The organism is Caulobacter sp. AVps16, assembly GCF_058681455.1.
Genome location: NZ_CM178739.1, coordinates 561002 through 616771, shown reverse-complemented (window position 1 = coordinate 616771; position 55770 = coordinate 561002). Strand labels below are relative to the sequence as shown.

The 55770-nt window shown below is 66.4% G+C and carries 55 protein-coding genes (2 of these 55 only partly in view); 29 read left to right on the top strand and 26 right to left on the bottom strand.

Going from position 1 to position 55770, the window contains the following annotated elements:
* Positions 1-1101, top strand: the 3' portion of a protein-coding gene (locus ACW17U_RS02980; protein WP_492054791.1) for a response regulator. It extends 666 nt beyond the left edge of the window; the window shows 1101 of its 1767 coding nt (coding positions 667-1767); the start codon falls outside the window, past its left edge; its stop codon occupies positions 1099-1101.
* Positions 1102-1137: 36 nt separating this feature from the next.
* Here the strand turns inward: ACW17U_RS02980 and ACW17U_RS02975 are convergent, their stop codons facing one another.
* The gene (locus ACW17U_RS02975) at positions 1138-2637 is read right to left on the bottom strand and encodes a bifunctional aminoglycoside phosphotransferase/ATP-binding protein (RefSeq protein ID WP_492054789.1); all 1500 of its coding nucleotides are present in this window, start codon (positions 2635-2637) and stop codon (positions 1138-1140) included.
* Between the two features lie 194 nt (positions 2638-2831).
* On the opposite strand from ACW17U_RS02975, the gene ACW17U_RS02970 reads away from it, so the two are divergent.
* Positions 2832-3410 (top strand): TetR/AcrR family transcriptional regulator, encoded by a 579-nt coding sequence (locus ACW17U_RS02970; protein ID WP_236849474.1) that lies wholly within the window; start codon positions 2832-2834, stop codon positions 3408-3410.
* On the opposite strand, the gene pdxH is transcribed toward ACW17U_RS02970, so the two are convergent.
* Positions 3411-4076: a pyridoxamine 5'-phosphate oxidase gene (gene pdxH, locus ACW17U_RS02965; protein WP_492054788.1), complete on the bottom strand. Its 666-nt coding sequence runs from the start codon at positions 4074-4076 to the stop codon at positions 3411-3413.
* A 92-nt stretch (positions 4077-4168) separates the two neighbouring features.
* Between pdxH and ACW17U_RS02960 the strand changes: the two genes are divergently transcribed.
* The 4 genes from ACW17U_RS02960 to ACW17U_RS02945 all read left to right on the top strand — a co-directional run bounded on the left by ACW17U_RS02960 (position 4169) and on the right by ACW17U_RS02945 (position 6436).
* Complete coding sequence (locus ACW17U_RS02960; RefSeq protein ID WP_492054787.1) at positions 4169-4879, top strand: J domain-containing protein; 711 nt, start codon at positions 4169-4171, stop codon at positions 4877-4879.
* A gap of 75 nt (positions 4880-4954) precedes the next feature.
* On the top strand, positions 4955-5425 hold the full coding sequence (locus ACW17U_RS02955) for an ester cyclase (protein ID WP_492054786.1): 471 nt from the start codon (positions 4955-4957) through the stop codon (positions 5423-5425).
* A 133-nt stretch (positions 5426-5558) separates the two neighbouring features.
* Positions 5559-5975, top strand: coding sequence for an organic hydroperoxide resistance protein (locus ACW17U_RS02950; protein WP_062148394.1), 417 nt, complete (start codon positions 5559-5561; stop codon positions 5973-5975).
* Entirely contained in the window at positions 5972-6436 is a 465-nt protein-coding gene (locus ACW17U_RS02945; RefSeq protein ID WP_492054785.1) for a MarR family winged helix-turn-helix transcriptional regulator, read from the top strand. The genes ACW17U_RS02950 and ACW17U_RS02945 overlap by 4 nt, the downstream gene beginning before the upstream one ends.
* A 128-nt stretch (positions 6437-6564) precedes the next feature.
* Here ACW17U_RS02945 and ACW17U_RS02940 read toward each other — a convergent pair whose 3' ends face one another.
* The 3 genes from ACW17U_RS02940 to ACW17U_RS02930 form a co-directional block, all read right to left on the bottom strand.
* Positions 6565-7386 (bottom strand): flagellin, encoded by an 822-nt coding sequence (locus ACW17U_RS02940; RefSeq protein ID WP_062148400.1) that lies wholly within the window; start codon positions 7384-7386, stop codon positions 6565-6567.
* A gap of 340 nt (positions 7387-7726) precedes the next feature.
* Positions 7727-8548 (bottom strand): flagellin, encoded by an 822-nt coding sequence (locus ACW17U_RS02935; protein WP_062148403.1) that lies wholly within the window; start codon positions 8546-8548, stop codon positions 7727-7729.
* Positions 8549-8797: 249 nt separating this feature from the next.
* Positions 8798-10321 carry a tryptophan halogenase family protein gene (locus ACW17U_RS02930; protein WP_492054784.1) on the bottom strand — a complete coding sequence of 508 codons (1524 nt, stop codon included), beginning with the start codon at positions 10319-10321 and terminating at the stop codon, positions 8798-8800.
* 269 nt (positions 10322-10590) lie between these two features.
* Here ACW17U_RS02930 and ACW17U_RS02925 point away from each other — a divergent pair, with 269 nt between their 5' ends.
* The 6 genes from ACW17U_RS02925 to ACW17U_RS02900 all read left to right on the top strand — a co-directional run bounded on the left by ACW17U_RS02925 (position 10591) and on the right by ACW17U_RS02900 (position 18987).
* Complete coding sequence (locus ACW17U_RS02925; RefSeq protein WP_492054783.1) at positions 10591-11523, top strand: 2-dehydro-3-deoxygalactonokinase; 933 nt, start codon at positions 10591-10593, stop codon at positions 11521-11523.
* The gene (locus ACW17U_RS02920; RefSeq protein ID WP_492054782.1) at positions 11510-12139 is read left to right on the top strand and encodes a 2-dehydro-3-deoxy-6-phosphogalactonate aldolase; all 630 of its coding nucleotides are present in this window, start codon (positions 11510-11512) and stop codon (positions 12137-12139) included. The genes ACW17U_RS02925 and ACW17U_RS02920 overlap by 14 nt, the downstream gene beginning before the upstream one ends.
* A gap of 35 nt (positions 12140-12174) precedes the next feature.
* Complete coding sequence (locus ACW17U_RS02915; protein WP_062148415.1) at positions 12175-13746, top strand: sodium/sugar symporter; 1572 nt, start codon at positions 12175-12177, stop codon at positions 13744-13746.
* 260 nt (positions 13747-14006) lie between these two features.
* Positions 14007-14639 (top strand): glutathione S-transferase family protein, encoded by a 633-nt coding sequence (locus ACW17U_RS02910; protein WP_492054781.1) that lies wholly within the window; start codon positions 14007-14009, stop codon positions 14637-14639.
* A gap of 124 nt (positions 14640-14763) precedes the next feature.
* A complete protein-coding gene (locus tag ACW17U_RS02905; protein ID WP_492054780.1) occupies positions 14764-15882 on the top strand; it encodes an efflux RND transporter periplasmic adaptor subunit in 1119 nt (372 codons plus the stop codon).
* 12 nt (positions 15883-15894) lie between these two features.
* Positions 15895-18987, top strand: a complete 3093-nt coding sequence (locus ACW17U_RS02900; RefSeq protein ID WP_492054779.1) for an efflux RND transporter permease subunit — start codon at positions 15895-15897, stop codon at positions 18985-18987.
* Positions 18988-19005: 18 nt separating this feature from the next.
* Here the strand turns inward: ACW17U_RS02900 and ACW17U_RS02895 are convergent, their stop codons facing one another.
* The gene (locus ACW17U_RS02895) at positions 19006-19656 is read right to left on the bottom strand and encodes an arylesterase (RefSeq protein WP_492054778.1); all 651 of its coding nucleotides are present in this window, start codon (positions 19654-19656) and stop codon (positions 19006-19008) included.
* Between the two features lie 56 nt (positions 19657-19712).
* Between ACW17U_RS02895 and ACW17U_RS02890 the strand changes: the two genes are divergently transcribed.
* From ACW17U_RS02890 to ACW17U_RS02875, 4 genes are all read left to right on the top strand, one after another.
* Entirely contained in the window at positions 19713-20411 is a 699-nt protein-coding gene (locus ACW17U_RS02890; protein ID WP_492054777.1) for an ABC transporter ATP-binding protein, read from the top strand.
* On the top strand, positions 20408-22924 hold the full coding sequence (locus ACW17U_RS02885) for an ABC transporter permease (RefSeq protein WP_492054776.1): 2517 nt from the start codon (positions 20408-20410) through the stop codon (positions 22922-22924). The genes ACW17U_RS02890 and ACW17U_RS02885 overlap by 4 nt, the downstream gene beginning before the upstream one ends.
* A gap of 112 nt (positions 22925-23036) precedes the next feature.
* Entirely contained in the window at positions 23037-24356 is a 1320-nt protein-coding gene (locus ACW17U_RS02880; protein ID WP_492054775.1) for a PQQ-dependent sugar dehydrogenase, read from the top strand.
* Positions 24357-24421: 65 nt separating this feature from the next.
* Positions 24422-25873, top strand: coding sequence for a carotenoid oxygenase family protein (locus ACW17U_RS02875; protein WP_492054774.1), 1452 nt, complete (start codon positions 24422-24424; stop codon positions 25871-25873).
* Between the two features lie 116 nt (positions 25874-25989).
* Here the strand turns inward: ACW17U_RS02875 and ACW17U_RS02870 are convergent, their stop codons facing one another.
* Together ACW17U_RS02870 and ACW17U_RS02865 are read right to left on the bottom strand one after the other, a co-directional pair.
* Complete coding sequence (locus ACW17U_RS02870; protein WP_492054773.1) at positions 25990-26781, bottom strand: DUF1295 domain-containing protein; 792 nt, start codon at positions 26779-26781, stop codon at positions 25990-25992.
* 79 nt (positions 26782-26860) lie between these two features.
* Positions 26861-28084: an acetyl-CoA acetyltransferase gene (locus ACW17U_RS02865; RefSeq protein WP_492054772.1), complete on the bottom strand. Its 1224-nt coding sequence runs from the start codon at positions 28082-28084 to the stop codon at positions 26861-26863.
* 104 nt (positions 28085-28188) lie between these two features.
* Between ACW17U_RS02865 and ACW17U_RS02860 the strand changes: the two genes are divergently transcribed.
* Complete coding sequence (locus ACW17U_RS02860) at positions 28189-29157, top strand: winged helix-turn-helix transcriptional regulator (protein WP_492055782.1); 969 nt, start codon at positions 28189-28191, stop codon at positions 29155-29157.
* Positions 29158-29175: 18 nt separating this feature from the next.
* On the opposite strand, the gene ACW17U_RS02855 is transcribed toward ACW17U_RS02860, so the two are convergent.
* Positions 29176-30810, bottom strand: a complete 1635-nt coding sequence (locus ACW17U_RS02855) for a glycosyltransferase family 4 protein (protein WP_492054771.1) — start codon at positions 30808-30810, stop codon at positions 29176-29178.
* A 119-nt stretch (positions 30811-30929) separates the two neighbouring features.
* The gene (locus tag ACW17U_RS02850) at positions 30930-31931 is read right to left on the bottom strand and encodes an aldo/keto reductase (RefSeq protein WP_492054770.1); all 1002 of its coding nucleotides are present in this window, start codon (positions 31929-31931) and stop codon (positions 30930-30932) included.
* Positions 31932-32042: 111 nt separating this feature from the next.
* On the opposite strand from ACW17U_RS02850, the gene ACW17U_RS02845 reads away from it, so the two are divergent.
* Together ACW17U_RS02845 and ACW17U_RS02840 are read left to right on the top strand one after the other, a co-directional pair.
* Positions 32043-32360: a PadR family transcriptional regulator gene (locus ACW17U_RS02845; protein WP_062148457.1), complete on the top strand. Its 318-nt coding sequence runs from the start codon at positions 32043-32045 to the stop codon at positions 32358-32360.
* The gene (locus ACW17U_RS02840; protein ID WP_492054769.1) at positions 32357-33013 is read left to right on the top strand and encodes a hypothetical protein; all 657 of its coding nucleotides are present in this window, start codon (positions 32357-32359) and stop codon (positions 33011-33013) included. The genes ACW17U_RS02845 and ACW17U_RS02840 overlap by 4 nt, the downstream gene beginning before the upstream one ends.
* Before the next feature lie 4 nt (positions 33014-33017).
* Here ACW17U_RS02840 and ACW17U_RS02835 read toward each other — a convergent pair whose 3' ends face one another.
* The 4 genes from ACW17U_RS02835 to ACW17U_RS02820 form a co-directional block, all read right to left on the bottom strand.
* The gene (locus tag ACW17U_RS02835) at positions 33018-33743 is read right to left on the bottom strand and encodes a hypothetical protein (protein WP_492054768.1); all 726 of its coding nucleotides are present in this window, start codon (positions 33741-33743) and stop codon (positions 33018-33020) included.
* A 68-nt stretch (positions 33744-33811) separates the two neighbouring features.
* The gene (locus ACW17U_RS02830) at positions 33812-34033 is read right to left on the bottom strand and encodes an alkylphosphonate utilization protein (RefSeq protein WP_492054767.1); all 222 of its coding nucleotides are present in this window, start codon (positions 34031-34033) and stop codon (positions 33812-33814) included.
* A gap of 95 nt (positions 34034-34128) precedes the next feature.
* Complete coding sequence (locus ACW17U_RS02825; protein WP_492054766.1) at positions 34129-35040, bottom strand: site-specific tyrosine recombinase XerD; 912 nt, start codon at positions 35038-35040, stop codon at positions 34129-34131.
* On the bottom strand, positions 35037-36491 hold the full coding sequence (locus tag ACW17U_RS02820; protein WP_492054765.1) for a hypothetical protein: 1455 nt from the start codon (positions 36489-36491) through the stop codon (positions 35037-35039). The genes ACW17U_RS02825 and ACW17U_RS02820 overlap by 4 nt, the downstream gene beginning before the upstream one ends.
* Positions 36492-36596: 105 nt before the next feature.
* Between ACW17U_RS02820 and ACW17U_RS02815 the strand changes: the two genes are divergently transcribed.
* Together ACW17U_RS02815 and aroB are read left to right on the top strand one after the other, a co-directional pair.
* Positions 36597-37166 carry a shikimate kinase gene (locus tag ACW17U_RS02815; protein WP_084746024.1) on the top strand — a complete coding sequence of 190 codons (570 nt, stop codon included), beginning with the start codon at positions 36597-36599 and terminating at the stop codon, positions 37164-37166.
* Positions 37163-38275 (top strand): 3-dehydroquinate synthase, encoded by a 1113-nt coding sequence (gene aroB / locus ACW17U_RS02810; protein ID WP_492054764.1) that lies wholly within the window; start codon positions 37163-37165, stop codon positions 38273-38275. Before ACW17U_RS02815 ends, aroB begins: the two co-directional genes overlap by 4 nt.
* Before the next feature lie 4 nt (positions 38276-38279).
* Here aroB and ACW17U_RS02805 read toward each other — a convergent pair whose 3' ends face one another.
* The gene (locus ACW17U_RS02805) at positions 38280-39206 is read right to left on the bottom strand and encodes an SRPBCC family protein (RefSeq protein ID WP_492054763.1); all 927 of its coding nucleotides are present in this window, start codon (positions 39204-39206) and stop codon (positions 38280-38282) included.
* Positions 39203-39544 carry an ArsR/SmtB family transcription factor gene (locus ACW17U_RS02800; protein WP_492054762.1) on the bottom strand — a complete coding sequence of 114 codons (342 nt, stop codon included), beginning with the start codon at positions 39542-39544 and terminating at the stop codon, positions 39203-39205. Before ACW17U_RS02800 ends, ACW17U_RS02805 begins: the two co-directional genes overlap by 4 nt.
* A 95-nt stretch (positions 39545-39639) precedes the next feature.
* Here ACW17U_RS02800 and ACW17U_RS02795 point away from each other — a divergent pair, with 95 nt between their 5' ends.
* Complete coding sequence (locus ACW17U_RS02795) at positions 39640-40926, top strand: HlyC/CorC family transporter (protein ID WP_492054761.1); 1287 nt, start codon at positions 39640-39642, stop codon at positions 40924-40926.
* A 208-nt stretch (positions 40927-41134) separates the two neighbouring features.
* Positions 41135-41503: a response regulator gene (locus ACW17U_RS02790; protein ID WP_062148478.1), complete on the top strand. Its 369-nt coding sequence runs from the start codon at positions 41135-41137 to the stop codon at positions 41501-41503.
* A 273-nt stretch (positions 41504-41776) separates the two neighbouring features.
* On the opposite strand, the gene ACW17U_RS02785 is transcribed toward ACW17U_RS02790, so the two are convergent.
* The 3 genes from ACW17U_RS02785 to ACW17U_RS02775 all read right to left on the bottom strand — a co-directional run bounded on the left by ACW17U_RS02785 (position 41777) and on the right by ACW17U_RS02775 (position 46613).
* Positions 41777-45475 (bottom strand): TonB-dependent receptor domain-containing protein, encoded by a 3699-nt coding sequence (locus ACW17U_RS02785; RefSeq protein WP_492054760.1) that lies wholly within the window; start codon positions 45473-45475, stop codon positions 41777-41779.
* Between the two features lie 275 nt (positions 45476-45750).
* Positions 45751-46173 carry a cytidine deaminase gene (gene cdd, locus ACW17U_RS02780; RefSeq protein ID WP_492055781.1) on the bottom strand — a complete coding sequence of 141 codons (423 nt, stop codon included), beginning with the start codon at positions 46171-46173 and terminating at the stop codon, positions 45751-45753.
* A 167-nt stretch (positions 46174-46340) separates the two neighbouring features.
* Complete coding sequence (locus tag ACW17U_RS02775) at positions 46341-46613, bottom strand: BolA family protein (RefSeq protein WP_492054759.1); 273 nt, start codon at positions 46611-46613, stop codon at positions 46341-46343.
* Between the two features lie 58 nt (positions 46614-46671).
* On the opposite strand from ACW17U_RS02775, the gene ACW17U_RS02770 reads away from it, so the two are divergent.
* Positions 46672-47322: a J domain-containing protein gene (locus ACW17U_RS02770; protein ID WP_062148487.1), complete on the top strand. Its 651-nt coding sequence runs from the start codon at positions 46672-46674 to the stop codon at positions 47320-47322.
* Between the two features lie 83 nt (positions 47323-47405).
* A complete protein-coding gene (locus tag ACW17U_RS02765; protein WP_492054758.1) occupies positions 47406-47846 on the top strand; it encodes a hypothetical protein in 441 nt (146 codons plus the stop codon).
* On the opposite strand, the gene ACW17U_RS02760 is transcribed toward ACW17U_RS02765, so the two are convergent.
* Entirely contained in the window at positions 47830-48561 is a 732-nt protein-coding gene (locus ACW17U_RS02760) for a phosphatase PAP2 family protein (RefSeq protein WP_492054757.1), read from the bottom strand. The two genes, ACW17U_RS02765 and ACW17U_RS02760, sit on opposite strands and share 17 nt — an antisense overlap.
* Positions 48562-48707: 146 nt before the next feature.
* On the opposite strand from ACW17U_RS02760, the gene ACW17U_RS02755 reads away from it, so the two are divergent.
* Both ACW17U_RS02755 and cobS read left to right on the top strand, forming a co-directional pair.
* Positions 48708-49166, top strand: coding sequence for an RcnB family protein (locus ACW17U_RS02755; RefSeq protein WP_492054756.1), 459 nt, complete (start codon positions 48708-48710; stop codon positions 49164-49166).
* Between the two features lie 129 nt (positions 49167-49295).
* Positions 49296-50306, top strand: a complete 1011-nt coding sequence (gene cobS / locus ACW17U_RS02750) for a cobaltochelatase subunit CobS (protein WP_062148498.1) — start codon at positions 49296-49298, stop codon at positions 50304-50306.
* A 663-nt stretch (positions 50307-50969) separates the two neighbouring features.
* Here cobS and ACW17U_RS02745 read toward each other — a convergent pair.
* From ACW17U_RS02745 to ACW17U_RS02730, 4 genes are all read right to left on the bottom strand, one after another.
* Positions 50970-51746 (bottom strand): M48 family metallopeptidase, encoded by a 777-nt coding sequence (locus ACW17U_RS02745; RefSeq protein WP_492054755.1) that lies wholly within the window; start codon positions 51744-51746, stop codon positions 50970-50972.
* A 511-nt stretch (positions 51747-52257) separates the two neighbouring features.
* Positions 52258-53070, bottom strand: a complete 813-nt coding sequence (locus tag ACW17U_RS02740; protein ID WP_492055780.1) for a class I SAM-dependent methyltransferase — start codon at positions 53068-53070, stop codon at positions 52258-52260.
* A gap of 112 nt (positions 53071-53182) precedes the next feature.
* Positions 53183-53347: a hypothetical protein gene (locus ACW17U_RS02735; protein WP_492054754.1), complete on the bottom strand. Its 165-nt coding sequence runs from the start codon at positions 53345-53347 to the stop codon at positions 53183-53185.
* 201 nt (positions 53348-53548) lie between these two features.
* Positions 53549-53899, bottom strand: coding sequence for a DUF3147 family protein (locus ACW17U_RS02730; protein WP_492054753.1), 351 nt, complete (start codon positions 53897-53899; stop codon positions 53549-53551).
* 102 nt (positions 53900-54001) lie between these two features.
* Here ACW17U_RS02730 and ACW17U_RS02725 point away from each other — a divergent pair, with 102 nt between their 5' ends.
* Complete coding sequence (locus ACW17U_RS02725; RefSeq protein ID WP_062148501.1) at positions 54002-54247, top strand: DUF2188 domain-containing protein; 246 nt, start codon at positions 54002-54004, stop codon at positions 54245-54247.
* Positions 54248-54320: 73 nt separating this feature from the next.
* On the top strand, positions 54321-54812 hold the full coding sequence (locus tag ACW17U_RS02720; protein ID WP_492054751.1) for a bactofilin family protein: 492 nt from the start codon (positions 54321-54323) through the stop codon (positions 54810-54812).
* 250 nt (positions 54813-55062) lie between these two features.
* Here the strand turns inward: ACW17U_RS02720 and ACW17U_RS02715 are convergent, their stop codons facing one another.
* A complete protein-coding gene (locus ACW17U_RS02715; protein ID WP_492054750.1) occupies positions 55063-55314 on the bottom strand; it encodes a hypothetical protein in 252 nt (83 codons plus the stop codon).
* A 219-nt stretch (positions 55315-55533) separates the two neighbouring features.
* Positions 55534-55770 carry the 3' portion of a hypothetical protein gene (locus ACW17U_RS02710; RefSeq protein ID WP_492054749.1) on the bottom strand. Its footprint extends 159 nt past the window's final position, so only the last 237 of its 396 coding nucleotides appear in the window; the start codon falls outside the window, past its right edge; the stop codon is at positions 55534-55536.

Genomic DNA, 55770 nt, shown 5'->3' with positions numbered 1-55770 from the left:
CCGATGAACGGCCTGCTGGGCATGGCTCACGCCCTGTCGCGATCCGATCTGAACGAGACCCAGCGCGAGCAGGTCGGCCTGATGATCCGGTCCGGCGACAGTCTGATGCAGCTGCTCAACGACGTTCTGGACCTGTCGCGCATCGAGGCGGGCAAGGTCGAGCTGGCCCCCGAGCCGTTCAATCTGGAAGAGGCCGTCCACGACATCCTCAATGCCTGGCGCGACGTCGCTGTCCTCAAGAATATCAAGCTGACGACCCGTTTTGATCCGGAGGTTCCCACCTGGATCCTGGGGGATGTCCTGCGGGTACGGCAGGTCCTGACCAACCTCATTTCCAATGCGCTGAAGTTCACCGTCACCGGGGGTGTCGATCTGCAGGTCTATTCACCGCGACCTGCTGTCGACGGACATCACGCCATCTTCTTCGCCGTGCGTGACACCGGTCCGGGTGTTCCCCCCGAGGCGGCGGGACGGGTCTTTGAAAGCTTTACCCAGGCCGACGACACGATTTCCCGCAGCCATGGCGGTGCCGGACTGGGCCTGACGATCTCGCGCGCCCTGGCCCGCCAGATGGGAGGCGACCTGACCCTGGCCCCTTCAGAGTCGGGGGCCTGTTTCGTGCTCAGCATCCGGGCCCCCGGCGCTGAGCCGCAAATGCCAGCGGACCTGGTGCGTGACAGCGAACCCTGCATGACCTCGGTGCGGATCCTGATGGCCGAGGACAACACCATCAACCAGTTGGTCGTGCGGGCGATGCTGGAAGCCACCGGCCTGTCCCTGACCGTGGTCGACAACGGTCAGCAAGCGCTCGAGGCCATGGCCCGAGGCGGCTTCGACTGTGTGCTGATGGACATCAACATGCCCGTCATGGACGGCATTACGGCCTTGCAGGCGATCCGGTCAGGGACGGCAGGAGACCCGAACCTGCCTGTTATTGCCCTGACAGCCTCGACCATGGCCGGCGACCGCGAGCGCTTTCTGAACCTCGGCTTCAGCGACCACCTGGGCAAGCCGGTCAAGCCGGCCGACCTGATCCAGGCAATTGAGCGGGCGATCAGCCCGGATGGGTCCGGGCGCAACGCCCTGCATGACGCGGCCTGAGGCCGGCCGACCTGCCAGGGCCGGCCAAGCGGCTGCCTAGCCCATGGTCTCGGCGAGGGCCCTCGCCTCGTCTTCAAAAGCGCTGACCGTGTCGACCTTGCGCCAGGTGATCTCGCCCGTGTCGCGGGCCAGCTGGGTTTCAAGAACGGCGACGTCCGCGTCCGAAGCATCATTGACCCGGGCGGCTACACGAGCCCGCAGCACCTCCGGAGGCGCTTCGAGCCACACCCCCTGAAAGGCGACATCCGTTGCGGCCGCAAGGGCCTGGGCCCGGGCCCGTTCCTCGGGCTTCATGAAGACGGCGTCCAGCACCACGGAACGGCCGGACTTCAGGGCCAGGGCGGCGTCATTGAACAACTGGTCATAGACCCGGACGCTGACCTCCGGCGTATAGGCCTCGCGCGGCAGGCGTTCGAGCGAGGGCACGCCCCACAGGCGCTTGCGGATTTCGTCCGTACGAAGAACGACCGCTCCAGGGGCAGAACCCAGACCCGGCGCGCAGACCCGGGCGAAGGTTGACTTGCCGGAACCGGACAGACCGCCGGCCGCCACCAAGCTGACCGGCTTCGGGGCCAGATGCTCGAGGGCGACGGCCAGATAGGCCCGCGCGGCTTCATCATCGCCGGTATAGGCCCAGACATGGGTCCGCACGGCCGCCCGCACCGAGAGCATCAGGGGAAGCGCGGCAAGACCGGTCCACAGGCCCTCGCCAAACGATCGGGCAGCCTCGTCGAGATAGGCATTGAGCACCCGCCCTGCCGCGTCGCGACGGCGGCGGAAGTCGAGGTCCATCAGCAGGAAGGCCAAGTCGTACTGGATATCGATCTCCGACAGGGTGTCATTGAACTCGATACAGTCGAACAGGATCGGCTTGCCCCCTTCGATCAGGATGTTTCCCAGATGCAGGTCGCCATGGCAGTGGCGGGCGAAGCCTTCTGCGGCGCGTGCATCGAGCAACGGACCGAGGCGCTCGAGGGCAAGGTCCGTCTCGGCCACAAGGCGCTCAACGGCCAGGCTGCCGAGCCGCGGGGCCAGACCCCGCAACAGGTTGGCATTGGACCGGATCGTATAGCCCAGGGCACTGACTCCGCCGCCCTGCGGCCGCAGGGCAGCGCCTGCGTGGAACCGGGCCACGGTGCGGCCCAGGGCATCTTCCAGGGCATCATCGATGGCCCAGGGCTGGGCCGCCAGCACGCCCTGCTCGTCGAACCGGCGCATTTCGAGGGCGTATTCGACGATCTCGCCGTCGCCGTCGATCTCGATCCCGCCGGAGCGGTCCCGGGTCAGTCGGCGAACAGTGCGATAGATGTCCGGCGCGGCGGCCCGGTTGAACACCAGTTCACGTTCAAGCGCCCAGCGCCGCAGCTCAAGGGTCGAATAGTCCAGAAAGCCAAAATCCACCGGCCGCTTGACCTTGAAGGCCGAGTCTCCCAGCAGGAACACCCGGGCGCAGGAGGTTTCGATGGTGTTCTCGGCGCGCTCGCCGAACCAGCCGGCAATTTCCTGTTCCCGAGCGCTCTCAGCGTCCTTGGTCACGCCTGCAATCCTGTCGTTTCGCGCCCGATATCCGGAGCCGGGGTGCCATAGCTGAATCTGCGGCGCTCGTCCTCGCCCATGACTTGCGCCACAATGCAATACTCGACTAACTTGCACCTCAGTAGCAGTTAGAGTTTTTTGCGATGCTTATGAGCGCCGGCCTCAAGAGAGCCGAACACAAAAGAAATGAAATCGTGGCGGCCGCACGGACCCAGTTCCTGCGGGAAGGCTATCGCGACGCCGGCATGGAAGTGGTCGCCCGTGCGGCCAGCGTGTCGACGGCGACTCTCTACGCCTATTTCCCCGGCAAGGCCGATCTGTTCAAGGTGGTTGTGCTCGAAACCGCGCGGGATATCGCGGCCCCGGTTCGCGACAGCGTCAACACCAGCGGGGATGCCCGCGCCCGTCTGCGCGCCTTTGCCAATGCCTATGGGGCTTTTCAGACTCTGCCCGTCACCCGGGCAATGTTTCGCCTCGTGACCGCCGAGCGACGCCGGTTTGACGATGTCGCCGAGTACTTTCTGCAATGCGCCCGCGAGGAATTGGGCGGCGCGGCGCTGTCGGTGATCAATGACCTGGTGCGAACTGGAGAAATCGCCGTCGACAAGCCCTCGTGGGCGGCCGGCCAGCTGATGGGCATGATCGACCATGTCACCCTGGTGCTGGGCCTCTCCGCCGGCGATGAGACCCTGCCGCTGCGACCGCTGGGCGAGATCTGCGACGATGCCGTGGAGACCTTCCTGGCCCGCTATGCCTGCCGGACGGCGGCCTGATCAGGGGAACAGGCGCCGCGTGGTCCAGGCGTCGCCGACCCGGTCATAGACAAGGCGTTCGTGCAGCCGGAAGGGACGGTCACGCCAGAACTCCATGACCTGTGGAACCACGCGATAGCCTGACCAATGTGGCGGCCTCGGCACCTTGCCGAGACCAAACCTCAGCCCCATCTCGGCCACCCGACGTTCGAGGGCCAGGCGGTCGGGCAGAGGCCGCGACTGGTCGCTGGCCCAGGCCCCCAACTGGCTGTGGCGCGCGCGGCTGGCGAAATAGGCGTCGGCCTCGGCCTCGCTGACCGGCTCGACCAGACCGCGGATCCGCACCTGTCGGCGCAGGGACTTCCAGTGGAACAGCAGGGCCGCCTTGGGGTGGGCGTTCAGCTCCACGCCCTTGGCGCTCTCGGTGTTGGTATAAAAGACAAAGCCCCGGGCATCGAAGTCCTTGAGCAGAACCATGCGCGAGTCCGGCATGCCCTCGGCGTCGACCGTCGAGACGGTCACCGCATTGGGATCGTTCGGCTCCTTCTTGCCGGCCTCGGCCAGCCACTCGGCAAACAGCGCGAACGGATCATGCTCCGGCAGCAACGGCAGGGGCTCGGCCTGGGTCACCTGACGGACATAGTCATCGTCGCTGGGCGAGGCGGGGATCAGGGCTTCGTCGGTCATAGGGTGGATATAGGCCTGTGTCGGTGCCGGGACCACCACCTGAAAGTCTTAACTTAACCCCCCGTTGACCAAGTCCCGGCAGGGTCGCGTCAATGTCCGCGCGTCCCGCCTCTTCCCTGACCCTTTCGGCCGCCCGCGCCCTGCTCGGCGTGGCCCCTGGTGCCGGTGACCGCGAGCTGCGTGCCGCCTATCGCGAGGCGGCCAAGCGCGCTCACCCTGATCGTCCCGGCGGCGACGCAGCCCTGTTCCGCGATGTGCTGGCCGCCTATCGCCTGCTGCAGGATCAACCGCCGCCGCGCGAGATCCACTTCCCGCCGGCCTGTACCACGGCCGCAGAAAAACCCGTCAAACAGGCGATCCTCGAAATCGACGTGGCCACCGCCGTCAGCGGCGGCACCATGGATCTCGCCATCGACGACCGCAAACTGCGCCTGAAGCTCCCGGCCGGTCTGCGGGTCGACGACAAGGTCAGGGTCGACGGCGTCACCTTCGTGGTCCGGCACACGGGGGCCCGCGAGGCCCTGATCCGCGGTGACGACCTGTGGCTGACCGGCCGGATCGACAAGCGCGTGCTGGCCGAAGGCGGGCGGGTCGAGGTCGAGACGGTTCTGGGCCCGCGCCTGGCCTGGATTTCGACCAAGGCTGCCTCACGCGGCCTGGTCCGCCTGCCCGGACAGGGCCTGCCCGCGCGCGGCAGCCATGCGGCCGGCGACCTGTTCCTGCGGCTGGAAGCCGTCAGTTCGGGTGTGGAAAGCGCTGCCCGATCTTTGCTCAAGCGCTTCGCGGCGGCCTGGGCAGCCTGAGACCTTTCCAAGCCCGGGGTTTACCGGCTCTACTTCCTTCCAATCCGCCAGAGCGCGGTCTTGAGGGAGGCGACCATGACCTTGGAAGACCTGCGCGCGCGCCGCGAGACTATTGTCCGAGAACACATGGCCGACGAGATCGACCATGCGTGGGACAAGGTGCTGGAGACCTTTCCTCACCCCCATTACGAGATCATCGCCACCGGCGCGGTGCATGACGGCCGCGAGGACGTGCAACGCTACTACACCAGCTCGCGCGAGACCTTTCCGGATCAGCGCAACACCCTGCTGTCCCTGCGCCACATCGATGACGGCATCGTCGTCGAGTTCATTCTCGAGGGCACTCAGAAAGGGCCTCTGGGGCCCCTGCCCGCCACCGGCCGGCCGTTCGCCTGCCAGATGACGGCCTTCTTCCTGTTCGAGGGCGATATACTGGTCTGCGAGCGGATCTATTCCGACAGCCTGAGCATCATTCGCCAGTTGCTGGGCGGAATGTCGCCCTCCGAGGCTCTGGCCGCGCTGGCGGCTGCGGCGAAGGTCGGCTGAACGGTCAGAGACCAACCCGACTTCGGCCAGTCGGCGAAAATCGCATCGCGCGCGATGTATTTCGTACGGCGGCCTTGAATTTATATCGTACACGATTAAATCGTTCACATCATTACTTGCAAGGAGCGACCCCATGAGCACTCTCTATGAAGCCCGCGCTACCGTCGTCGGCGGCCGCGAAGGCCATGTTCGCAGCGACGATGGTTTGCTGGATCTGCAGCTGTCCATGCCCAAGGCGCTCGGCGGCAAGGAGACCGGCTCCAATCCCGAGCAGCTGTTCGCGGCCGGCTATGCTGCCTGTTTCCAGAGCGCCATGGGTCACGTGGCCCGTCAGCAGAAGATCGCCCTGACCGGCTCGCAGGTCACCGGCGTGGTTGGCTTGCTGCCGCAAGAAGTCGGCTTCAAACTGGAAGTGACCCTGGACGTCGAAACCGAGGGTCTGTCACAAGCTGATGCCGAAGCCCTGGTGGCCACGGCACACAAGGTCTGCCCCTATTCGAATGCCACGCGCGGCAATATCGACGTCGCCCTTAACGTAAAGGCCAAATGAGCCAGTCCCCCAAGAGCGGCCCTGAAGACACGGCTGTTCAAGCGCCGGTCGAGGCCCTGCGCCTCGACCGTCAGCTCTGTTTTGCTCTCTATGGCGCAGCAAACCGGATCACGCGGCTCTATCGGCCGCTGCTCGAGGCCCTCGGCCTGACCTATCCGCAATATCTGGTGATGCTGGCGCTGTGGGAGCATAATCCGCTCACGGTCGGAGCCCTGGGCCAGGCCCTCGATCTGGACTCCAGCACCCTGACACCCCTGCTGAAACGGCTTGAGACCGCGCGTCTGATCGCGCGCAGTCGCGATCCTCAGGATGAGCGTCGGGTGATCATTACCCTGACCGCCGACGGCCAGGACGTCCGCGAGGCGGCCAGGGCCATTCCCACACAGATCCTGTGCCAGCTCGATCTTCCGCTGGAGACTCTGGCCACCTTGCGCGACCGGCTCAAAACCCTGGCGACCTGAACTCGGCCGGATCGACCATCACCGGGCCCGGGCCAGAGTACAGGCCAGAAAAAAGGGCGGACACCGGGTCCGCCCCTTTCCAGACCTTGCGCCTGTGACCCTTAGAGCCCAGGCCGCCGGAAGCGGATCTAGCGGAAGAGACTGAGGATCGACCCGCTGGAGCCGTTGGCGATCGACAGGGCCTGGATGCCCAGCTGCTGCTTGGTCTGCAGCGACTGCAGCTTGGCGCTTTCCTTGGCCAGGTCCGCGTCCACCAGATTGCCCACGCCGGCGTCGAGGCTGTCCTGCAGCTTGCCGACGAAGGTCAGGTGGGTGTCCATGCCCGTTGAGCTGGTACCCAGCGAGGCCAGCTTGTTGGTCGCCGTCTGGAGGGCCGTGGTCACCGTGGTGATCATGGTCTTGGCCGCCGCGGCCGTCGTAAATGTCGAGCTCGTGCTGAGGCCGATACCGGCCAGAGACAGGGTCTTGGCTGAAACCGTAAACCCTGAACCATCCTGGTTGGCCAGGAAGGTCAGCTTGGCGGTGGAGCCATCCGAAATGCTGACGCCGTTGAACTTGGCATTGGTGGCGGCCTTGGTCACCTGATCGCGCAGGGACTCAAAGTCCGCCTTCAGGGCGTCGAAGCTGGACGTGTTCAGAGACGTGTCAGAGGCGGCGAGCGCCTTCTCCTTCATCTTGCCCAGCAGGTCGGTGATGGTGTCGCCGGCGGCCAGGGCCACATCGATCGTCGACTGGCCGCGTTGCAGTGAATCCTTCACCGAGTTCAGAGACCGGGCAGTCGCCGACTGGTTCTTCGCCGTGGCCCAGATCGCGCCATTGTCCTTGGCGCTTTCAATCTTCTTGCCGGTGCTGATGCGCTGCTGAACGTTTGCGAGTTCCGAACTTGTCGTGTTCAGATTCTGCAGCGCGATCAACGCCCCTGAGTTGGTATTGATACTGTTCAAGGCCAAAGTGGAATACTCCTATTGAGTTATTCCAGCGTCCCCACGGTCGCCGGAGGGCATTTTGCCCATGGCGAATATATATCTATGTTATTTCGATAACGTTTATGGATAGTTGCAACAACCATAACGCTTCAATGTTGCGTTTACCGACTAAAAATCCAGCGTAATTCTCAATTAAGATTTCTACAAATTTAAGCTTCTCGAAATTATTGTTCAGAAATTACTAAGACCAAAAGGGCCAGGCGCATGCTGCTTGCGCGCCAATCCGTGTAGCATAACAGACGAAAAAAGGGCGAGCCCGCAGGCTCGCCCCAGAACCGACCCTCAGGTCGAATAGGTTTAGATCTTAGCGGAACAGGCTCAGGATCGACGAGCTCGAAGAGTTCGCGATCGATAGGGCCTGTATGCCCAGCTGTTGCTTGGTCTGCAGGGACTGCAGACGGGCGCTTTCCTTGGCCAGGTCAGCATCGACCAGGTTGCCCACGCCGGCGTCGAGGCTGTCTTGCAGCTTGCCGACGAAGGTCAGGTGGGTATCCAGGCCGGTCGAGCTGGTGCCCAGAGACGCCAGCTTGTTGGACGCCGTCTGCAGGGCCGTGGTCACCGTGCCGATCATGGTCTTGGCTGCGGCAGCTGTGGTGAAGGTCGAGCCGGTGGTCAGGCCGATCCCCGCCAGGGTCAGGGTCTTGGCTGACACAGTGAAGCCCGAGCCATCGGCATTGGCCAGGAAGGTCAGCTTGGCAGTCGTGCCATCAGCGATGCTGACGCCATTGAACTTGGCGTTCGTGGCGGCCTTGGTCACCTGATCGCGCAGGGACTCAAAGTCCGACTTCAGGGCATTGAAGCTGGCGGTGTTGAGCGAGGTGTCGGAAGCGGCCAGGGCCTTTTCCTTCATCTTGCCCAGCAGGTCGGTGATGGTGTCGCCGGCGGCCAGGGCCACATCGATGGTCGACTGGCCGCGTTGCAGCGAGTCCTTCACCGAGTTCAGCGAAGACGCGGTTGCCGACTGGTTCTTGGCCGTCGCCCAGATTGCACCATTGTCCTTGGCGCTGGCCACCTTCTTGCCGGTGGAAATGCGCTGCTGGACGTTCTGGGTCTCCATATTTGTCGCGTTTAGATTTTGCAGCGCGATGAGCGCTCCACTGTTCGTGTTGATGCTGTTCAGCGCCATTACGACAGACTCCTTTTCAAGGTCTCCGGCCTCATTTTAAGACCGGTGGGCGTTTTACCCATCAAGGAGTATCCAACGGTCGCCTTGAGAATTAGTTTAAAGCCAATTGTCACATGCTTAATACAGGAGCGAGACTAGTTAATATTAACAGAGTCGAGATTTCTATGCTGAAATTCGGTTAATCATCATCCGCCATGATGGCCGCAACGCTTTGACTCACAAGGATTTTTGAGCGCCGTTAGGATAGAATTAACGAGAATCACCCGTCAGGGCGGGTGCGCGGCAATGCTCGGCAATGAACGCCGCATGGGTCGGAAGCCGCTCCACCACCCGGGCAATATGGCCGCGCATGCCCGCCAGCCGCCGCGCCACGTCGGCCGGATCGCGGGCATCGGCCATCGGTTCATAGCCCTGGGGCACTATGCCCTGCCCCAGCAAAACCGCGACCCAGCTGGCCTCGGCGAACAGCTCGTCGTCATAGCGCACGACCTTGCCGCGCGTCCGGAACAGGTCGAGCTTTCGATGCAGGCTGTCGGGCACCGCCATGGCGCGACAGGCCTCCCACAGCGGACCGGAGCGACCATTGATAAAGTAATGGAGGATGATGAAGTCCCGAATATGCTCCATCTCCAGAATAGACAGGCGATTATATTCAGCGCGGGCGACCGGATCGTCATCGCCCAGCGGCAAGAGCGACAACAGCCGGATGATCGCGGTCTGGATCAGGTGAATACTGGTGGATTCCAGCGGCTCCAGGAAACCACTGGCCAGGCCCAGGGCCACGACATTGCGGTTCCAGAGCTTCTTTCGCCGGCCCGTCACAAAACGCAGGAACCGCGGGTCGGCCTGGGCCGCGCCGTCCAGATTGGCCATAAGGGTGGCGGCCGCATCGTCGTCACTGATGTGCCGGCTGGAATAGACATAGCCGTTGCCGATCCTGTGCTGCAGCGGAATGCGCCACTGCCAGCCCGCCTCGCGCGCCGTCGAGCGGGTATAGGGCGTAAAGGCCCCGCCGTTTTCGCAGGGAACCGCCACCGCCCGGTCGCAAGGCAACCAGTGGGTCCAGTCCTCATAGCCGGTCTTTAGCGCCCCTTCGATCAGCAGGCCGCGAAAGCCCGAGCAGTCGATGAAGAAGTCGCCCTCCACCGTCTCGCCATCCTCCAGCCTCACTCCCGTGACGTCGCCGCTCTGACCGTTCTGCTGGACCGAGGCGATCTTGCCCTCGATCCGTGTGACTCCCTGGGCTTCGGCCCGTTCCCGCAGGAAGCGCGCATAGAGGCCGGCGTCGAAATGGAAGGCGTAGGAGAAGGTCGAGAACACCGAGCGCGGATCATCATCGCCGCGGCTGAACCGCCCCATCCGGGCGGCAACCGCAGCCACGCAGTAATCGTCCAGCTCACTGGTATCACCCCGCGCCCGCTGACTGAGCCAGTGCTGGTGGAACGACACGCCGTCGATGCTGGCCCCATAGGTGCCGAAAGGATGCAGATAACGCCGACCTTCGCCCGACCAGCCGTCGAACTCGATGCCGAGCTTGAAACTGCCCTGGCAGGCCTGGAGGAACGCATTCTCGTCGATGCCCAGCAGATGGTTGAACAGCCGGATCGGCGGCACGGTCGCTTCGCCGACACCGACCGTGCCGATCTCCTCGGATTCAATCAGGGTGACGGGGCCGTAGGAGCCTTTCAGCAGTTTCGACAACGCAGCGGCGGCCATCCACCCTGCGGTTCCACCACCGACGATGACGACGCGACGCGGCGCACGCTGATTCATCTCTCAAGCTCCCGATCTTCCGCCGCATGAGGGCTGACCTCTGGCGCCGGAGCAAGAAGACCAATCGACTATTTTGCGGGGCCAGGAAGGCTGAGGTCGCTCGCCGGAGCCCGGGCCGGGTTTGCGGCCATCTGGTTCGTATTATAAATGGATCGGCGAGGCGCTCGAGAGCCAGATCCAGCCAGAGACAGGATGGCCATGAGCGAAGACAAGCCCGGCAAGGCCCGCCTGCGTGACAGCGCCGGACCTGTGACGCGCGAGTCCCCTTGATGGACCCCTCGATCACCATCTTTGGCGACTGGGGCTCCTCGCGCCTGCGCCTGTATCTGCGGCAGGGCAAGAGCGTGCTCGACCGTCGTGACGGTCCCGGCATCGGGGCCCTGACGAGCAGCCCGGAACGGACCTTTCTCGATCTGGTCGGCGACTGGCGGGAAGCGCGTCCAGCCGGTGCCATGCTCTGCGGTGTGGTCGGCTCCCGGATGGGCTGGATCGAGGCCCCCTATGCCCCCTGCCCTGGCAGAGCGAATGACCTGCGCGAACGGATACTGACGATCGAGGCCGAGGGCCTGCCGGTATCGATCATTCCCGGCCTGTCCTGCATCAATCCCCTGGGCAGCCCCGACGTGATGCGTGGGGAGGAAACCCAGATTCTCGGGGCCCTGGCCCTGGATCCGGCGCTTAGGCATGGCCGCCATCTGCTGGTCCTGCCCGGAACCCATTGCAAGTGGACCCTCATCGAAGACGGTGCGGTCGTGCGCTTCCTGACCGCCCCGGTCGGCGAGACCTTCGCCCTGCTGCGCCAGTATTCGAGCCTGGCCGCGGGCGTCGCCGCCGAGGTGCACGGCTCACAGGCGGGCTTTGCGATGGGCCTGGCCCGGATCATCGAGCACGGCCCGGCCCTGCTGCCACATCTGCTGTTTGAGACCCGCAGCCGGCAGTTGCTGGAGAGCCTGCCGCAGGACGATGCGATGGGCTTTCTGTCGGGCCTGCTGATCGGGGCCGATGCGGCGGCGGCCCGCACCTGGTTCGGCGACCTGGGGCAGGTGACCCTGGTCGGTGCGCCGGGCCTGAACCGGTTCTACGGCCAGGCCATCGCCAGCCTGGGCGGCCAGTCGACCGCGATCGACGGCGAGGCCGCCGTCCTGGCCGGATTGACAACGCTGTCTTTTCCAAAGAACAATGATTTCCATGTCCTCGCCTGAGCCCGTTCCGACACCGCTGCCGCCGATCGTGGCGATCCTTCGCGGGGTCAGGCCTGACGAGGTCTTGGACATCGCCGCCGCCCTGGTCGAGGCCGGAATCCGGGCCATTGAGGTACCTTTGAACTCGCCCGACCCGCTGGAGAGCATCGGGCGACTGTGCACGGCCTATGGCGACATCGCCCTGTGCGGTGCAGGCACCGTTCTGTCGGCCCACGCCGTCGATCAGGTGGCTGCGGTGGGTGGCCGGCTCATTGTCACACCCAATACCGACCCGGACGTCATAGGCCGCGCCATCGGCCTGGGCCTGACCGTCATGCCGGGCTTTGCCACACCGACCGAGGCCCTTGCGGCGGTAAAGGCCGGGGCGACGGCCCTGAAGCTCTTCCCGGCCGGAACCTTCGGGCCCGGCCACCTCAAGGCGGTCAGGGACGTCCTGCCTCAGGAAGTGCGGGTCTATGCCGTCGGTGGTGTGGGTGTGGCCAATCTCGAACCCTGGCGTGCCGCCGGCGTCGCCGGAATCGGCGTCGGGGGAGACCTTTATCGGCCCGGTGCCTCGGCCCAGGAGGTCGGCGCCAAGGCTGCCGCCCTGGTCGCGGCCTGGAACGCCCAAGCCTAGTCCATCAGAACAGTCGTCCTCGGGGGAGGAACCACGTGCAAACCATCGATTTCGTCATTCTGGCGGTCTATGCCGTCGCCATCTTCGGCCTGGCCCAGTGGGTCAGCCGCGACAAGGGTGGTCACCAGAAAGACTCGACCGACTATTTCCTGGCCGGCAAGGCCCTGCCCTGGTGGGCCATCGGCGCGTCACTGATCGCCGCCAACATCTCGGCCGAGCAGATCATCGGCATGAGCGGCTCGGGCTATGCCATCGGCCTGGCCATTGCCTCCTATGAATGGATGGCGGCCCTGACCCTGCTGATCGTCGGCAAGTTCTTCCTGCCGATCTTCCTGAAAAACAATGTCTACACCATGCCCCAGTTCCTGGAGCAGCGTTACGGACCCAGTGTCCGCAACGTCATGGCGGTGTTCTGGCTGGTTCTCTATGTCTTCGTGAACCTGACCTCGATCCTGTGGCTCGGCTCGATCGCCGTGCATACGGTGACCGGCGTCGACCAGATGATCGCCCTGGCCGCGATCGGGGTCTTCGCCCTGGCCTATCAGATCTGGGGCGGACTGAAGGCCGTGGCCCTGACCGACATCGTCCAGGTGGCCCTGCTGATCACCGGCGGCCTGATCATCGTGTTCATTTCCCTGAACCAGATCGGCGGCGCAGAGGGCGGCGTCCTGGCCGGCTTCCACACCCTGTCCGAACGCTTCCCCGAGAAGTTCGACATGATCCTGTCGCGCGACAATCCGCACTACAAGGACCTGCCCGGCCTGTCGGTGCTGCTGGGCGGCATGTGGATCATGAACATCAGCTACTGGGGCTTCAACCAGTACATCATCCAGCGGGCGCTCGGGGCCAAGGACCTGGCGGAGGCGCAGAAGGGCATCGCCCTGGCCGCCTATCTGAAGCTGCTGATGCCGGTGATCGTCGTGCTGCCGGGCATCGCCGCCCTGATGCTGGTGCCCGGCCTCGACAAGCCCGACCAGGCCTATCCGGAAATGATGAAGCTGCTGCCGCCGGGCGTCCTGGGGCTGGTCTTCGCCGCCCTGGTCGCCGCGATCGTCGCGTCGCTGGCGGCCAAGATCAACTCGATCGCCACCATCTTCACGCTCGACATCTATGCCAAGATCCGCAAGGACGCGACCGAGCGCCACCTGGTCGCCGTGGGGCGTGCGACCGCCGTCTTCGCCGTCGTGATCGGCATCCTGATGGCCCGCCCCCTGCTGGGCAAGGCCGAGCAGGCCTTCCAGTTCATCCAGGACTTCACCGGCTTCTTCACGCCGGGCATCGTGGTGATCTTCATGCTGGGCCTGTTCTGGAAGCGGGCCACCACGGCCTCGGCCCTGGTCGCGGCCATTGGCGGAGCGGCGCTCTCGGGCGGCTTCTTCGTGGCCGACAAGCTCGGCGTCTTCGTGATCCCCTTCATGAACCGTGTCGGCCTGGTCTTCCTGCTGACCCTGGCCGCAGCGGTGATCGTCTCTCTGGTCGCCCCGCAGAAAAAGGTCGTCAATGTCGTGAGCCTGGAAGGGGTCAGCTACAAGACCACCCCTGGCTTCAACATCGCCGGCGTCGGCGTGATCCTGATCCTGATCGCCCTCTACGCAACCTGGTGGTGACGTGACGCCCGGTCGGCGGCGCTCAGCGCGGCCGACCGGGCTGATCATCGCGGGGCCTGAACCGCGTGCCCTGGCCTTGCCGACCGTCAATCAGCGCGCTTCAATCTCGACAAAGGGGCCAGGTTTGATGACCAGGCCTCGGACGCCGAAACCGATCTCTGGAGGGTCTCGACAGGCTCGGGCCGCCTGACCCAGCGTCACGGAAGACATCCCGCCGGTTTTCTGGTCCGCTGCCATCAACTGCAGCGGGGCCGAAGGCCATGATCACCCTCTATCACTGCCGGGACGCCCGGTCCTTTCGCCCGCTCTGGACCCTGGAAGAGCTTGGTCTCGCCTATGAGCTGAAGCTGTTGCCCTTCCCGCCCCGTTTCCTGGCTCGGCCGTTCCTCGAGGAGAACCCGCTGGGCACGATCCCCCTGCTGGTCGATGGCGAGACCCGGATGACCGAGTCTGCGGCGATGATCGAGTACCTGTCCGTCCGACACGGTGGAGGGGCCCTGTCGGTCCGCCCCGATGAACCGGGCTATGGGGCCTATCTGAACGGCTTGCATTTCGGCGAGGCCACCCTGACCTTTCCCCAGACCCTGGTGCTGCGTTACTCGCGTCTCGAGCCGGAAGAGCGGCGCAATCCCCAGGTCGCGGCCGACTATGCCCGCTGGTTTCTGGCCCGCCTGAAGGGGCTGGACCTGATCCTGAAGGATCACGCCTTTGCCGCCGCCGACCGCTTCACCGGAGCCGACATCTCGATCGCCTATGCCCTGCTGCTGGCGACCTCACTCGGGCTTGCTGACGATTTCCCGCCCGACGTCAGGGCCTACTGGTCGCGGATGCAGTCCCGTGAGGGCTATGGCCGCGCCCAGGCAGCCCAGTCGACCGCCACGCCATCGATCTGAACCCGCAGCCTTTATCGTCTTACGATCATTTAACTGAGGCGGCCGGCCTTTGTCGGCTAGAAGACCCCGAAGACCTTCAGGGACATCGGGGACGATCGTGGATTACGGGATCAAGGGGCGCGTGATGCGTTCAAGCGCGCTGGTTGTGGTCCTTGTCCTGGGTGCCTTCACGGTCTCTGGCTGCGGCGCAGACAAGAAGCCCAAGCCGGCCAAGGCCCCGGCGGCTGTGGTCGCGACCCAGACTGTCAGCATCGCCAGCGTCGTCTCACAATCGGTACCGCGCGAGATCAATGCCAGCGGCACCATCTCGCCCTGGGAAGAGGTTGTCGTCGGGGCTGAGACCGGTGGCCTGACGGCGATGTCGGTCTCCGCTGAAGAGGGCCAGACCGTCCAGGCCGGCCAGGTTCTGGTCAAGCTCAATGACACCCTGCTGTCGGCCCAACTGCGTCAGCAGGACGCCAGCGTCGCCAGCGCCCGGGCCAGTCTCGCCGAGGCTGAGGCCGCCCTGAACCGCGCCCGCGAACTGCAGGCCAAGGGCTATCTGTCCCAGGCCTCGCTCGACTCCTCCCTGGCGCGTCAGCAAACCGCCAGCGCCCAGGTCGCGGCGGCGGAAGCCGGTCGCGGCGAAACCGCTGCCCGCCTCGCCCAGACCGCGATCCGCGCCCCGGTGTCGGGCCTGATCAGCCGCCGTACGGTCACCAAGGGACAGATCGTGGGTACCGGCGCAGAGGTCTTCCGCATCGTCCGTGACAGCCGTCTGGAGCTGGACGCCGAAGTGCCGGAGACGGACCTCCTCTTGGTCAAGCCGGGCATGCCGGCCCGGATCATCTCCGACAAGGTTGGCGAAACCAGCGGCCGCGTCCGCATCGTCACCTCGGAGGTCAACGGCCAGACCCGGCTGGGCATCGCCCGCGTGTCCCTGTCCGGCATGGGCGGCTTCCGCCCCGGCATGTTTGCCCGCGCCACCATCCAGGCCGGCGACCAGCCCGCCCTGACCGTCCCCAGTGCCTCGGTCCTCTATCGGGAGAACCGCCCGGGCGTGTTCGTGCTCGACGCCAAGAACCACGCGCATTTCCGGCGCATCGCCATCGTCGCCGCCACGGCCGACCGGATCGCCGCCACCGGCCTGACCGCCGGCGAGCGGGTGGTCGTCGAGGGGGCCGGCTTCCTCGGTGAAGGCGATGCGGTGCGCATCGGCAGCGCCGTTCCGTCGATCTCTTCTCCCGCCAAATCGGCCCGCTAGGAGCCTGGCGCCATGAACAACATGTCTGCCTGGGCGATCCGGAACCCGATCCCCGTCATCCTGCTGTTCCTGTTGCTGACGATCGCCGGCATTTCCGGCTTCGGCAGCATGCGGATCAACAATAACCCCGATGTCGACCTGCCCTTCGTGGTCGTGACGGCGGCGCGCCCCGGCGCGGCCCCTAGCGAACTCGAGACCCAGGTCACCCGGCTGATCGAGGACTCCGTCTCCGGTCTCGGCCGGGTGCGCCACATCAATTCGACCATCACCGACGGTGTCTCCTCGACCTTCATCGAGTTCGAACTCGGCGTCGACCACGAGCAGGTCACCAACGACGTCCGCAATGCCATGTCCGGACTGCGGGGCTCTCTGCCCCAGGACATGCAGGAGCCCAACGTCACCCGGATCGACATCTCGGGCGATCCGCTGATCACCTATGTGGTCAAGGCTCCGACCCTGACGCCCGAACAGCGCAGCTGGTTCGTCGACAATGATGTCAGCCGCACCCTGCTGGCGCTGAAAGGCGTCGGCGAGGTCAACCGCCGCGGCGGCGTCGATCGCGAGATCGAGGTGGCGCTGGATCCTGACCGCCTGGCCGCGCGTGGCGTCACCGCCGCCCAGGTCAGCCAGGCCCTGGTGTCGTCCAATGCCGACCTGCCGGGCGGCCGCGTGACGATCTCCGGCTCCGAACGGGCCATTCGGACCCTGGGCGCGGCCGGTTCGATCGACCAGCTGCGCGAGACCCGTATCCCGCTGTCGGCCGGGGGCAGTGTCCGCCTGGGCGATCTGGGCACGGTCGAGGACCGCTGGGCCGAGCCACGCTCGCGCGCCCGCTATGACGGCCAGGAGGTCGTGACCTTCAACATGGTCCGCTCGCGCGGGGCCAGTGAGGTCCAGACCGCAGACAAGGTGCGCAAGGCGGTCGCGAAGCTCGACCAGTCCCGTCCGGACATCGAAATCAACGAGATCACCTCCGAGGTGAAATATATCGAGGACAGCTATCTGGCCTCGATGGAGGCCCTGATCCTCGGGGCCGTCCTGGCGGTGCTGGTGGTCCTGCTGTTCCTGCGCGACTGGCGGGCGACCTTCCTGGCGGCCGTCGCCATCCCGATGTCGCTGTTCCCGACCTTCGCGGTCATGGCGCCCCTGAACCAGTCGCTGAACAGCATCACCCTGCTGGCCCTGTCCCTGACCGTGGGCATTCTCGTCGACGACGCCATCGTCGAGATCGAGAACATGGTCCGCCACATGCGGGGCGGGAAGACGCCCTATGCGGCGGCCATGGAAGCGGCCGACGAGATCGGCCTGGCCGTGGTCGCGACCACCTTCACCATCGTGGCGGTGTTCGCGCCGGTCGGCTTCATGCCGGGCATCATCGGCCAGTTCTTCAAGGCCTTCGCCCTGGCCGCCTGTGTCTCGGTGCTGTTCTCGCTGGTCGTGGCCCGCCTGCTGACGCCCCTGATGGGGGCCTATATGCTCAAGGCCAACAGCAAGCACGAGGACGCCGATCCCTTCTGGATGTCGCCCTATCTGAAGAGCCTGCACTGGGGTCTGGACAATCGCTGGAAGGTCCTGGCGATGGGCATCCCGATGATTGTGGCCTCGTTCTTCCTGGCCAAGGCCCTGCCCTTCGAATTCCAGCCGGCCGCCGACCGTGGTCGTGCGCCTTTCTCGGTCCAGTTGCCGCCGGGCGCGACCCTGGACGAGACCGACGCCATCGTGCAGCGCATGACCCGTGAACTCCGGGCCCGTCCCGAAGTTCGCGGTGTCTATGCCTCCATCGGCGGCAACAATGCGGTCAATACCGCCACCCTGAACGCCGATCTGGTGCCCAAGGGCGAGCGCATGGACCAGCAGGAGTTCAGCCGCCTGATGGTCGACCAGTTCGCGGCCATCCCGGGCGCGCGCATCGGTGCCGGCTCCAACAGCGGCGGCGGTCCGAGCGACGGCACCAGCTTTACCCTGCGCCTGCTGAGCGACAACGGTCCGGCGCTTGAGGCGGCCGCCCGCAAGGTCGAGTCCGAAATGCGCTCGGTTCCGGGCCTGGCCCATGTGGTCAATACGGCCGCCATTGCCCGTCCCGAGATCGTCGTCACACCGCGCCCGGACCAGGCCGCTCGCGCCGGGGTCTCGGCCGGGGCAATCTCTCAGGCCGTGCGCGTGGCGACGATCGGCGACATCGACCAGAACCTGCCCAAGTACAATCTCGGCGACCGGCAGGTCCCGATCCGGCTTCGCCTGACCCAGAACGCCCGCGAAGACCTCGCCGTCCTGCAGACCCTGAAGGTGCCCAGTGCAGCCGGCCCCGTGCCGCTGAACGCGGTGGCGGACGTGCGCTTCGGTGCCGGCCCGTCCCAGATCAGCCGCCAGGATCGCTCCCGCGTCGCCACCATCACCGCTGAGCTCGACGGCATCGTGGTCGGCGAGGCCAGCCAGCGGGTCCACGCCCTGTCCTCGGTCAAGAACCTGCCGGCCGGCGTCAAGGAAGTCGCCGCCGGCGATGCCGAGTTCATCCAGGAGATGGTCACCGGCTTCGCCGCCGCCCTGATCACCGGCATCCTCCTGATGTATATCGTGCTGGTGCTGCTGTTCCGCAGCTTTGCCCACCCGATCACCATCATGGTCGCCCTGCCCCTGGCCATCGGCGGTGCCTTCGCCCTGCTGGTCCTGGCCAGGTCGAGCTTCTCGGTCTCAACCCTGATCGGCATCCTTATGCTGATGGGCATTGCCGCCAAGAACTCGATCCTGCTGGTCGAGTACGCGATCATGGCGATGAAGGACGGCATGACCAAACGCGAGGCGATCATCGACGCCGCTCACAAGCGGGCGCGCCCGATCATCATGACCACGGTCGCCATGGGCGTCGGCATGCTGCCGGTGGCGGTCGGCTTCGGCGCCGATGTCGAGTTCCGCGCCCCGATGGCCATTGCCGTCATCGGCGGGCTGATCACCTCGACCCTGCTTTCGCTGCTCTATGTCCCGGTCGTCTTTGTGCTGATGGACGGCCTGAAGGTTCGGGCTGAACGCCTGACCCATCGCGTGTTCGGCAGCAGCGCCCATGTCGCCCAGCCTCCGGCCGGCCAGGCGACGCTGATCGACAACTAGGCCTGCGGCGCTGTGACCCTAAACTGTGGTTCGCAGCGCCGTGGCGACCCTGGGCGCCAGGCGTTCGGCGATCAGGCGGGCCCCGGCGGCGTTGGGATGGATGCCGTCGCGCTGCATCAGGTTCGGCACGCCGATCACGCCGGTGACGAAATCCGGGTGGAACGCCACGCCGGTCTCGCGGGCCAGGGCCGGATAGAGGCCCGTAAAGTCCCGGGCATAGGATGCGCCGATCAGCGGCGGGGCGCGCACACCGGCCAGCAGCACGCGAATGCGGCGGGCCTTCAGCTTCTCGATGATCCGCTTGAGATTGGCCTTGGTCCGGACGGGATCGACGCCCTGCAGCAGGTCATTGCCGCCCAGGGCCACGACACAGACGGCTGTGTCCGCAGCGACGCTGAAATCGACCCGCGCCAGCCCACCACCGCTGGTGTCCCCGGAGACACCGGCCCCGCGCACGGCCGTCCTGACCCCCAGTCGCTCCAGCGCGCCCTGCAGCTGCGCCGGCAAGGCGTCGCGCGCGGGCAGACCCAGGCCGGCGGTAATCGAGTCGCCCAGCACCGTCACGACCGGCAGCTTGTCGGCCGCCCCGGCGCCGGTGGACCAGGCACCCGCCGTCAAACCCAGAAATACAGCTCTTCGCGAGAGCTTTGGCAGTGTGAACGTCGTCATGGCTTCCTATGTGGGGCTGTGTCCGCCGAGTTTAATGCTCGAACCAGGGAATCTTCATGACCGCAGATGTCGCGCCGCTCGCCCTTTCGTCGGTGACCCTTACCCTGCCATCATCCGCAGGTCCGGTGAACATCCTGCGCGGCGTCGATCTGGATGTGGCGGCCGGCGAGCGGGTCGCGATCATCGGGCCCTCGGGATCGGGCAAGTCGTCGCTGATTTCAGTGGCAGCGGGCCTGGAGCGCCCGACCTCGGGAACCGTCAGCCTGTTTGGTCAGGACCTGTCCAAGCTGGACGAAGATGGCCGCGCCCGCCTGCGTCGGGGCCGCGCCGCCCTGGTGTTCCAGAGCTTCCACCTGCTGCCCAACATGACCGCCGAGGAGAACGTCGCGGCCCCCCTTGAGATCGCACGCTCGCCCAATGCCCTGCCGACGGCCCGCGACTGGCTGGCCAAGGTCGGCCTGTCCTCGCGCCTCACCCACTATCCGCACCAGCTGTCGGGTGGCGAGCAGCAGCGCGTGGCCCTGGCCCGTGCCCTGGCGGCGCGCCCGGCCCTGCTGTTCGCCGACGAACCGACCGGCAATCTCGACAGCCGCAATGCCGGTTCGGTGGTCGATCTGATGTTCGACCTGCTGGCCGAATGCGGGGCCGCCCTGGTGATGGTCACCCATGATCCAGTTCTGGCCCAGCGCGCCGACCGCATCGTGCGCATGGCCGACGGCAAGGTCGTCCTGACGTCCGCTGAGGCCGCTGCGTGAGCGCTCTTTCCTTCCGCCTCGCCGCCCGCGAGCTACGCTCCGGTGTCCGGGGCTTCGGCATCTTCCTGGCCTGCCTGGCCCTCGGCGTCGCCGCCATCGCGGCCGCCAGCTCGACCGCAGAGGCCTTCCGTCGGGGCCTCGCCTCCCAGGCGCGGGAAATCCTCGGCGGCGACCTGTCGGCCTCGGTCGAGAACCGAGCGTTCAGTCCGCAGGAACGCGCCGCTTTTGCCCGGCTCGGCCAGGCCTCCTACACGGCCCGCGTCCGGGTCATGGCCGAGGCCCCTTCCGGTGACCGGCGCCTGGTCGATCTGCGGGGGGCCGATGCTGCCTATCCCCTGGCAGGCACGGTCGAGCTGGACGGTGCCGGCACCCTCGCCGAGGCCCTGGCCACCCGCGACGGCCTGCCAGGCGCAGCGGTTGAGCCGGCCCTGCTGGACCGGCTGGGCCTGAAGGTCGGTGACCGCTTCGAGGCCGGTCCCCTGACCCTGGTGGTCCGCGCCGCCATGATCCGACAGCCGGACAGCGTGGCCCGCGGCTTCGTCCTGGGCCCCCGGGTCCTGGTCCGTCGGGAGCTGCTGGATCCCACGGGCCTGCTGGCCCCCGGCCTGCCCTCGAGCCAAAGCGTCCGGATCGCCCTGCCCGCCGGCACCGATCCCGTCGCCGCCGGCAAGGCCCTGAAGAAGCAGTTTGGCGACTCTGGCCTCTATGTCCGGGACCGTTCGGACGCCGCGCCGGGCGCCCGCAAGCTGATCGACCAGCTGGAATACTTTCTCGGCTTCATCGGCCTGGCCTCCCTGGTCGCCGGCGGCCTGGGAGTCGCCGGAGCCGTTTCGGCCTATCTGGCGACGCGCGAGCCCTCCATTGCCGTGCTGAAGGCCCTCGGGGCCGAAGGCGACCTGATCCGCAACACCTATCTGATCCAGATCGGCCTGCTGGCCAGCCTTGGCGTGCTGATCGGCCTGGTGATTGGCGCGGTTGTGCCCCTGATCCTGGGCCAGATCGCCGGCAGCGCCCTGCCGGTGCCCGCCCTGTTTGCGGTCTATCCCCTGCCCCTGATCAAGGCCGGAGCTTTCGGCCTGCTGGCCGCCGCAGCCTTCTCCCTGATCCCCCTGGCCCGGGCCCGGGCCACGCCGCCCTCGGCCCTGTTTCGCCGCGCCCTGGGCGTGCGCGCGCCCTTCGGACTTGAGACGATCGGTGCCGGTGTCAGTGGTCTGGGTCTCGCCGCCCTGGCCGTCGCCACGGCCCCGACGCCGATCGCCGCCGGGATCATGATCGTCGGGGTTGCTGTCGCCTTCGTCCTTCTCTGGGCCCTGGGCCTGGCGGCGGCCTGGCTGGCGGGCAAGGTCCGAGGCCTGGCCAGTGGCCCCATCCGCATCGGCTTGGCCAATCTGGCCGGGCCTCGCTCGGCCGCACGCACAGCCACCCCGGCCATCGGCCTCGGGGTCGCCCTGCTGGCCTGCGTGGTGCTGATCCAGTCAGCCCTGCTGGCCCAGGTGCGTGAGGTCGCGCCCAAGAGCGCCCCGGCTATGGTCTTTACGGAGATCCCCGGTGACGAGGTCGCCGCCTTCGATGCCGAGGTCGCAAAGGCCACCGGCCCTCTCGATGCCGACCGCTATCTTCGCATTCCGTTTGCCACCGGCCGGATCATCGCCCTGAAGGGCAAACCCATAGACCTCAAGGCCATCAAGGCGTCCGAGCGCTGGGCCTTCGACAACGACATCAGCCTCTCGGTCCTGGACAGCGAGCCCAAGGACTCCGGCCTGGTCGAGGGCCGCTGGTGGCCGGCCGGCTATGCCGGTCCGCCGCAGGTAGCCATGGAGATCGACCTGGCCCAGGGTGCGGGTCTGAAAGTCGGCGACACCGTGACCCTGTCGGTCCTGGGCCGCGATCTGGAAGCCCGGGTAGCGGTGCTGCGCAAGGTCGAGTTCGGGGGCTTCGGGCCCAATTTCTCGATCGTGCTCGATCCGAAGAGCCTGGAAGGCGCGGTGCTGCGCAATATCGCCATCGCCAAGATGGACCGCCCCGCCGAAACCCGACTGACCCGAGCTCTTGGCCGGACCTTTCCGACCGTCAATGTCATCAGCGTACGCGAGCAGCTGGAAGCCGCCGCCGGACTGTTCGACCGTCTGGCCCTGGCCATTCGCGGCGCGGCCGCCGTTGCTGGCCTCGCCGGCCTGCTGGTCCTGGCCGGAGCCATAGCCGCCGGGGCACGAGCGCGGGCGCGCGAGGCCGCCACCCTCAAGGTGCTGGGCGGCACGCGCGCCCAGATCCTGTCGGCCTATGTCATCGAGTATGGTGCCGTCGGCCTGATCGCGGGAGCGGCCGGGGTTCTGCTGGGCCTGGCCGCAGCCTGGCCGGTGGTCGTGCTGGTGTTCAAGGCCCAGTGGAGCATCGACTGGGCGGGCGTGATGATCCTGCTGGGCGGAGCCGCGGGTCTGTCGGCGGTCGGCGGGCTGCTGGCGGCGGCCCAGGCCCTGTCTCGGCGACCGGCACCGGTGCTACGGGCGGACTGACGCTGGGGAAGCTCGACGTCGCTCGGCAATAGGCTAGCGTTGCGATTGGACCGGTCCGCCAGAGAACGCGGAACGCCTTGGCGCGTTACTGCCCGGTCCCAGGGAGAACGTCATGCCGAGCCTTCGCCGCCCCGCCGCCCTCACGATCCTCGCTTTGACGGCCCTGGCCGGCTGCAGCCAAGGCGAGTCTCCGTCGGCGACCGGCGGCTATGGCCCCAACCCGGTCCTGCCCGCACCGACCAAGACCCTGCTTCCGACCGTCAAGGTGTCGCCGGTCAACCGCTGGGCGGAGGGCGCAAAGCCCGTGGCCCTGCCCGGCTTCAAGGTTCAGGCCTTCGCGGCGGGTCTGGACCATCCGCGCTGGCTTCTGGTGCTGCCCAATGGGGATGTGCTGGTCGCCGAAGCCAACCGGCCGCCGAAGCAGACCAAGGGCTTTGACATCCGGGTCTGGGCCGAGAAGCTCATCATGGGCAAGGCCGGGGCCACTGTGCCCAGCGCCAACCGCATCAGCCTGCTGCGCGATGCCGACGGCGACGGCGTGGCCGAGCAAAAGACCCCGTTCCTCACCGGCCTGAATTCGCCCTTCGGCATGGCCCTGGTCGGGGACACGCTCTATGTGGCCAATACCGACGCCGTGGTCGCCTTCCCCTATGTGGCGGGCGCGACGAGCATCGCCGCTCCGGCGCGCAAGATCGCCGATCTTCCGGCCGGCCCGATCAATCACCACTGGACCAAGAGCCTGATCGCCAGCCCGGACGGAACCAAGCTCTATGCGGGCGTCGGCTCCAACAGCAATGTCGGCGAGAACGGCATGGCGGCCGAGGAGCGCCGCGCGGGTATTCTTGAGGTCGATATCGCCACCGGCACCAGCCGGGTCTACGCCTCGGGCATCCGCAACCCTGTTGGCATGGGCTGGAACCCGATTACCGGCGCACTGTGGACCGCCGTCAATGAGCGCGACGAGATCGGCAACGACCTGGTTCCCGACTACATGACCTCGGTCAAGGACGGCGGATTCTATGGCTGGCCCTACAGCTATTACGGCCAGACGGTGGACAGCCGGGTCAAGCCGCCACGGCCGGATCTGGTCGCCAGGGCCATCAAGCCCGACTACGCCCTGGGGTCCCACACGGCCTCGCTCGGTCTGACCTTCTATGAGGGCGCAGCCTTCCCGGAGCGTTACCGCAACGGCGTCTTCATAGGCCAGCACGGCTCGTGGAACCGCATTCCGCAGTCCGGCTACAAGGTGGTGTTCATCCCGTTCGCCGGCGGCAAGCCTGCCGGTGAAACCGAGGATTTCCTGACCGGATTCCTCAATGCCAAGGGCGAAGCCCAGGGCCGCCCCGTGGGCGTCGTCGTCGACCGGGTCGGGGCCCTGCTGGTAGCCGACGATGTGGGTAATGTCATCTGGCGGGTCAGCGCGGCGCGCTGATCCAGACTTACTTGCACAACGAGACTGACGGGCGGTAGGATGGCGGGTCTCCCATGAGGTCCGCCATGAAGATCGAACGCCTGCCGCCCGTCCGCACCTCGCTCGGCCACACCAACCACCCCTATATGACCGGGGCCTGGACGCCGCAGCATGAGGAGGTCAATGCCTGGGACCTGGAGGTTCTGGAGGGCGCGATCCCGACCGACATCGACGGCGTCTATCTTCGCAACACGGAAAATCCCGTGCACGCGCCCCTGGGCCGCTACCACCCCTTCGACGGGGACGGCATGGTCCACCAGATCGAGTTCCGCAACGGCCAGGCGACCTATCGCAACCGCTTCATCCGCACCCGCGGCTTTGAGGCGGAGCAGGAAGCCGGCGAGAGCCTTTGGGGCGGTCTGGCCGACGGGCCGGGCACCTCCAAGCGTCCGGGCTTTGGGGCCCATGGCAGCCTCAAGGACACCGGCAGCACGGACATCGTCGTGCATGGCGGCGAGGCCATCGCCACCTTTTACCAGTGCGGCGAAGCCTATCGGCTGGATCCCCTGACCCTGGAAAATCTCGGCGTCGCCGCCTGGGCCCCGCTGGACGGCGTCTCGGCCCATCCCAAGGTCGACGAGGCCACCGGCGAGCTATTGTTCTTCAACTATTCCAAGCACGCCCCCTACATGCACTACGGCGTGGTCGACGCCTCGGGCAAGCGCACCACCTATCAGGCCATCGATCTGCCGGGTCCGCGCCTGCCGCACGACATGGCCTTCACCAAGAACTATTCGATCCTCAACGACTTGCCCGTGTTCTGGGATCAGAACCTCTTGGAGCGCGACATCCACGCCGTGCGCCTGCACAAGGGCGTGCCCTCCCGGTTCGGGATCGTGCCGCGTCACGGCGGGCCGGTGCAGTGGTTCGAGGCCGCGCCGACCTATGTGCTGCACTGGCTCAATGCCTATGAGGACGGCGACGAGATCGTCCTCGACGGCTATTTTCAGGAAAACCCGACGCCGCGCCCGCTGGAGGACGCCCCCGACGGCCACGGCCACCTGATGGCCTATCTCGACGAGCACAGCTTCCGGCCCAAGCTGCACCGCTGGCGCTTCAACCTGAAGACCGGCGAGACCACCGAAGGGCATCTGGACGAGCGCATCCTCGAGTTCGGGATGTTCAACCAGCAATATGCCGGCAAGCCCTATCGCTATGCCTATTCGACCACCGCCAAGCCCGGCTGGTTCCTGTTCAACGGCTTCGTCAAGCACGACCTGGAGACCGGCGAGAGCTGGTCCATTCAGCTGCCCGAGGGCCGCTTTGCCAGCGAGGCCCCCTTCGCCCCGCGCGTCGGGGCGGTGGACGAGGACGACGGCTATCTGGTCAGCTTCATCATCGACGAGAACCAGGGCACATCCGAGTGCGTGCTGGTCGACGCCAAGCGCTTCGAGGTGGTCTGCCGGATCGCCCTGCCCCACAAGCTGAGCAGCGGGACGCATAGCGTCTGGGCGGGGCGGGCGCTGTTGCGCGCGTAACCACTCGCCCCCTCCGCGCTACGCGCTCCTCCCCCGTAGGGGGAAGATGAATTCATCCGCCCCCTACGGGGGCGGACGGTCGCGAAGCGACCCGGTGGGGGCCAGCGCTCGCGAACCTAAACCTTCTTCGGAAACCACGGCACGAACCCCGAGGTCCGCTGCACATAGGCCTCATAGTCGGGGCGCTTGCGGCGCATGCGGCCCTCAACCGTGGGCACGCCGCTCCACTTGGTCAGCAGGAAGGTCATCAGAATCGGAGCCGGCAGGGTCCAGGCACCCAGGCCCGTCCCGGCGGCGATCAGATACAGACCCCACCAGACGCAGGCATCGCCGAAATAGTTGGGGTGGCGGGTATAGCGCCACAGCCCCTTGTCCATCACCTTGCCGGCGTTTTCCGGCTTGGCCTTGAAGGCGGTCAGCTGGGCGTCACCGATGGTCTCGAACAGAATGCCGACCACCGCGATGGCGGTCCCGACAAAGGCCAGGGTGCCCAGCGGCGCGGCCGAGCCGTGGCCCAGCTGGACCGGCAGGGCGATGATGAACTGCAGGGCATATTGCAGGGCGAAGACCAGCAGCAGGGACGCCTTGGCGAAGCTCCATTTCCGCTCGCTCTCCGCAAGGGCCATCATCGTCACATAGCGGCGATCCGGACCATTCTTGCGCCAGCGCCAGAGCAGATAGCCGCCCAGTCGCAGCGCCCAAACGGCGCACAGGATCAGCAGCAGGGTGCCGTGCGGCGTCGGCCCCATCTGCAGCCACGAGGTCAGGGCGATCAGGCCCATGCCCACACCCCACCAGCTGTCGATGAAGCTCACATCCTTCAGCTTCAGGCCGATCAGCCACAGCACGAAGAAGGCAGCGGCCGAGACGGCGGCGTTGACGGCCAGGAGTTGGAGGATGGGGGTCATGAAGGGTCCGAGAATTGTCGTCCAGATACGGTTGGTTCAGCGAAAAAGATCCTCCCCCCGAAGGGGGAGGACCTGAGACCTATAGCCCCACGACCAAACTCACCGTCGTTGTGGTGGATCCACCGATGTTCAGGGTCTGCACCGTCCTGGCCCCGTCCACCTGATAGTCGCCGGCCGTGCCGGTGACCTGCTTGAAGGCGTCGAGGGCCATGCGCACACCCGTGGCCCCGACGGGGTGGCCCGCCCCGATCAGGCCGCCGGACGGATTGATCGGCAGCCGGCCGCCGTTGGCTATGTCGCCGGCCTCGATGGCCTTCCAGCTTTCGCCCGGCGCGGTCAGGCCCAGATGGTCGATGGCCATGTATTCAGTGGCGGTGAAGCAGTCATGGGTCTCGACCGCGTCGATGCCTGATACGTCGTCGGCGATCCCGGCCCGGGTGCGGGCGTCGAGGATGGCGCGCCGAACCTGCGGGAAGACATAGGGCTCATGGCGGCTGTTCTCGATCTTGCGCGCATAGCTGATCGGCGCTGACCGGTGGCCCCAGCCCTTGATCCGCGGAAGGCTCTCCAGCGCGATACCGCGCTTGTCGGCATAGGCCCTGGCCCGGGCCGGCGAGGCCAGGAATACCACCGCCGTGCCATCGGTGACCTGACCGCAGTCCTGCTTGCGCGTGCGACCTTCGACCACCGGATTGGTGTCGTCATTCTCGGTGAAGGCGTCGGCCCCGAACCGCCAGTCGCGCGTCTGGGCATTGGGATTGCGCCGGCCATTGGCGAAATTGATCTCTGAAATGGCCATCAGATGCTCGTACTTCAGGCCGTAGCGGCGGTCATATTCCTCGGCGAGGTCGGAGAAGGCTGCGGGCCACAGGAAGCGGGCATCCTGGAACTCATGACCGGCCCAGGCGGCGCTGCCCAGATTCTCGGCGGCCTTCTGACCAGGCACATTGCGCATCTGCTCGATGCCGACGACGCAGGCCAGGTCGTAGCGACCCGCCTCGATCTCGGCGGTCGCCGCCAGGATGGCCACACTGCCCGAGGCACAGGCCGCTTCATGGCGGGCGGTCGGCAGACCGTCAAAGGCCGGATGCACCTGACCGAACATGCCGCCCAGAAGACCCTGCCCCGCGAACAGCTCTCCGGCGAAATTGCCGACATGGCCTGTTTCGATCTCTTCAGGATCCAGTTGCGCGGCGTCCAGACCCTCGCCGACCGCCTCGGCAAAGGCATCGACCAATTCACGGCCCTGGCGGCTCCAATTGGCTGAGAAATCGCTCTGCCATCCGCCCAATAGATAGACCAAGGCCGCCTCCCGAGCCGTCACCAGTCAGTCTGACTATACAAGCGACCTTCCCTGAGTCCATGGCCGGCGTTGACAGTTCGATGCGGGGCAGCGCACCAAGCCGCATGGTCCAGACTGCGACAGTCGCCTCCGCGACGCCGACCCTCGTGCGAAACAGTTCGGCCGCCCGGGCCCTGAACCTGATCGGCGACCGCTGGACCCTGCTGGTGCTCTATGCGGCCTTCAACGGCGTCAACCGCTTTGACGGCTTCATCGCCATGAGCGGCATGGCCCGCTCTCTTCTGGTCGACCGCCTGGGCCGGCTTGAGGCGGCGGGCATTCTGGAACGACGCCCCTACCAGACCCGCCCGGCTCGGCATGAATACCATCTGACCGCCATGGGCCTGGACCTCTATGACTCGGCCCTGATGCTGCTCGGCTGGGAGATGCGCTGGCGGATGGACCCGGACTGTCCCTCCCACCAGATTGTCCACAGCCCCTGTGGACAGGCGCTTCGACCCGTCCTGGTCTGCAAGGCCTGCTCCGAGCCGGTGAAGGTGCGGGACATCAGCCTGCAGCCCGGTCCCGGTGCCGGGGTCGAGCCGGCCCCGCGCGCCCGCCATTCGCGCCGGGCCAGCGATGTCCCGGGCTCGGACGGTGTCGGCGGCGTCACCCTGCATCCGATGCTCGAGCGGTCGATCGAGGTTCTGGGCGACCGCTGGACCGCCCACCTGGTGGCGGCCAGCTTCTATGGCCTGACCCGCTTCAAGGACATCCAGGCCGAACTGAAGGTGGCCAGCAATATTCTCACCGACCGGCTGTCGCGCCTGGTCGAGCGCGGCATGCTCGAAAAGCGGCTCTACCAGACCCGGCCCGACCGCTGGGAATACCGGCTGACCCGTGAGGGCCGGGACTTCTTCCCCCTGATTGCCGCCCTGATGGCCTGGGGCGATCGCTGGCTCTCGGGCGAGGCCGGCCCGCCGGAAATCCTGACCCATGCCTGCGGGGCCAGGCTGGTTCCGACGGTGCGCTGCAACGCCTGCGACGGTGCCGTCAGCGTCAGAACCACGACCCTGTCCGCCCCAACCGCCTGACGAAGCGGCCGTTCAGCATCATGGTACCAGCGACACCAGACCCAGCTTGTAGAGCCACATGAACGCTCTCATCCGGGTCGGGGAGGCACCCTGGGTTCCCCGAACCAGCGCGGCGATGGTGCTCGGCGTCGCCGCGGCCTGCCGGAGGACCTCGACAATGGTATCCCGCGGCAGGGTGACCGGATCGATCACATACCGAGCCACACCCAGTTCCAGGAAGGTCTCGATCGCCTCGGCCCGCTGTAGGTGAACCGCGACAATACGGCTCTCATCCAGCACTTGGCTCGGATAGTGAGAGAACAGCTCAAACGGATCGGGCCGGGTTGGCCAGGGCAGTGGCGCTGTAGACGCAGCCGCCTTGCGCAGTTCCCCAAGCCCATCGATCATCTCGACATAGCGCCCCAGGATGATCGGCCAATCATAGATTTCCCTGGCCCGCTTCTGGCCGGCGGCCCCGAGGGTCTCCCGGAGATCCGAGCTCTCCGCAAGAGCCACAACCCGATCGGTCAGGGCCGGCAGATCAACGACCGTCGCCATGCTCACCCGGCCGATATAGTAGTCGTAGTTGTCGCGACCCAGGGCGTAATTCATGGCCAGGTCCGTACCGCTGCCGGCGGCCGGCAGGGTCACCGGAACGCGATAGCCATCGACGCCGTCACGAACCGTGTCCTTGTAGCCGTCCCAGTCGCTGACCAGCACGGGAATGCCGGCCGCCATGGCCTCGACCGGCGTCAGGCCGAACGTCTCCTGGATGTTGTCGGAGAGCGAGACGAAGACGTCAGCGGCTTTCCAGGCCTTGTCATAGAGGCCGCTGTCATTGCCATCGACATGCTGAAACCGGACGCTGGGCGCGAAGAACCGTTGCGCCTCCTCGACAGCGTTCTGCACGCCGGCATTGGGATAGATGCCCGCTTCGACGCAGACCAGGGTCTTGCCGGTGCGTTGGCAGGCCGCCTCCAGGGCCTGGTAGCAGGCGACCGGGCTGGCCTTGCCGTGGAAGCTGATACGGCCCGCAAACAGGAACATGACCTCGTCCGCGCCCAGTCCAAGGGTCTGGCGCGCGGCGCCCCGCTGAGCGTCATTGCGCTCAAAATCCGGCACATTGATCCCGAGCGGGATGACCGGCAGGGCGGGCGAGTTGAATCGCGTGGCTCCGGTATTGTCGGCATGCCAGGCCTTGAGCTCATCCTGCAACTTGGTGACGACGGACAGGGCGGCACTGGAGGTGCAGATCAGGGCGTCCCAGGGCTTGAAAGGCGGCAGGGCCACCTCAGCGACCTGCCTCATGGCGTTCGCGGAAGACAGCGTATGAGTTACGCCCACCAGGCTATAGGCCGTACTTCCGACCAGGTTTCGGCCATGAGCGGAATCCTGCGGCAACGGGCCCGGCATATAGAGCGCGCCCCGTTCTGCAAGGATGCGCCGGCCAGTTGAATCCTGCCAGTGAAGGGAGCCGGTATAGCCATCCCCTTTCAACTGCTCGATCATCACATGAGCGGCGGCCCGTTGCCCGTAGCCATAGACTGCGTCAGTCTTCCACCGGCGAGCCACACCCTTGATCAGGGCCTTGCCGGCACTTTGCCGCCCCATGATCTTCTTGTCGGTCGAATAGCCGTCGCCCGCGAAATAGATCGCGAAATTCATCATGCTCATCGAACGGCACCGCTTGCGACCAACTGGATTCAAGACGTCTCAAGCAGGCGCTTGCAGGCCGGGAACGTCCCTGCCTAGTTAGGAAAAGTCGCCCCGCCTGTCGATGGCCCTCTGATTGACTATCGCCCGACCATAGCCAGACCGATCTCGTTGTAGCGCTCGCCTTCGACGGCGGATTCCGGCACGGCGGCGGCAATCCGCGACAGGTCCTCGGCCGACAGCACCACGTCAACGGCACCGGCATTCTCTTCCACCCGGGCGGCCTTGGTGGTGCCGGGGATGGGCACGATGTCCGGACCCTGATGCAGCAGCCAGGCCAGGGCCAACTGGGCCGGCGTGATCCCCTTTTCGCCCGCGATCAGGGTCAGGGCCTCGACCAGGCTCAGGTTCTTGCTCAGGGCCTCGCCCTGGAAGCGCGGCAGGCCACGCCGGAAGTCATCCTTGGCCAGGCCTGCATCGCTGGTCAGGGTCCCCGTCAGAAAACCCCGGCCAAGCGGGCTATAGGGCACCAGACCAATCCCCAGCTCGCGCAGGGTCGGCAGGATCTCGGCCTCAACGCCGCGCGTCCACAGCGAGTACTCGCTTTGCAGGGCCGCAACCGGCTGCACCGCATGGGCCTTGCGCAGGGTCGCCGCCCCTGCCTCGGAGAGCCCGAAATGCTTGACCTTGCCCTCGGCGATCAGATCCTTGACCGCCCCGGCCACATCCTCGATCGGCACATTGGGATCGACGCGGTGCTGGTACAGGAGATCGATCACCTCAACGCCGAGGCGCTTCAGCGACGCCTCGGCCACGGCGCGAATATGCTCCGGCCGACTGTCGGCCCCAACCATGCGCCGCACGCCCGCTTCGTCCGGCGGATTGATCTTGAAGCCGAACTTGGTGGCGATGACGACCTTGTCGCGGAACGGCTTCAGGCCCTCGCCGACCAGTTCCTCATTGACGAAGGGGCCATAGACCTCAGCCGTGTCGAAGAAGGTGACGCCCAGATCGACGGCCCGGGCCAGGACCCTGAAGGTCTCCGCCTTGTCAGGTGCCGGACCATAGGCCCAGCTCATGCCCATGCAGCCCAGGCCGATGGCTGAGACCTCAAGGCCGTTGCCGAGTTTCCGCGTCTTCATGGGGCATCTCCAACTTTCCGGTTGATGCCAATATGGGCCCTGCGGTGACCGATGTCAGGGGGTGTCGTCCGACCCCTTGACTCAAACTCTACATATATTGAATATGGCCACATGACCCGGCCACCCAACATCTCCCGCCAGACACGCGCGCTTCTGACCGTGCTCCTGGAGCAGCCCCAGGCCTGGCGCTACGGCTATGACCTGAGCAAACAGACCGGCCTCAAGTCGGGAACCCTCTATCCGCTGCTGATGCGGCTCAGCGACCAGGGCCTGCTGGACTCCGAATGGCGCCAGCCCCTGCAACCGGGTCGGCCGCCCAGACATGCCTACCGACTGACAGACGCCGGCGCGGCCCTTGCCCGCCAGCGCGCGGCCGACAGCCCCGCCCCTGTGGATGAGGCGGGCCCGGCATGGGAAGGCACGCGATGACCCTCGCCCACCTGCTGATGCAGCATGCTGCGACCGTCATGCCTGAACCGCGCCACGACTGGACGGCGGCGATGCAGGCCGAGGTGTCTGAAATCAACGATCCCCGTGCAGCCCTGGCCTTCGCGGCCGGTTGCGTCCTGACCGCCTATCACCAAAGGATCTCGCCCATGCGCATCGCCCTCGCCCTCGGCCGCTTTGGCGTCACTGTCGTCACCGTGCTGACCGCCGGGGTCCACATCGCCTTCCTGCTGTACTGGGTGGCCATCATCGAGGACCTGAAGACCCACGGCATGAACGGCTGGGCGGGCCGTTTCCCGATCTTTCGCGGCCATAGCGCCGAGGAGGCGCTGCAGGGCATAGGTCTGCTGCCCGTCTGGCATGTCGTCGCCCTGGTCGCCATGACCTTGGCCTTCGCCCTGTCGGCCTGGTTCCTGGCCCATGGCCGGTTAAGGCTCCTGGCCCTCGCAGCCGGAACGGGGCTGCTGATCAACACCGCCAACGCCCTGGCCATGACGGCCGTGAAAGGCCCTTATCTGGTGCACCCGCAGATGGCCTGGCTTTACGCCCTGGCCTTCGGCCTGCTCATTCTGGCGGCCGGTGCCGTCGGCGGCGCTGACCGCTGGCTGGCCCGGCGGCCGCAACTGGCGGCCTGAGGGGTCAGGCCGCGAGCTTGAGAAGGCTGCCCGGCGGCATGTCCTGGCGAACCTGCTGATCCAGGTCCTCGGTCATCTTGTCGAGACCCTTCAGTTCTTCCTCGGCCTCCTTGACCTCGTCGGAGCGCTCGAACCTGCCCGGCTGGGTCAGGATGCCCTTGGTCTTGGCGGTATTCAGTTCGTCCCTCAGGCCCCGGCTGACCTCACGGGTCATCTGGATGAACTCCTGGTCGCCCTGGGCATCCATCTTGGCCTCGTCCTCAAGGGTCTTGCGGGCGTTGGCGGCCCCTTCAGGATCGGTGGCGGCATCCGGAAGGTTGGCGAAGTCCTGGCTGTAGAGTTCGCCGGACTCCTTGGCGGCCTTGCCGTAGTCCTTGACCGCCATCTTCAGCTCCTTGGCCGCAGCGGCCAGAGCCTTGGCCATGGCCTTGGGGTCATTGGCGTAGATCTTCTTCAGCAGCTTCAGCCGGTCGACCACCTGCTGGAGCCTGGCCCTGGCCCGACCCTTGGCGTCACCGATGGCGTTCTTCTTGCCGAGCCGCAGCTCCTTCTTGAGCTTGACGAGTGCTTCGGCGGATTCAGCCGCCTTCCGGGCCTCTGGCGAGTTCGGGGCCGGCGTCGCGACCGCCGTTGCGCCCGCCTTGGGCGGCGCGATCAACGCCTTGTCCTTCGCATTCTTGCCATAGGCAGCCAGCGCCAGGGCGCCCGCCTGCGTCGTCACCGTCACCATCGGCCTTCCAGCCTCCTCCGGCGGTTCTCCGCCTGTCTGGAGGCCAGACCTAGCAAGCCAAGGTTAAGTTAGGCCTTCTTGACGAACTCGACGCGCAGGACCAGGCCGCGAACCTTTTCGACATTGGCCTCGATCTCGTCAGTATCGCCGGTCAGGCGGATATTCTTGACCAGGGTGCCGCGCTTCAGCGTGACGCCGCCCGAGCCCTTGACCTTGAGGTCCTTGATCAGGGTCACATTGTCGCCGTCGGCGAGAAGGGTGCCGTTGCTGTCGCGGGTTTCGTCCGACATGGGGGAGCCTTGGGTAGGAGCGGGGCGTCAGGTTGAAACCCACACAAAATGCAGGGGCTTCCTAGAGGGCCCGGAGATCCTGCGCAAGGCGACGCTCAATCCTTCCGCCCCAGCGGATGCTTGGTCCTAACCACCTGGGCCAGATGGTCGCCGGCCACATGGGTGTAGATCTGGGTGGTGCCGATGTCGGCATGGCCCAGCAGGGTCTGGATCACCCGCAGATCGGCACCTCCCTCCAGCAGGTGGGTGGCGAAGGCGTGGCGCAGGACGTGGGGGCTGACCTTTTCGCGGTCGATGCCGGCGGCGATAGCTGCCTCTTCCAGCAGTTGCGACACCCGGCGCGCCGTCAACCGACCGGCCGCCGAACGGGACGGAAACAGCCAGGGACTGTCCTTGGCCCCCTTGGGCAGGAACTGCGGCCGGGCGGTCAGATAGGCCTTCACCGCCGTCCGGGCCGGCGGATTCAGGGGTGCCAGCCGCTCCTTGCCGCCCTTGCCCTTCACCGTCAGGAAGGCCGGATCCCGGGCCAGAGCATTGAGCGGCAGGGCCAGGAGCTCGGAAATCCGCAGGCCCGAGGCGTAGAGCAGTTCGATCATGCAGGCCAGGCGCAGACCCTGGCCGCCGTCCCGATCCGTCGCCGCCGCGATCAGAGCTTCGACCTCGCTGCGCGACAGCACCTTAGGCAGGGGCCGCCCGGCCTTGGGGGCCGCTACCCGCCGCGAGGGATCATCGGCCCGCCAGCCCTCCTCCAGAACAAAGCGGTAGAACTGGCGCACAGCCGAGCGTCGCCGCGCCGCGGTGGCCGGAGACAGTCCCCGCGCACCCAGGCTCTGGAAATAGGCCTCGATCGTCTCGGCCGGGGCGACATCCAGATCACCGCCCACTCTCGCCAGCCAGGCCCGCGCGTCGTCCAGATCCTTGCCATAGGCCGTGAGGGTATTGCGGGCGGCGGCGCGCTCGACAGCCATCATCTCGAGAAAGGCGTCGACCCAGCCGGCGGCGCTCATCGGGCGAGTTGCAGGGCCAGCAGGCCTTCGACCACCACAGCCCAGGCATCACCGGCCAGACCCACCCGGCCAAAAGCCTTGGCGATCCGGGCCCGGTCGGCCGGACCGGGTCCGGCCGCGCCGGCATCCGCCGCCACCGCCAGGGCCAGCAAGGCGGCCTCGCCCTTGATCCCGGCGGTCGCCGCCTCATCCAGCAACATCAGCCTGGCCGTCGAGCCGGCCGGCTTGCCGACATCGAAACTGGCGAACTGGCCTCGCGCCTGGGCGCTCATGGATCCCCCGAGGGCCGCAAACAGGAGGGCCGCCGGCTGGGCCGGAGACTTGACCCCGTTCTGGGCCCCCAATTCGACCAGACGGTCCAGGACCTGGTTGTCGGCCTTGCCGCCGGCGGCGGCGATCAGGGCATCCAGCAGGGCGAGGTCGGTGATCGTCGCCCCGGGGATCTGATCCTGGGTCAGGCGCGCGCGAATGGCCTGGGCCGTGGTCAGGTCGCCGGCGGCCAGGGCGGCGCGGGCAAACAGGACCGGATCGCGCAGGGGCGCATCCGCCTGGGCCAGGACCCTGATCGAGGTCGAGGCCGTTCGCGCTGCCTCGATGAAGGCCGCCAGGCCCTTGGCCTGGCGCAGGAAGGCCAGGTCCGAGGTCTCGATCGCGGTCAGATCCGCCCCGGCCAGGCCCGCCGAAAGATCGCTCGGCGCGCGGAGCACGGGCTTCAGCGCCGAGGACGCCGTGCCGGCCGCCGCCTGGATGTCCAGACCGAGCCTGCGCGACAGGGCATAGTTGACGCCATTGCGCAGATTGGCCGGCCCCGCCTCGCCGGAGCCCGCGAGCAGCGCCCCCATCAGGCGCGCATAGTCTGCATCGCGGGTCTGTTGCTGGGCCAGGGAAAAGGTCAGTTGGGCGGCGTCGGCCTGACCGGCCCGCGCCTGACAGAAGGCCCGCAGCCGCAACCAGTAGCCGGCCCCGCGATCTACCGTCAGGGTGTCGCCGATGCGGCAGGCCTTGTCGTCGTCGCCCTTGATCAGGGCCGCCTCGGCTGCAGCAAGGGACAGGGCCGCGCTGCCGGCGAGGCCGGGCGCACGGTCAAGAACGGCGTCAGCGCCGCGGGCCTCGCCAAGGGCGATCAGGGCCATGGCCCGCGCGGCGGCAAGGTCCGGATCATTGCCGAGCCCGGCGGGTCCGGTCGCGCCGGTCGCCAGCACCCGAAGGGCGAGATCGGCGAAGGCCGGCGACAGGGGCCGGGCCGCCAGGCGGGGCAGCACGTCGCGAGCAATATCCGGCGCGGTGTCCTTCCAGAGATCGGGTCCAAGATCGGTCTGGGCGGCCGGGGTCGAGAACAGGTCCGGCGCGGCCAGGGACTGCACCTGGACCTGGGCGAAGGCCGGCGCAGCGCCGCCCGCCAGCAGCAGAACGAGGAACGGCACAACGGCCCGGTGAGAGTGCAAACGCATGCGAGACTTCATGCTCCAGTTATGACCCAACACCACCGTCAGCAAAACCGGGTTCAGCTTAACTTGGCGCTTGGGCCAAGCCTCGTGTAAACCCGCGACCGCATCATGACCGACGACACCGCCAACCCGAATGAACCCCTGCGCCACCGCACCATCGTGCTGGTGGGCCTGATGGGCGTGGGCAAGTCCAGCGTGGGACGCCGCCTGGCCCAGGCGCTGGACATGCCGTTCCGCGACGCCGACAACGAGGTCGAAAGCGCCGCCGGCCGTTCGATTGCCGAGATCTTTGCCGAACTGGGCGAGGCTGCCTTTCGGGATGGCGAGCGCCGAGTGATCGCGCGGCTGCTCGAGGAGCCGCCGCACGTGCTGGCCACCGGCGGCGGGGCCTTCATCAATGACGAGACCCGCTCCCTAATCAATCAGAACGCCATTTCGGTCTGGCTGAAGGCCGATATCGAGCTTCTGGCCCGCCGGGTGGGTCGCAAGGATACGCGCCCCCTGCTCAAGAACCGCGACCCGGTCGAGGTGCTGACCGAACTGGCCGAGGTCCGCTATCCCGCCTATGCCCAGGCCCATGTTCATGTCCAGACCGGCGACACGCCGCACGCCGTGGCGGTGGACGCCGTGATCGCGGCCCTGCGTAACCGTCTGGACCAGGAGTCGTTTCAGCCATGACCCGCACCGTTGCCGTCGGCCTGGGCGACCGCACCTATGACGTGATGATCGGGACAGGTCTGATCGACCGGGCCGGCGACCTGATCGCCCCCCTGCTCAAGCGCCGGCGCACCGCCGTGGTCACCGACTCCATCGTCGGCGAGCACCATGGCGCGCGACTGTCGGCGGCCCTGCTCAAGGCAGGCGTCGCAGTCGACATGATCGTGGTGCCGCCCGGCGAGGAGACCAAGAGCTTCGAAGGTCTGGCCGACCTGTCCGATCAGCTGCTGGCCCTTGGGCTGGAGCGCGGCGACATGATCATCGCCTTCGGCGGCGGGGTTGTCGGCGACCTGACCGGCTTTGCGGCCGCGATCTACAAGCGCGGCATCGACTTCATCCAGATCCCCACCACCCTGCTGGCCCAGGTGGACAGCTCGGTGGGCGGCAAGACCGCCATCGATACCCCGCGCGGCAAGAACCTGATCGGGGCCTTCCACCAGCCGCGCCTGGTGCTGGCCGACCTCGACGTGTTGACCACCCTGCCCGCCCGCGAACTGGCCTGCGGCTATGCCGAGATCATCAAGTACGGCCTGCTCGGCGACTTCGCCTTTTTCGAATGGCTGGAGGCCAATGTCGCCTCGGTGCTGCAGCGGGAGGTCGAGGCCCTGGACCGCGCCGTCGGCCGCAGTGTCGAGATGAAGGCCGAGATCGTCGCCGAGGACGAGAAGGAAGCCGGTCGCCGCGCCCTCCTGAACCTCGGCCACACCTTCGGCCACGCCATCGAGGCCGAGATGGGCTTCGGCGACGCGCTCAAGCACGGCGAGGCCGTCGGGGTCGGCATGGCCCAGGCCTTCCGCTTCTCGGCGCGCCAGGGCCTGTGCTCCAGCCAGGACGCCGTCCGCGCCGAAGCCGCCATCAAGGCCGCCGGCCTGCCCACCCGCATGAGCGACGTTCGGCCCGAGCCGTTCGCCGCCGACGCCCTGATCGCCCACTGTGGCCAGGACAAGAAGGCCGAGGGCGGCATGCTGACCTTTGTGCTGGTGCGCGGCATCGGCGACGCCTTCGTGGCCAAGGACGTGGATCGCGCGGCGCTCAGGGCGTTCCTGATTGAGGACGGGGCGGCGGGTTAGGCCTTCAGCGCGTAAGGATGAACTGTTCCAGCTTGCCCAGGGTCTGCAGCCCCAGCTCGACGGCACCGAAACCCTTGGCCTCCTGGAACTCTGCGGTCGAGCTGAACACCATGCCCAGGGTGACCTTCGTCGCCCCATCCTGATCCTCGAACGTGGCCCAGGCGTCGGCGTGCTTGGGACCGTTTTCACCCCACAGCAGCTCATAACCGATCCGCGTCTCGGGCTCGACCGCGACATAGCGATGGTGGTTCGGGAAGACTGTCCCATCCGGCCCGATCATGTCGAACAGCCACTCGCCGCCGGCCCGCAGATCGATCCTTGTCGTGCGGCAGGAAAAACCGTCCGGCCCCCACCATTGCGGTAGGGTGTCGGGGTTCATCCAACTGCCCCATACGACGGATCGCGGTGCCCTGATCACCCGCTGCAACAGCATGGTCCGTTCGGCGACGCCGGCCAGATTGTCGAGACCCGCGCTGAACCCCTGGCGGTAGCCGGCCTCCATGTCCTCGGCCAGCGAAGCGAGCTGCACTGTCACCCTCAGCCGGCTGTGCGGACCGGCGGCCGACACCTCGGCGGTGACCAGAGCCGCAGACAAGGTCACGCCTTCCGACGAGATGACCTCGGAGTTGACGCTGCGCGTCTCGGACTGCAGCACCAGCCAGCCGTTCTCGCAGCGGATGTCGGGCTGACCCTCAACCTTGCACAGTGAGATTTCGCGGCCGCCGACCCGGGTGTCGGCCTCCAGGAACTGCACCGTCACCGAGGGCGCGGGCGGCGCCCATACGGCCCGCGCCGCCGGGTCGGTCCAGGCCTTCCAGAGCACCGAGACCGGCGCGGCCACCTCCCGCTCGAAGGTCAGGGTGGCAAAGCGCCCCTGGCGGTCATCCCCCGCCCCGCCGATCACCCCGTCGGCGGCAAGTGTCTGTGTCACGTGTCGTTCTCCTTCATCACAGCCATCACAAAGGCGTCCAGGCGGTCGAGGCGGGCCTCCCAACCGGCTCGCTGCTCGTCGAGCCATGTCCGAAGGGGGTCCAGGGCCTCGGGCACGAAAGCACAGGTGCGGACCCGTCCGTCCTTGGACGTGGCGATCAGCCCGGCCGCCTCCAGCACGGAAAGGTGCCGCATCACGGTCGGCAGTCGCAGCCCGGTGGGACCGGCCAGATCCGTCACCTTGGCCGGCCCCTCGGCCAGCCGGGTCAGGATCAACCGGCGGGTCGGATCGGCCAGCGCGTGGAATCGCCGTGAAAGATCGGGGTCATGCTTAGCCATTCTGCTAACTATTGCATCTTCCGCGATCCGCAAAAGTGAAAACTTCGCCAGTCGACTAAGTTTTCCAATGGACCACCCTGGCGTAGAACACCGCCATGATCGCTGCTCTCCTGGGCCTTGCCCCCATCGTTCTCGCCCTGCTGGCGATTTCGGCCCTGTTCTCGGCCGCCGAGACCTCGCTGACGGCCGCCAGTCGCGCCCGGATGCACCAGCTGGAGCGCGAGGGCGACCGCCCCGCCAAGCGGGTCAACAAGCTGCTCTCGGATCAGGAGACGATGATCGGGGCGGTCCTGCTGGGCAACAACCTGATCAATATCCTGGCCTCCGCCCTGACCACCCAGGTGCTGACCGCCGCCATACCGGGCCCCTGGGGCGTGGCCGTCGCCACCGCCGTCATGACCGTGATGGTGCTGGTCTTCGCCGAGGTGCTGCCCAAGACCCTGGCGATCCTGAAGTCCGACGACGTGGCGCGCTTCCTGTCGGGCCCGACCCTGCTGGTAGTGCGACTGTTCGGACCGATCATCTATGCGATCCAGTGGATCGTGCGCCGCACCCTGCGGCTGTTCGGCGTCAAGCTGGACATGGCCGTCGACGTGCTGGCCGCACACGAGGAGATCCGCGGCGCGGTCGAATACCACCACTCCGAAGGCCTGGTCGAAAGCGGCGACCGCCGGATGCTGGGCGGGGTGCTGGACCTGTCCGACATGGACGTCTCGGACATCATGGTCCACCGCAAGTCGATGGTCATGTGCGACGCCGACCTGTCACCGCGCGAGCTGGTGGCCGAGGCCCTGGAGGCTCAGCACACCCGCATCCCGCTCTATCGCGACGATCCCGACAACATCATCGGGGTGCTGCACGCCCGCGACCTGCTGCGGGCCCTGGCGGAATCGGAGGGTGGCATCGACGCCCTCGATATCGCCGCCATCCTGCGCGAGCCGTGGTTCATCCCCGACACCACCAATCTGAAGGACCAGCTGAACGCCTTCCTCAAGCGCAAGAGCCACTTCGCCCTGGTGGTCGACGAGTATGGTGCCCTGCAGGGCCTGGTGACCCTGGAGGACATTCTCGAGGAGATCGTCGGCGAGATCGACGATGAGCACGACACCAGCGTCGAAGGGGTGCGCCGACAGCTGGACGGGTCGGTCAATGTCGACGGTGACGTGACGGTTCGCGACCTGAACCGCGCCATGGAGTGGGGCCTTCCCGAAGACGAGGCCGTGACCATCGCCGGCCTGGTGATCCACGAAGCCCAGACCATTCCGGAGCCTGGCCAGACCTTCATCTTCTACCAGCACCGGTTTCAGGTCCTCCGTCGGCAGAGGAACCAGATCACCGCCCTGCGCATCAGCGCCAAGCTGGACGAAGGGGTCCAGGTCTGACGGCGGAGCGCGGCAACGCTTTGGGGCAAGGGCCGCCCAGGCCCGTTGCGGTACACCGAAACCGCCGTGATCCGTGCGCGGACTGCCAAACCCTTGCCGGTGAAAAATGGATGACCGCCGCAACTGTCCCGCGACAGCCGGCTGACCTGTGCTAGCCTTGCCTTGAGCCTCTCTGCGGGTCCTCGCAGAACGCTACGGAGTTGGCGGCATGAAGTCCTTGTCCACACTGAGGGTGCTGGTGGTCGAAGACGAAGCCCTGGTCTCCATGCTGGTCGAGGACATGCTCAGCGACCTGGGCTGCACGGTGATCGGACCTGCAGCGGAACTCGAGGAAGCCCTGCGCCTGGCCGGCTCGGCCGAGATGGACGCCGCCCTCCTGGACGTCAATCTGGGTGGCCGGCCGATCTTTCCGGTCGCCGACGCCCTGAAGGCCCGCGGCGTGCCGTTCGCCTTCGCCAGTGGCTACGGCGCAGCCGGCCTGTCGGAAAGCCACCGGGGATCACTGGTGCTGCAGAAGCCCTTCCGCGAGACCGATCTTCGACGCGTGCTGGAAACTCTGGCCGACCAGATCGACTGAGCAGCCCGCGCCGAGTGTGAAACGATCACCGGGCCCGAAGAGGGCCTGAAGGCCTGACCCAAAGCCCGGGCGACTGTTATCGCCCCAGAACAGCGCATCGCGGTCCAGCCGTCTTCATCCCACAAACCCTGCCGTGACTGACGGCGGGCTCTACCGCACCCCTTGCGATGACCATCCGCCATGAAAAAGACCCCTCGCCTGGATGGCGAGGGGCCTCTTCAGTCGGTGAGGCGGGGCAAGGGGCCTTTCGGTCCCCGCCCGGCCGCGCCAGGTTTAGAAGCGGACGTTGACCGACATCTGCCAGGTCCGGCCAGCGGAGCTGTAGATCGCGCCATCGCGCTGGTCTTCGAAGCGCTTGTTCGCGACGTTGTTGACGTTCAAGCGCGCTTCAACGTCCTTAGTCACGTCATAGCTGAAGTACAGGTTGTAGACCTCGTAGCCCTTGCGGGTGAGGTAGGCGTTCTGCTCGATCGTGGCCGGGGTGGCACCGTTGAAGCGGATGGTGTCGCTCACGGTACCGACGTTCAGGCTCGTCGAGAACTTGTCCAGGCTGTAGGCAATCGTCGTGCTGGTCTGCCAGCGCGGCGTGCCGATCGAACCGAGGTATTGCTCGGTGTCGGCCGGCAGGCCGGTACCGCTGAAGCTGGACTCCAGGATCCGGTACAGGTTGCTGTTGACCGAGATACGGCCCCAGTCGCTGTCGCTGCCCAGCAGTTCAGCCACATCCTTGCGATAGCTCACCACCACATTGGCCGCGCGCAGGTTGGTCTGGGCGAGGTTGAGGTAGGTCGAGCTCCAGCCGTCCTTCAGCGCGAAGCGCGTGGTCGTCGAAGGTTCGGTACCGGTCGTGTAGCGGGCAAACGAGTCGCAGGTGTTGGTACCGAACTGGCTGATGTTGTTCGGATAGGCCGCCGAGTCATAGCAGTAGGCCGTCAGCTGATCCAAGGACACGCGGCTCAGCTGATCCTTCAGCTGGATGTCGACATAGTCGACCGACATCTTCAGGTTCTTGATGAACCGCGGCTCCAGAACGACGCCAGCCGTCCAGCTTTCGCCCCGCTCGGGCTTCAGACCCATATTGCCGAAGCGCGCGCCCAGCAGCGATTGAGCCGGAGGGGTGAAGCTGTTCAGGAAGTTCAGGGCATCGGTGTCATTGGTCGCGTAACCGGCGGCCTTGACGGCTGCGATACAGTTGGCCTTACGCGCAGCGGGGTTCACGCCCGAACCGATGTTGCCCACGGTGCAGGGATCGGCCGGAGTCGTGAACGCCGGCTGGCCACCGAGGAACAGTTCAACACCGTCCGGCTGGCGCAGCGAACGGGTCACGTTACCGCGGAAGGCGATGTCCTTGATCGGCTGGAAGGTCGCGGCCAGCGACCAGATCTTCGACATATCACCGTCGTACTTCGGATTGATCGTCTTCCCGAGCGCGTTGATGAAGCTCGGGGCCTTACCCGACTGCTTGGACCAGCGGATCGCCGGGTTCAGTTCCAGGCGCTGCGCGAACGGCAGGCTGAAGTCACCCCCCAGCAGCGGGATATTGAGCTCGACGCCGTACTCCTCGGCATTGGTCTCATACTGGGTGCGCGCGATCGCCGCCGAGCGCGTGCGGCCGTACTGCGAGATTTCGTCGACGCCGTAGTCGTTTTCGGTCGTACGACGTTCGGCCGACAGGGCCACGCCCACCGGACCACCCGGCAGTTCGAACACATCGCCGCTCACCGAGCCTTGCAGGAAGGTCTGGGTGTTCTCGAAGGCAAAATACTGCTGCGCGGTGACATAGGACTTGGCCGCCGCCGACATCTGACCGAAGCCGAACGGGTTCAGCGGCTGGCAGCTGTCGATCATCGACTGGGTGACGACCGGCGTGAACGGCTGCTTGGCGATGATGCCGCTGGGCTGGAGCTGGTCGACCAGGTTGACCGAGACGCCAGCCGGGGTCTTGCCGAGATAGAGCGCCGGATTGGTCTTGGCGCGGCAGACAATGTTGCCGCTGCCGTCGCGAACGGCGTCGATCGCGAGCCCATACTCGACGTCCTTGATGCCCTGGAAGTCAACGCGACCGGTCGAGCGACCCCAAGTGTAGGAAGAATCCCACGACCAGTTACGGCCCAGAAGGTCGAAGTCGCCCTTGGCCCCCTGCACCAGGTTGGTGGTGTCGGTCTGACCCCTCATGGGGTTATCGCCCAGGATGTCCTGGTTCGAACGGGCCATGATGAAGTTGTTGACGCTGTTGACCGCGCCCGAAGAGATCAGCAGTTGGCGCGAGGAGGCGCTGAGGAACGGGTTGTCGGCGCTCAGCACCAGACCCGACGTCTCGATTGCGGTCGAGGTGACCGCGTTGGACGACGCCGACTGGCGCGGCAGGGACGTCGTGATCTTCGAGAAAATGTTCTGCGAATAGAGCGTCACATTGTCAGTGAGGTCGAAGGTGCCGAACAGGGTGGCGACCTTACGCTTCTGGGCATTCTGGATCAGGTTGTAGCGGCTGGCGTCGATGCCCTTGGTGCCGGGCGCGGCGCTGACCGTGCCCTGTTGCGTCGCACCGATATTGGCGAACGAATAGTTGACCGCCTCGCCATTGTCATTGAACCGCACCGGACGGGCGATGAACGGGAACAGGTTACGCGTCGCCGGGTCGGTATTGGCCACGCGCGGGATGTTCGAATAGAGCGAGCCGACGATCAGATTGATGTCGGTGTTCGGGTTCTGGGCCAGATACTCGCGCAGGGTCGGCAGCTTGCTTTGCAGCACGTTGACGGCCAGCGTGGTCAGCTGGGTAGCGCTCAGGCCCGCAGGCGCGGTCACGCCATAGCGCGCGAACACGGCGGCGGCGGTGACGCCGGTCGGCAGTGAGGTCGGGGCAAAGTTCGGGAAGGTGCCCGAAGCGGCCGTGGTGCTGTAAAGACCGTTGCCGGTCGGGATGCCCGGAGCCAGTTGGCTGGTGCTGGACACGAAGGCCACCGAACCGCCGCCGTTGATGCAGCCCACCACGCCCACGATCCCCTGCGGGCAGGTACCGGTAGCCGACGACGGGAAGAAGGCCACGCCCGACGGCCACTGCAGGGCGTTGCGGGCACCGTAGGTGTAGGCGGTCGACGGCATGCCGTCATCCGACGTGCGCCGGAAGGCACCGTTGTTCAGGCCGGCGACGTCAATGATGGTGGTCGGCGAGAAGCTGGTATTGCGGACCGAGCCGTTGAAGGCGTTCGTCACCGCCGTGGCGGTGTCAATGATCCACGGACGCTTGTCGGCATAGAGCGCGTCGGTCTTGGTATATTCGAACGAGGCCGCGAGGTTGGCTCGGTCGTTCAGCAGGTTCGTACCGAAGATCGCGTTGAAGCTGTAGCGATTGGCATCGCCCTTGTCCGTCGTACGGATCGCGGTGCGCACTTCGGCACCTTCGTACTTGTCCTTGATGATGTAGTTGATGACGCCGGCGATGGCGTCCGAACCGTAGGCGGCCGCGCCGCCGACGGTCAGGGTGTCGACCCGTTCGATCATCTGGGCGGGGATGGCGCCGATATCGACCTGCGAACCTGCGGAGTTACCCGACACGAACAGGGTGGCGGCGTTGCCCGACACCATCCGGCGGCCGTTGACCAGGGTCAGGGTGCGCTGGGGTCCAAAACCGAGCAGGTCAGCGAAGGCGCTGCCCAGGCTCGAGGTCTGACCGCCGTTGCTGCCGTACGGGCTGGCGCCCGAACCGACCTGCGGCTGGCTCAGCACGATGTCGAAGGCGTTGTTGAAGCCACGCTGGATGATTTCTTCCTTGGTGACCTGAACGCCCGGGATGGTGCCGTCGAACTGCGGCCGCTTGATGCGCGAACCCGTGACAATCACCTCGGCGACCGTAGCCGGCTCGGCGACAGCTGCAGGCTCCAGGGGCTTGGTCTGCGCCATGGCGGCAAAAGGCGTGGCCATCACAAAGCCGGCCAAGATCGAACCAGTCAGCAAGAAAGTCTTATTCATGGTGCTCAAGGCCCCCCCTTTGTGACGCAGAAACTGACGCGCGGCGAAATGCGTGCCGGACAATTCCCAAAACATGGATTGGCGAACCTAGCTTCACTGATCAGAAAGCCAATGGCTCGCGACACAATCACGACACAAATCCGCCAAGAATGTATCTTTCTGGCCACAAAACAGGCGCGCCATGAATCCCGCCCAGACATTGGGCCTGGAGCACCGGTCAGCGGGCATCCCGGTGACCCGGCGTATGACCGACCCGAGGCAGAAGGCCCGCGCTGTTAGCCATCCAGATCCCGCGGCCCGAAGCTCTCGGGCAACAGGTCCCAGAAGGCCACCCGCTTCGTCGGGGCTCCATCCTGGACCGAGACGATCTCGCAGCCCTCCGTCGCAAACTCGGCGATCCGCTGACGACAGGCACCACAGGGCTGCACCACGGCATTGGACCCGGCGGCGATCAGGACCTTGCTGATTCGCCGGGCACCGGCCGTGACCATGGCCCCGATCGCGGTCTGCTCGGCGCAGGTGCCTGAGGGATAGGCCGCATTCTCGACATTGACGCCCAGATGCACCTCGCCGGCCTCGTCGATGACGGCCGCGGCGACAGTGAAGTTCGAATAGCGGGCATAGGCCCTCGCCAGCAGAGCCGGCAGGGCGGCGGCGGCCCTGGCTTCAAGAGTCTCGACGGTTTCTTCCACGGTCATGGCGGCCCTCATGTCGGCTTCGGACAGGATCGAGCGGGCCAAATGACGGCTCCGTCGCGCTCCAGGTCCAGAATCAGGGTCGCAAAACCCCGCCCGGCCTGCTCGCGCCGGGGGCAGAGGCAATCAGTCGCGGGACCGGCGCGCAAGCCAAAACCGGACGGCCGGCCTCAGCCTTCGTCCGGTGCCGTCGCAACGATCGACAGGGCGTGAACAGGGCCCGCCAGCTCTTCGGCCAGCACATGGTAGATCATGCGCTGACGGGCCACGCGGCCCTTGCCCGCAAAGGCCTTGGCCTCGATCACGAGGTTGAAATGGCTCTCGCCGCGACCGGTGTGGCCGGCATGGCCCTGGTGGCGGTCGCTCTCGTCCTTCAGGTCGAGCCTGGAGGGCGAAAAAGCCGCCTCGAGCTTGCCTCGAATGGTGTCTGATACGCTGCTCATGTCGCTCTCTTGCATGTCAATCCTTGAACACAAATAGCTGCGGCTTACTCTAGGCGTCATGAGCCGTGAGTTCGAATACCGACCCAAGTTTTTTGACATCCGTGTCCGCCCCCCCAAGGAGGGTGAGAGCGCGCAGCCTGACGTCCTGGGCCTAAAGCCGGGGGAGAAGCGCTGCGACCATCCCGACTGCCGCCTGGCCGGATCCGCCAGGGCTCCGAAGGCGCGCAACATGCCCAACGAGCACTACTGGTTCTGCCAGAAGCACGCGGCCGAATATAACAAGAACTGGAACTTCTTCGCCGGCATGAACGAGGCCCAGATCCGCGCCGAGCAGGAGACCGAGAAGGTCACCGGCGGCCGGCCCACCTGGAGCTTCAAGGCCGACAGCCGTTCTCGCGAAGCCGCCGCCATGGCCGCACGCGACGCCCGCCACATCGCCGACCCGTTCGGCCTGTTCCGGGCCCAGCAGCGCAAGGCCGAGGCCGAGCGTGCCGCGGCCGACCGTCATCTGGGCAAGCTGGAACGCACCGCCCTGGCCGATCTCGACCTCGACGGCGGAGCCGACGCGGCAACGATTCGCGCCAAGTACAAGGAACTGCTCAAGCGCTGCCACCCGGACGTCAACGGCGGGGACCGCAGTGCCGAGCACAAGCTGCAGCGGGTGATCAAGGCCTACAAGACGCTGCAGAAGGCCGGACTGACCACCTAGGGACAGGGGCCCTTGCGGCGACCGCCGCCTGCCGCCATTCTCCTCGCGCGCTCGGCGGGACGGGCGCGAGGGACAGCCAGATCATGACCGACCCCGATTCGGGGCCCAGCCTCGCGACCGCGCCGACCCCGGTGACGCCGACGCCCTTTGGCAAGCCCTGGAGCATCTGGTTCTGGGGCAACCTGATGTCGGCCGCCGGTGTGGCCCTGGCCGTGGCCCCCTATCATACGGCCCAGCTCTTCCACGCGCCGCTCGAGGCCGCCGCCGAGCCCTGGGCGCGGATGCTCGGCCTGATGCTGATCGCCTATTCCCTCGCCTATCATGTGGCCGGCTGGACAGGTCAGAGGACCTATATGCGCGCCTCCGTGGCCCTGCGTTGCGCCTCGCCCATTGTCATCGGGGCCCTGGTCCTGACCGGAAACCTGCCGCGGCACTGGATCATCCTGGGGATCGTCGATCTGGCCGGCGCGGCCTGGACCTCGGCCGAACTGGCCTGGCGTCCGAAGGTCAAGCCGGTCGCCTGAGACTCCGCCAGCGGGTCAGGACGAAAGCCGCCAGCCAGCAGACCATGGCCCAGGCTGCGCCCACGCTCCAGCCGGCCAGAACATCACTGGCCCAGTGTACGCCCAGATAGATTCGGCTGATCCCGACCAGAAGCGACAGGGCGATCGCCGTGCCCAGGGCCAGGGCCTTCAGTCTCCGGTCTTGAGCGAAGCGGGCGGTCATGGCCCCGAACGTCAGGAAGACCACCGCTGACAAGAGGGCGTGGCCGGACGGAAAGCTGGCATTGATCGTCTCGAGGGCCCGATAGTCCAGGCCGGGCCGCTCCCGACCGAAGGCGGCCTTCAGGCCCTGACTGAGCGCCAGACCCCCGCCCGCGCAGATCAGGAGCAGCAGGGCCTGTCCCCAGCGCCGGAGCACCGCCAGAATCGCGCAGGCCAGCAGGATCAGCAGGGCCAGAACCGTCAACGAGCCCAGGGCGGTGATGTCCATCGCCGCGCCAGCCAGCCAGTGAGGCCCGATCAGGTCATGTGACCTGCCGGGCTGACGCAGGGCCATGAGGATGGCCCGGTCCAGGGCTTCGGTCTCACCCTCGGACACGGCGTCGGCGATCGCCAGAAAGGCCAGCAAGCCCAGGGTGGCGACCAGCACGGCGAGGCTCGCCCCCAGGTCGCGCCGGGCCGTCCTGACCAGCACGGCAAAGCCGCGCCGGGCCGAAGCATTCAAGGACAGGATCATCACGCCAGAACGCGCCCCGGCGCGCGAAGCTCCCGCCGGAGCGCTCTGCGGGAACATGATCGAACATGAACAGGAACTGACCATGGCCGTTCATGTCGGGGCCACATGCCCCTCCCTAGGGTGAGGACATCGAAAAGGAGACCGCCATGAAGCGCCTTGCCCTCACCGCTCTCGCCCTGTCGCTCTTGGCCGGGACCGCCGCAACCGCAGCGCCGCAACGTTATGATGACCGCGACAACGGTCGTTACGAGCAAAGCCGGTACGATGACCGTCGCGACGACCGCTATGCCCATGACCGCCGGGATGACCGTCGCGACGATCGCCGCGATCGCCGGGATGACCGCCGCGACTATCGTGATAGCCGCCGCGACTACCGCGCCGACTACCGGCACGACCGCCGCGACTATCGTGAGTATCGCCGCTGGGCCTATGGCCAGCGCCTGGACGCCCGCTATCGCGACAGCCGCTACTATGTCGCCGACTATCACCGCCACGGCCTGCGCACCCCGCCGCGCGGCTATCGCTGGCAGCGTGTGGACGACCAGTATGTGATGGCCGCCATCGCCACCGGTCTGATCGCCGCAGTGATCATTGCCAACAACTAGGTCTGGCAGTCTTGCGCGTCGCCCCGGATGGCTCCGCCGTCCGGGGCGTTGACCCTGCCGCGTCTTTTTTGAAGATCATGGGGCCTCTGCTCTTCCCCTCCCCCACGTCAAGGCGTTAAGCGGGTAGACATGCCCGAGTTCGCCGAAACCAGCTCCGCCGTCGATCCCCTGATCACCCTGGTCCCCGACAAGTGGGTGACGCTCCGCGACGCGTTCGGCGTCGACAGCGACATGAAGGTTCCTGCCTTCAGCCATCGCGACAGCCATGTGCCGGACATCGATCCGGCCTATCGATTCGACCCGCAAACGACCAAGGCCCTCTGTGCCGGTTTTGCCCATGACCGCCGGGTCATGGTCCAGGGCTATCACGGCACCGGCAAGTCGACCCATATCGAGCAGATCGCCGCGCGCCTGAACTGGCCGCTGGTCCGCGTGAACCTCGACAGCCACATCAGCCGCATCGACCTGGTCGGCAAGGACGCCATCGTCCTGAAGGACGGCAAGCAGATCACCGAATTCCGCGAGGGCATCCTGCCCTGGTCGCTGCAGCGCCCGATCGCCCTGGTGTTCGACGAGTATGACGCCGGTCGCCCGGACGTGATGTTCGTGATCCAGCGCGTGCTCGAGGCCGGCGGCAAGCTGACCCTGCTGGACCAGAACCGCGTCATTCGCGCCAATCCCTATTTCCGGCTGTTCTCGACGACCAACACCATCGGTCTGGGCGACACCACGGGCCTCTATCACGGCACCCAGCAGATCAATCAGGGCCAGATGGACCGCTGGAGCATCGTCACGACGCTCAACTATCTGGAACACGACGTCGAGGCCGCCATCGTTCTGGCCAAGAACCCGTCCTTTGACAGCGTCGAGGGCAAGCGCACGATCTCGGCCATGGTCCGCGTCGCCGACATGACCCGCAACGCCTTCATGAACGGCGACATCTCCACCGTCATGAGCCCGCGGACCGTGATCACCTGGGCCCAGAATGCCGAGATCTTCGATCGCGACATCGCCCTGTCGTTCCGCCTGACCTTCCTGAACAAGTGCGATGAACTGGAACGCCCGACCGTGGCCGAGTTCTTCCAGCGCGCGTTCGGGGTGGATCTTCCGGAAAGCGCGGCGCGGGTGAAGGTGGCCTAGGGGCCGCCTCTCACCGCGACTTCCAGACGCCCGTCTCGCAAGAGGCGGGCGTTTTGCTTGGGAGGTGCGGGTCAGAGCGTCCGACCAGGGCCTGAAGCGGAACTGAGCCCACCGGCCTCATCCCATCCTTCAAGGCTTACCCTGCAAGCGGACCCAGCGAAGGTCTGACTAGGGTGAGGAGCGGCCCTCGAAACCCCTCTCTCATAGAGAGAGGGAGGGGCCCGCCGCGTAGCGGTGGGAGGGTGAGAGGTTACAAACTATCCGACTGAAACGCGGCCAAGATGGTGTCCGCCGTTCCGCAGTCTTGGCCGTAGCGAAAGCGTGGGCTGGGGTGTCAGGTCGCTCAACGACAGGAAGCGAGATTTCTCCGGCCGGCGGTGAAACCTCTCACCCTCCCACCGCCTGCGGCGCCGGGCCCCTCCCTCTCTCTATGAGAGAGGGGTTCCGTGCTTCCGCTTTCCACCCCTCAACGGGCCGTCAGAACGTCTGCTTGGGGTTGGCGCGTCGAAGTCCGCTTATGGCGCTACACTGCAATATTGGTCCTGACGCCGCTGATGGTGCCATTGATGGCGGCGGTCAACGACAGCGAGCTGAGCCAAGCCATCCCGATCCCGCAGAAGATCAGGGCCGCCCTGGACGCCGACCGGGGTGAGACTTTAGCGACTAGCCGTTCGCGACCGCGGCCTTGAGCTCTTCGATACGCCGTCCATCGGCCGGATGGGTCGACAGAACTTCAGGGGGCCGATCCTGGCTGCGCGCAGACCGCGCCATACGCTCCCAGAAGGTCACCGCTGCAGCGGGGTCCATGCCGGCCTTGCGCATCAGGTCGACACCGACGCGGTCGGCCTCCAGTTCGTGATGTCGGGCGTAGGGCAGGATCACGCCGAACTGGGTACCCAGGCCCAGCGCCATGCCCACCTCGTCGGCGAACTCGGCGTTGTCGCCGCTCGATACAACCAGCTGGGCCAGGGTGACCCCGGCCTGAGCCGCCAACTGATGGCTGACCCGCTCCGCAGGGTGGCGCGCCAGGACATGCCCGATCTCATGGCCCAGAACGGAGCCAATCTCATCATCGCTGCGCGCCAGGTCCAGCAGCCCCTTGAAAAATCCCACCCGTCCATTGGGCAGCACGAAGGCATTGAGCTCCGGCGACTCCAGCACCGTGAAGGACCATTTCAGGTCGGGCCGGTTTGCAGCCCGCGCCAGCGGCCGACCGATCCGGGCCAACCGCGCCTGAACGTCGGGGTCGCGGACGGCCGGCGTCTGCGCGACGCTCTGGGCCCAGGACGCATCGGCCATCTCCGCAAGCTGGCTGTCGGACACCACCACCAGCTGTCGCCGGCCCGTGGCGGCGTTCTCGCTGCACCCCGCCAGGCTGACCGCCGTCAGGCCGGCCAGAAGACCGCGTCGGGACAGCCGCGCATCACAGACGCCGCACATCGGCCGGCCCCAGAGGATGAACTGCGACAGGTCCGCGTGCGTGGCAGATCGCCGATGCGCTGAGGTTCTCGGCCTTCTTCATGCCCACCCGAAAGCTGTCAAAGCGATAGGCCGCCCCGCACCTGGAGGGTGACAGTTTCGGTGCTGTCAGGCAAACGGCAAGATGTCTCCAGGGGGTGCTGACGTCTGTGGACGGCCCCTGCGCTGCAAGCGTGAAGTTGGGTTGACGTTGAGATCTGTCGAAGACGCAGCCAGTCCCCCGGCCTCACGGACCATCAGCGCCTACGCGCGCTCAGCGAGGTAAAGACCGGTTGAAGGTCTGACTTGGGTCAGGAACGGAATTTGGCCCGCCGCCCGAAACTGGACCTTCGCCGATCACCCCGGAAACGGATCAAGCGAATATCTGACAAGGGTGGGGAGCGGCCTTTCCGCAAAGCGACAATATGTGCTTGCCAGTCCGGCTCAACGGAGGCCGGCTTTGCACGGGAGGCCCAGGGACGCGGCGACCGCCTTAGACGCGGGTGCCGACGGCCAAAAGGAATTCTACCTCGAAGCGCGCCTTGTCAGCGCTTCCGCGGTTCCAGCGCTCGTTCAAGGCCACAATTGCCTCGTCCAGCTCACCTTCGCGACCAAGCTTTTTCGCGTTGGCGCGGGCAACGATCGTCGGCCCATAGGAGGCCGACATATGGGCTGCGTAGTCGGCGGGCTTTTCGAAAGCCGTGATTTCGAGAGTCTCACGATCCAGCGTTCGCCAATTCACCCGCTCGCCGAATAGCGCACGAATGTGGTTCTCACTGCCCCACAGCGGGGGCGGCTGGGCTCCCGGCGGGGGCGGCGGTGCAAACGGCCTCATCGTCGCGAACAGATCGCCGACCATGCCTTCAGGTGTCCAGTTCAGCATCCCAATGGTCCCGCCCGGGCGGCACACCCGGACCAGTTCATCGGCCACTTTCTCATGGTGCGGAGCGAACATCGCACCAATTGATGACATGACGACATCGAAGGACCCGTCTTCGAAGGGCAGGTTCTCGGCGTCAGCCTCTGCCCATTCCAGCTGCACGCCCTCGCGCTTCGCGCGTTCGCGGCCGGCGTCGAACAGCTCGGGAGTGAGGTCGCTCGCGGTCACGTGCGCGCCAGTGGCGGCAGCAGGGATCGAAGCGTTGCCCGTGCCCGCAGCGACGTCGAGGATTTTCATGCCGGCTCGAATCTCGCAGGCTCGAACCAGGCGGGGGCCGAGCGGCAGCAGGAACGTCTCGACCATTTGAGGATAGTCGCCCGAAGCCCACATCTGGCGGTGGCGCATTTTGAGATCCGAATCGAACATCTCAGACACGGCTGACCCTCCCTCGGACCCTGCAGAAAAGACACTTTCAACGAAGATGCGCAGCCCTGCCACCAGGGCCGGCCCGTAGCCGGACCTGCTGCCGGGCGGCTGGCTAGGGCTGCTTGTCCTTGCGTCGGCTGAACAGGCCCAGACCACCGAACAGGATGCCGAGAACGATCCATACCACCCAGCGATCACCTTGAACGAGCTTCAAGACGCCCAGAGCGAGGAAAATCGCCCCAAGGATCGGAAAGCCTTTCCACTGAAGTTGACCCATCGGCTCTCGGCCCCGCCTGCGTTTCAGGGACGGTATGGTGGAGCTTTGACGCTGCCAAGGTCAATTCTCCGCCGATGGGATGGGGGCGTAAACGAGGGGGCGAGGGGGTCGACTGTCCGCAACGGATCGGAAGAAGACCAAGGCCCGCGCCCCGAAACCTGACATAGCGAACGCCCGAGAGGGGTGTGCGTTGGGCGCTGCCTACAGCTTCACGCCAAACCTCGGTCCCACCGCCATCATCGCCGCGTAGAGGCCGATCGTCAGCAGACATCCCGCCGCCAGGGCCGGCCAGAAGCCGAGGCCGCGGCGTAGCAGGGCCGGGATGACCAGGAACATCGGCAGGGACGGCAGGACGTACCAGAAGGTGGCCTCGACGTGGCTGGCCATGCGGACGACGTCGCGGGTGTCGCGCCACAGCCAGATCATGCCGAGGATCGAGATCAGCGGCAGGGACGCCACCAGGGCCCCGAAGCCCGGCGACTTGCGGGCAATCTCCGAAATGGCGGCGATGATCACGCCCGACAGGGCGGCCTTGAGGATGAGGTACAACATCCCGCTGTTGTCCGCGCTCCAGTCCCCCGCGACAAGTCGTGGCGGCCGGAACCTTGGCGACTGGCGGCTCGTTGATCCTCCTGCAGCCTCAGGAGCCCGACCTTGACCGACATCACCTACACCATCGTGGAGCACGACGGCGGCTGGGCCTACAAGCTGGGCGAGGTGTTTTCGGAGACCTATCCCAGCCACGCCGCCGCCCTGTCCGCCGCGCAACGCGCCGCCGCCGAGCAGGAGGTCTCCGGCGAGACCACCGGCATCACCTATGAAGACACCCAGGGCCAGTGGCACGAAGAGGTCGCGGCGGGCGACGACCGGCCCACCACCCACGTCGTCGACAGACCCTAAAGGCGTTCGGCGACTGGCCCCCGTCTTGCTCCCGAACTGTCCGACGAGCCATTTCGAGACAGGGTCCACGCCGATGTTCGCCAAGAAGAAAGAAACCCCCGCTCCCGTCGCCCTGGCGACCATGGAACCGCCGCGCGCGCCGGTGGCGACGACCCAGGCGGCTGCTCCCGTGGCCCGGCCGAAGCCGGCCTCGATGATCGCCCAAGGCGTCACCATCAAGGGCGACGTGATCGGCGACGGCGAACTGCACCTGGACTGCGTCGTCCAGGGCGACATCCGGGTCGGCAAGCTGATCCTGGGCCCCAACAGCCGGGTCGAGGGCAGCGTCACCGCCCAGGTCATCGAGGTTCACGGCACCGTCCAGGGCAGCGTCACCGCCCAGGCCGTGCGTCTTTATGGAACGTCCCATGTCGAAGGCGACATCACCCATGAGCAGCTGGCCATGGAAACCGGCGCCGAGTTCCAGGGCCGCAGCCTGAAGTTCCAGCGTCCGGCCCCCGTCGCCGCCGTCGCCCCGAGCCACGTGCCGCCGATGCCGCAAGGCGCGCCAGCCTACGCCAGCTAAGCCTAAACTTTTCGGGGGCTAGCCCCCGGACCGGCACCGGCAAGGACCCCGCCATCGGGGTCCTTCCACCGGGTGTTTGGGGCAGCGGCGAAAGAACCCCGCGGCTCTCCCGCCGGTGGTGGGGGGACGGGACGGCGGAAGCGCCCTGACCGGCACGGCTTGCGCCACCCCCAGTCATTGCGTGCAAATGCAAATACGAGCCATCCCGCCGGCCGGATGCGCCGAAATGCCGCGGCGTATCCGTGGCCGGTCAGCCGACGGCATTGGCCATCTTGCGCAGGCGTCGGGCCAGGTCTTCCGGCCGGTCGGCGACCTGGTCGAACAGGGCCTGGACCTCGGCCTCATGAAAGCCGGCGGCCCGCAGGGTGCGCCAGGCCCCCGCCATCACCGCCTGGGCGATCTCGAGACGATCCTCGCCCGACAGGGCCGCGCCCTGCCCCCCTCCAAACGCCGGCGCCAGGGCCGAGCCGGGGGCAACGGACAGGATTGAGGCGGTCGACATCGGCAAACTCCCTGAAGTGGCCGCACCCATTGTTCTCTTTTTGTTCTGGATGGCAAGCCCCTTTGCGCAAACGAAAAGGCCCCGAAGCGGGGGGCTTCGGGGCCTTGCGGGATCGCGGCGAGGTTCGGGCGATACGGTCACCCTGCCCCGGCCGCGATCACGGGCTCTGCAGGCGATTTTACGCTTAAAGACAATGACTTGAAGACCAGACAGGTCTGTCTAGCGGCAGACGGTCCGCTCATAGACCACGCCGCTGCGGCGGTCATATTCGCGGCTGGTCCAGCAGTCGCTGCGATAGCCGTCATCATAATCGCCGTAATAGCGCGGCGGCGGCGGGGGCGGCGGCGGGGCATAGCCGTAGCCGTGGCCATAGCTGCGCCGGCCGTAGCGGACCTGGTCGTCCTGGCTGCTGGCGATGGCCGCGCCGATGGCGAGGCCGATCACCCCGGCCACCAG

Bases quoted from the DNA above. Each gene is read 5' to 3' on its own strand.
- ACW17U_RS02850 (WP_492054770.1), bottom strand. From the start codon at position 31,931: ATGAAGACGCGGAAACTCGGCAACGGCCTTGAGGTCTCAGCCATCGGC.
- ACW17U_RS02930 (WP_492054784.1), bottom strand. From the start codon at position 10,321: ATGAATCAGCGTGCGCCGCGTCGCGTCGTCATCGTCGGTGGTGGAACC.
- ACW17U_RS02855 (WP_492054771.1), bottom strand. From the start codon at position 30,810: ATGAGCATGATGAATTTCGCGATCTATTTCGCGGGCGACGGCTATTCG.
- ACW17U_RS02845 (WP_062148457.1), top strand. From the start codon at position 32,043: ATGACCCGGCCACCCAACATCTCCCGCCAGACACGCGCGCTTCTGACC.
- aroB (WP_492054764.1), top strand. From the start codon at position 37,163: ATGACCCGCACCGTTGCCGTCGGCCTGGGCGACCGCACCTATGACGTG.
- ACW17U_RS02950 (WP_062148394.1), top strand. From the start codon at position 5,559: ATGAGCACTCTCTATGAAGCCCGCGCTACCGTCGTCGGCGGCCGCGAA.
- ACW17U_RS02745 (WP_492054755.1), bottom strand. From the start codon at position 51,746: ATGTGCGGCGTCTGTGATGCGCGGCTGTCCCGACGCGGTCTTCTGGCC.
- ACW17U_RS02765 (WP_492054758.1), top strand. From the start codon at position 47,406: ATGACCGACCCCGATTCGGGGCCCAGCCTCGCGACCGCGCCGACCCCG.
- ACW17U_RS02830 (WP_492054767.1), bottom strand. From the start codon at position 34,033: ATGTCGGACGAAACCCGCGACAGCAACGGCACCCTTCTCGCCGACGGC.
- ACW17U_RS02795 (WP_492054761.1), top strand. From the start codon at position 39,640: ATGATCGCTGCTCTCCTGGGCCTTGCCCCCATCGTTCTCGCCCTGCTG.
- ACW17U_RS02820 (WP_492054765.1), bottom strand. From the start codon at position 36,491: ATGCGTTTGCACTCTCACCGGGCCGTTGTGCCGTTCCTCGTTCTGCTG.
- ACW17U_RS02735 (WP_492054754.1), bottom strand. From the start codon at position 53,347: ATGGGTCAACTTCAGTGGAAAGGCTTTCCGATCCTTGGGGCGATTTTC.
- ACW17U_RS02895 (WP_492054778.1), bottom strand. From the start codon at position 19,656: ATGACGACGTTCACACTGCCAAAGCTCTCGCGAAGAGCTGTATTTCTG.
- ACW17U_RS02905 (WP_492054780.1), top strand. From the start codon at position 14,764: ATGCGTTCAAGCGCGCTGGTTGTGGTCCTTGTCCTGGGTGCCTTCACG.
- ACW17U_RS02755 (WP_492054756.1), top strand. From the start codon at position 48,708: ATGAAGCGCCTTGCCCTCACCGCTCTCGCCCTGTCGCTCTTGGCCGGG.
- ACW17U_RS02870 (WP_492054773.1), bottom strand. From the start codon at position 26,781: ATGACCCCCATCCTCCAACTCCTGGCCGTCAACGCCGCCGTCTCGGCC.
- ACW17U_RS02800 (WP_492054762.1), bottom strand. From the start codon at position 39,544: ATGGCTAAGCATGACCCCGATCTTTCACGGCGATTCCACGCGCTGGCC.
- cdd (WP_492055781.1), bottom strand. From the start codon at position 46,173: ATGACCGTGGAAGAAACCGTCGAGACTCTTGAAGCCAGGGCCGCCGCC.
- ACW17U_RS02900 (WP_492054779.1), top strand. From the start codon at position 15,895: ATGAACAACATGTCTGCCTGGGCGATCCGGAACCCGATCCCCGTCATC.
- ACW17U_RS02775 (WP_492054759.1), bottom strand. From the start codon at position 46,613: ATGAGCAGCGTATCAGACACCATTCGAGGCAAGCTCGAGGCGGCTTTT.
- ACW17U_RS02925 (WP_492054783.1), top strand. From the start codon at position 10,591: ATGGACCCCTCGATCACCATCTTTGGCGACTGGGGCTCCTCGCGCCTG.
- ACW17U_RS02815 (WP_084746024.1), top strand. From the start codon at position 36,597: ATGACCGACGACACCGCCAACCCGAATGAACCCCTGCGCCACCGCACC.
- ACW17U_RS02825 (WP_492054766.1), bottom strand. From the start codon at position 35,040: ATGAGCGCCGCCGGCTGGGTCGACGCCTTTCTCGAGATGATGGCTGTC.
- ACW17U_RS02835 (WP_492054768.1), bottom strand. From the start codon at position 33,743: ATGGTGACGGTGACGACGCAGGCGGGCGCCCTGGCGCTGGCTGCCTAT.
- ACW17U_RS02730 (WP_492054753.1), bottom strand. From the start codon at position 53,899: ATGTTGTACCTCATCCTCAAGGCCGCCCTGTCGGGCGTGATCATCGCC.
- ACW17U_RS02715 (WP_492054750.1), bottom strand. From the start codon at position 55,314: ATGTCGACCGCCTCAATCCTGTCCGTTGCCCCCGGCTCGGCCCTGGCG.
- ACW17U_RS02920 (WP_492054782.1), top strand. From the start codon at position 11,510: ATGTCCTCGCCTGAGCCCGTTCCGACACCGCTGCCGCCGATCGTGGCG.
- ACW17U_RS02840 (WP_492054769.1), top strand. From the start codon at position 32,357: ATGACCCTCGCCCACCTGCTGATGCAGCATGCTGCGACCGTCATGCCT.
- ACW17U_RS02875 (WP_492054774.1), top strand. From the start codon at position 24,422: ATGAAGATCGAACGCCTGCCGCCCGTCCGCACCTCGCTCGGCCACACC.
- ACW17U_RS02960 (WP_492054787.1), top strand. From the start codon at position 4,169: ATGTCCGCGCGTCCCGCCTCTTCCCTGACCCTTTCGGCCGCCCGCGCC.
- ACW17U_RS02790 (WP_062148478.1), top strand. From the start codon at position 41,135: ATGAAGTCCTTGTCCACACTGAGGGTGCTGGTGGTCGAAGACGAAGCC.
- ACW17U_RS02910 (WP_492054781.1), top strand. From the start codon at position 14,007: ATGATCACCCTCTATCACTGCCGGGACGCCCGGTCCTTTCGCCCGCTC.
- ACW17U_RS02770 (WP_062148487.1), top strand. From the start codon at position 46,672: ATGAGCCGTGAGTTCGAATACCGACCCAAGTTTTTTGACATCCGTGTC.
- pdxH (WP_492054788.1), bottom strand. From the start codon at position 4,076: ATGACCGACGAAGCCCTGATCCCCGCCTCGCCCAGCGACGATGACTAT.
- cobS (WP_062148498.1), top strand. From the start codon at position 49,296: ATGCCCGAGTTCGCCGAAACCAGCTCCGCCGTCGATCCCCTGATCACC.
- ACW17U_RS02890 (WP_492054777.1), top strand. From the start codon at position 19,713: ATGACCGCAGATGTCGCGCCGCTCGCCCTTTCGTCGGTGACCCTTACC.
- ACW17U_RS02760 (WP_492054757.1), bottom strand. From the start codon at position 48,561: ATGATCCTGTCCTTGAATGCTTCGGCCCGGCGCGGCTTTGCCGTGCTG.
- ACW17U_RS02880 (WP_492054775.1), top strand. From the start codon at position 23,037: ATGCCGAGCCTTCGCCGCCCCGCCGCCCTCACGATCCTCGCTTTGACG.
- ACW17U_RS02740 (WP_492055780.1), bottom strand. From the start codon at position 53,070: ATGTTCGATTCGGATCTCAAAATGCGCCACCGCCAGATGTGGGCTTCG.
- ACW17U_RS02935 (WP_062148403.1), bottom strand. From the start codon at position 8,548: ATGGCGCTGAACAGCATCAACACGAACAGTGGAGCGCTCATCGCGCTG.
- ACW17U_RS02955 (WP_492054786.1), top strand. From the start codon at position 4,955: ATGACCTTGGAAGACCTGCGCGCGCGCCGCGAGACTATTGTCCGAGAA.
- ACW17U_RS02785 (WP_492054760.1), bottom strand. From the start codon at position 45,475: ATGAATAAGACTTTCTTGCTGACTGGTTCGATCTTGGCCGGCTTTGTG.
- ACW17U_RS02945 (WP_492054785.1), top strand. From the start codon at position 5,972: ATGAGCCAGTCCCCCAAGAGCGGCCCTGAAGACACGGCTGTTCAAGCG.
- ACW17U_RS02860 (WP_492055782.1), top strand. From the start codon at position 28,189: ATGGTCCAGACTGCGACAGTCGCCTCCGCGACGCCGACCCTCGTGCGA.
- ACW17U_RS02720 (WP_492054751.1), top strand. From the start codon at position 54,321: ATGTTCGCCAAGAAGAAAGAAACCCCCGCTCCCGTCGCCCTGGCGACC.